General features: G+C 58.9%; 38 protein-coding genes and 2 pseudogenes. 10 read left to right on the forward strand and 30 right to left on the reverse strand.

Going from position 1 to position 41,982, the window contains the following annotated elements; genetic code table 11:
• Window positions 1-122: 122 nt before the first annotated feature.
• Window positions 123-440 carry a hypothetical protein gene (locus tag DDF70_RS08525; protein WP_114944449.1) on the reverse strand — a complete coding sequence of 106 codons (318 nt, stop codon included), beginning with the start codon at window positions 438-440 and terminating at the stop codon, window positions 123-125.
• Window positions 441-1,243: 803 nt separating this feature from the next.
• Between DDF70_RS08525 and DDF70_RS08535 the strand changes: the two genes are divergently transcribed.
• Complete coding sequence (locus DDF70_RS08535) at window positions 1,244-1,471, forward strand: hypothetical protein (protein ID WP_162820286.1); 228 nt, start codon at window positions 1,244-1,246, stop codon at window positions 1,469-1,471.
• Between the two features lie 62 nt (window positions 1,472-1,533).
• On the opposite strand, the gene DDF70_RS08540 is transcribed toward DDF70_RS08535, so the two are convergent.
• The 10 genes from DDF70_RS08540 to DDF70_RS36465 form a co-directional block, all read right to left on the reverse strand.
• Entirely contained in the window at window positions 1,534-2,544 is a 1,011-nt protein-coding gene (locus DDF70_RS08540) for a Fic/DOC family protein (RefSeq protein WP_114944452.1), read from the reverse strand.
• Window positions 2,545-2,763 carry an antitoxin VbhA family protein gene (locus DDF70_RS36460; protein WP_162820287.1) on the reverse strand — a complete coding sequence of 73 codons (219 nt, stop codon included), beginning with the start codon at window positions 2,761-2,763 and terminating at the stop codon, window positions 2,545-2,547.
• A gap of 80 nt (window positions 2,764-2,843) precedes the next feature.
• Window positions 2,844-3,758 carry an ATP-grasp domain-containing protein gene (locus DDF70_RS08545; RefSeq protein WP_114944453.1) on the reverse strand — a complete coding sequence of 305 codons (915 nt, stop codon included), beginning with the start codon at window positions 3,756-3,758 and terminating at the stop codon, window positions 2,844-2,846.
• A 59-nt stretch (window positions 3,759-3,817) separates the two neighbouring features.
• Complete coding sequence (locus DDF70_RS08550; RefSeq protein WP_281024349.1) at window positions 3,818-4,771, reverse strand: 3'-5' exonuclease; 954 nt, start codon at window positions 4,769-4,771, stop codon at window positions 3,818-3,820.
• Window positions 4,743-5,081 carry a hypothetical protein gene (locus DDF70_RS08555; RefSeq protein ID WP_114944455.1) on the reverse strand — a complete coding sequence of 113 codons (339 nt, stop codon included), beginning with the start codon at window positions 5,079-5,081 and terminating at the stop codon, window positions 4,743-4,745. The genes DDF70_RS08550 and DDF70_RS08555 overlap by 29 nt, the downstream gene beginning before the upstream one ends.
• Before the next feature lie 14 nt (window positions 5,082-5,095).
• Window positions 5,096-5,647: a macro domain-containing protein gene (locus tag DDF70_RS08560; protein ID WP_114944456.1), complete on the reverse strand. Its 552-nt coding sequence runs from the start codon at window positions 5,645-5,647 to the stop codon at window positions 5,096-5,098.
• Between the two features lie 102 nt (window positions 5,648-5,749).
• Complete coding sequence (locus DDF70_RS08565; RefSeq protein WP_245435411.1) at window positions 5,750-6,376, reverse strand: GIY-YIG nuclease family protein; 627 nt, start codon at window positions 6,374-6,376, stop codon at window positions 5,750-5,752.
• A gap of 289 nt (window positions 6,377-6,665) precedes the next feature.
• A complete protein-coding gene (locus tag DDF70_RS08570) occupies window positions 6,666-6,953 on the reverse strand; it encodes a hypothetical protein (RefSeq protein WP_114944458.1) in 288 nt (95 codons plus the stop codon).
• A 13-nt stretch (window positions 6,954-6,966) separates the two neighbouring features.
• Window positions 6,967-8,064 (reverse strand): DNA-methyltransferase, encoded by a 1,098-nt coding sequence (locus DDF70_RS08575; RefSeq protein ID WP_114944459.1) that lies wholly within the window; start codon window positions 8,062-8,064, stop codon window positions 6,967-6,969.
• A gap of 44 nt (window positions 8,065-8,108) precedes the next feature.
• The gene (locus DDF70_RS36465) at window positions 8,109-8,504 is read right to left on the reverse strand and encodes a hypothetical protein (RefSeq protein WP_162820288.1); all 396 of its coding nucleotides are present in this window, start codon (window positions 8,502-8,504) and stop codon (window positions 8,109-8,111) included.
• 145 nt (window positions 8,505-8,649) lie between these two features.
• Between DDF70_RS36465 and DDF70_RS08585 the strand changes: the two genes are divergently transcribed.
• The gene (locus DDF70_RS08585; RefSeq protein ID WP_114944461.1) at window positions 8,650-9,051 is read left to right on the forward strand and encodes a hypothetical protein; all 402 of its coding nucleotides are present in this window, start codon (window positions 8,650-8,652) and stop codon (window positions 9,049-9,051) included.
• A gap of 10 nt (window positions 9,052-9,061) precedes the next feature.
• Here DDF70_RS08585 and DDF70_RS08590 read toward each other — a convergent pair whose 3' ends face one another.
• From DDF70_RS08590 to DDF70_RS08610, 5 genes are all read right to left on the reverse strand, one after another.
• Window positions 9,062-9,331: a hypothetical protein gene (locus DDF70_RS08590; protein WP_162820289.1), complete on the reverse strand. Its 270-nt coding sequence runs from the start codon at window positions 9,329-9,331 to the stop codon at window positions 9,062-9,064.
• Between the two features lie 43 nt (window positions 9,332-9,374).
• A complete protein-coding gene (locus tag DDF70_RS08595; RefSeq protein ID WP_114944463.1) occupies window positions 9,375-9,749 on the reverse strand; it encodes a hypothetical protein in 375 nt (124 codons plus the stop codon).
• Between the two features lie 151 nt (window positions 9,750-9,900).
• Window positions 9,901-10,671 carry a hypothetical protein gene (locus DDF70_RS08600; protein WP_114944464.1) on the reverse strand — a complete coding sequence of 257 codons (771 nt, stop codon included), beginning with the start codon at window positions 10,669-10,671 and terminating at the stop codon, window positions 9,901-9,903.
• A 20-nt stretch (window positions 10,672-10,691) separates the two neighbouring features.
• A complete protein-coding gene (gene rnhA, locus DDF70_RS08605; protein ID WP_114944465.1) occupies window positions 10,692-11,351 on the reverse strand; it encodes a ribonuclease HI in 660 nt (219 codons plus the stop codon).
• A 71-nt stretch (window positions 11,352-11,422) separates the two neighbouring features.
• Window positions 11,423-11,668 (reverse strand): hypothetical protein, encoded by a 246-nt coding sequence (locus DDF70_RS08610; RefSeq protein ID WP_114944466.1) that lies wholly within the window; start codon window positions 11,666-11,668, stop codon window positions 11,423-11,425.
• 573 nt (window positions 11,669-12,241) lie between these two features.
• On the opposite strand from DDF70_RS08610, the gene DDF70_RS08615 reads away from it, so the two are divergent.
• A complete protein-coding gene (locus DDF70_RS08615; protein WP_114944467.1) occupies window positions 12,242-12,709 on the forward strand; it encodes a Ros/MucR family transcriptional regulator in 468 nt (155 codons plus the stop codon).
• Between the two features lie 8 nt (window positions 12,710-12,717).
• Here DDF70_RS08615 and DDF70_RS08620 read toward each other — a convergent pair whose 3' ends face one another.
• Entirely contained in the window at window positions 12,718-13,116 is a 399-nt protein-coding gene (locus DDF70_RS08620; RefSeq protein WP_114944468.1) for a thermonuclease family protein, read from the reverse strand.
• Window positions 13,117-13,124: 8 nt separating this feature from the next.
• The gene (locus DDF70_RS08625; protein WP_114944469.1) at window positions 13,125-13,598 is read right to left on the reverse strand and encodes a hypothetical protein; all 474 of its coding nucleotides are present in this window, start codon (window positions 13,596-13,598) and stop codon (window positions 13,125-13,127) included.
• 255 nt (window positions 13,599-13,853) lie between these two features.
• Between DDF70_RS08625 and dinB the strand changes: the two are divergent.
• Together dinB and recA are read left to right on the forward strand one after the other, a co-directional pair.
• Window positions 13,854-14,893, forward strand: a pseudogene (dinB, locus tag DDF70_RS08630) (DNA polymerase IV).
• Between the two features lie 145 nt (window positions 14,894-15,038).
• Window positions 15,039-16,082 (forward strand): recombinase RecA, encoded by a 1,044-nt coding sequence (gene recA, locus DDF70_RS08635; protein WP_114944470.1) that lies wholly within the window; start codon window positions 15,039-15,041, stop codon window positions 16,080-16,082.
• A 34-nt stretch (window positions 16,083-16,116) separates the two neighbouring features.
• Here the strand turns inward: recA and DDF70_RS08640 are convergent, their stop codons facing one another.
• The 7 genes from DDF70_RS08640 to DDF70_RS36470 form a co-directional block, all read right to left on the reverse strand.
• Complete coding sequence (locus DDF70_RS08640) at window positions 16,117-17,349, reverse strand: GGDEF domain-containing protein (RefSeq protein ID WP_114944471.1); 1,233 nt, start codon at window positions 17,347-17,349, stop codon at window positions 16,117-16,119.
• A complete protein-coding gene (locus DDF70_RS08645; RefSeq protein WP_245435412.1) occupies window positions 17,349-18,782 on the reverse strand; it encodes a putative bifunctional diguanylate cyclase/phosphodiesterase in 1,434 nt (477 codons plus the stop codon). The genes DDF70_RS08640 and DDF70_RS08645 overlap by 1 nt, the downstream gene beginning before the upstream one ends.
• Window positions 18,783-19,488: 706 nt before the next feature.
• The gene (locus DDF70_RS08650) at window positions 19,489-20,271 is read right to left on the reverse strand and encodes a metallophosphoesterase (protein WP_114944473.1); all 783 of its coding nucleotides are present in this window, start codon (window positions 20,269-20,271) and stop codon (window positions 19,489-19,491) included.
• A gap of 592 nt (window positions 20,272-20,863) precedes the next feature.
• Complete coding sequence (locus tag DDF70_RS08660; RefSeq protein WP_114944475.1) at window positions 20,864-22,213, reverse strand: M10 family metallopeptidase C-terminal domain-containing protein; 1,350 nt, start codon at window positions 22,211-22,213, stop codon at window positions 20,864-20,866.
• A gap of 1,096 nt (window positions 22,214-23,309) precedes the next feature.
• A complete protein-coding gene (locus DDF70_RS08670) occupies window positions 23,310-27,002 on the reverse strand; it encodes a vitamin B12-dependent ribonucleotide reductase (RefSeq protein ID WP_114944477.1) in 3,693 nt (1,230 codons plus the stop codon).
• Window positions 27,003-27,250: 248 nt separating this feature from the next.
• The gene (locus DDF70_RS08675; protein ID WP_114944478.1) at window positions 27,251-27,463 is read right to left on the reverse strand and encodes a hypothetical protein; all 213 of its coding nucleotides are present in this window, start codon (window positions 27,461-27,463) and stop codon (window positions 27,251-27,253) included.
• Window positions 27,464-27,582: 119 nt separating this feature from the next.
• The gene (locus DDF70_RS36470; RefSeq protein ID WP_162820290.1) at window positions 27,583-28,317 is read right to left on the reverse strand and encodes a hypothetical protein; all 735 of its coding nucleotides are present in this window, start codon (window positions 28,315-28,317) and stop codon (window positions 27,583-27,585) included.
• A 597-nt stretch (window positions 28,318-28,914) separates the two neighbouring features.
• Between DDF70_RS36470 and DDF70_RS36475 the strand changes: the two genes are divergently transcribed.
• Window positions 28,915-29,355, forward strand: a complete 441-nt coding sequence (locus DDF70_RS36475) for a hypothetical protein (protein ID WP_162820291.1) — start codon at window positions 28,915-28,917, stop codon at window positions 29,353-29,355.
• Between the two features lie 386 nt (window positions 29,356-29,741).
• Here the strand turns inward: DDF70_RS36475 and DDF70_RS36480 are convergent, their stop codons facing one another.
• From DDF70_RS36480 to DDF70_RS08695, 3 genes are all read right to left on the reverse strand, one after another.
• Window positions 29,742-30,260: a helix-hairpin-helix domain-containing protein gene (locus DDF70_RS36480; protein ID WP_162820292.1), complete on the reverse strand. Its 519-nt coding sequence runs from the start codon at window positions 30,258-30,260 to the stop codon at window positions 29,742-29,744.
• Window positions 30,261-30,709: 449 nt separating this feature from the next.
• Window positions 30,710-31,036: a hypothetical protein gene (locus tag DDF70_RS08690; RefSeq protein WP_162820293.1), complete on the reverse strand. Its 327-nt coding sequence runs from the start codon at window positions 31,034-31,036 to the stop codon at window positions 30,710-30,712.
• Window positions 31,037-31,239: 203 nt separating this feature from the next.
• Entirely contained in the window at window positions 31,240-33,645 is a 2,406-nt protein-coding gene (locus tag DDF70_RS08695) for an AAA domain-containing protein (RefSeq protein WP_162820294.1), read from the reverse strand.
• Window positions 33,646-33,945: 300 nt separating this feature from the next.
• On the opposite strand from DDF70_RS08695, the gene DDF70_RS37900 reads away from it, so the two are divergent.
• From DDF70_RS37900 to DDF70_RS08705, 3 genes and pseudogenes are all read left to right on the forward strand, one after another.
• Window positions 33,946-34,881, forward strand: coding sequence for a Y-family DNA polymerase (locus tag DDF70_RS37900; RefSeq protein WP_245435413.1), 936 nt, complete (start codon window positions 33,946-33,948; stop codon window positions 34,879-34,881).
• Between the two features lie 39 nt (window positions 34,882-34,920).
• Complete coding sequence (locus DDF70_RS37905; RefSeq protein ID WP_245435414.1) at window positions 34,921-35,358, forward strand: hypothetical protein; 438 nt, start codon at window positions 34,921-34,923, stop codon at window positions 35,356-35,358.
• A pseudogene (locus DDF70_RS08705) lies at window positions 35,358-38,620 on the forward strand (error-prone DNA polymerase). Before DDF70_RS37905 ends, DDF70_RS08705 begins: the two are co-directional and overlap by 1 nt.
• Before the next feature lie 24 nt (window positions 38,621-38,644).
• On the opposite strand, the gene DDF70_RS08710 reads toward DDF70_RS08705, so the two are convergent.
• Together DDF70_RS08710 and DDF70_RS08715 are read right to left on the reverse strand one after the other, a co-directional pair.
• Window positions 38,645-40,144 carry an ABC transporter substrate-binding protein gene (locus tag DDF70_RS08710; protein WP_114944486.1) on the reverse strand — a complete coding sequence of 500 codons (1,500 nt, stop codon included), beginning with the start codon at window positions 40,142-40,144 and terminating at the stop codon, window positions 38,645-38,647.
• Window positions 40,145-40,265: 121 nt separating this feature from the next.
• On the reverse strand, window positions 40,266-40,781 hold the full coding sequence (locus DDF70_RS08715) for a peptidylprolyl isomerase (RefSeq protein ID WP_205772410.1): 516 nt from the start codon (window positions 40,779-40,781) through the stop codon (window positions 40,266-40,268).
• 133 nt (window positions 40,782-40,914) lie between these two features.
• Between DDF70_RS08715 and DDF70_RS08720 the strand changes: the two genes are divergently transcribed.
• Entirely contained in the window at window positions 40,915-41,949 is a 1,035-nt protein-coding gene (locus DDF70_RS08720; protein ID WP_114944487.1) for an IS630 family transposase, read from the forward strand.
• Window positions 41,950-41,982 lie beyond the last annotated feature (33 nt).

A 41,982-nucleotide genomic window follows, 5' to 3' on the forward strand; every position in this document is an offset into this window, starting at 1 on the left:
CGAGCTTCTGGAATGGCTGACCCATTCTGGGTCAGAACATCTTTGTGCCGTAGCATGGAGGGCTACGCGCCCTCAGGACCATATTGGCGGCCGTGGGCCGGACATCTATTGCAGGAAGACTGTTAGGCCTCGCCGTCGATGAGGCGATGGATTTCCTCGAAAGCGCGGTGGCGCTCCGGGAACGTCTTATAGGAGAGAGTTTCCTGTAACAGGCCTTCTAGCGCCATCACGGCATGTTCGACCTCGTACCATTTCGCAATGGTGAGAGTGAACGATCCTTCCTTACCGTGGAAGACGTCGAACAGAGCCGTAAATTTCTCTCGTCCGGCGTCGGATTCCATGACGTGCCGCAGGCAGTCCGACAGGAGCATGCAATGCTTTTCGGTGAGGGTGACCGTGCGAGTCTCAACCTCGAAATCGATACACGTCATATCTTTCATTGGGGATTTCCTGAAGCAGAGTTTCCCCCTTCTTTCAGGAGCTGATCTAAGACCTCTAAATACCGTGCGAAGTCTTCAGGGCTCGCCTGGTCCTCATACTGTCGTGCGAATTCCTCAGCTGTTCGCGATGGCTCGGTTTCGTGGTCACCCAGAGCTTCGAGGTGACCGTCTCGAGCGATGTCTCCATCGTACAGCGTGAGATACCGGCGGGCGGCATCCTCGGGTGAAAGAATGACCATCGAAGTGTCCTTTCAGGAGGAGGAATGAGGCTTCTTGCTTCCAGAATGGCTGACCCGGTTCGGGTCAGACGATCTCCACGCTATTGGGAGGTGAGGGCGGTACGCCCTAAGGCCAGAAATTGGCGGCCGAAGGCCGAACATGACTGCGTGGGATAGCGGGGATAATTCGTTAACCAGAATTGACGTGAGGGAAATCGGGTGTGATCCAGAGCCGGAACAAATAAGGAACATTCACCCATGGACGGGGTATTTTGTCTGGTCCAGAAGCCGGAATTTCATCTCGGACTAACCGCAGCGATAGACCTAGAGTCGTCACCCCGTTCCAGGAAGGGAGGCTCTGCCTCACCTCCCTGCAAGCCGCCGCTTTGTCCTCCGGGATGCAGCAAGTCGGTCGCACCATCGCCTGCGGCTCCGGAGCAACCGCGTTGCGCACCCATCGGCACGCCTCGGACTTCGTCTCGGGCTCTGCACCGGGACTTGCACCCACCCTCCGCTCCTCGCCGGAGAGGCAGGGTTGCAGGAAGGGCCTGCAACCTGCCCCCCACTGAAGAAGAGGATCTCAAAATGAGCGTAGTTACCGGAGCAATGAATGTCCTGGCCGATGTGAAGGCTGGCTTTGTCTCTGAAACGGATGTCGCCGAGGCGCGGGAGCAGCTGACGGCGGCTCTGCTGGCGGACGAGAGCCTGCCGCTGGAAGTCCGACTTCTCCTGGAGCTGCGCGAAGTCGAGGCTGGGTTCGTGGACAATAGGCGTATCGGCCGGCTGATCGGTGAGGCTGGCAAGCGGCACTAGCCAGACCGCCTTAATCTTGGGGCCAAGGGGTCGGCGTGAACCAGGATCGCCGGCCCTTTCTTTCATTCAATCTCGGGACCGTCGTTCTTCTTCTGCCGGCGCTTCGGCATGGGCCGCGATCTCAGATCGGGGGCAGGATCCCCGAACATCTCTTTAGCGCGAGCAAGCACTTCGTCAGGGGATGCTTTCCCGGCGAAAGGTAGTTCCGACTCCGCCGGCGGTAGTTTGAAGGCGAGTCGCTGTTTACCAACAACTGGTCCCTCAACATCGGCAATGCGTCCGACAATGATCCGGTTATCATCCTCGCGGAGGACGAAGTTGGTCTTGTTAACCGCCGCTACCTGCCCTTGGTAGGAGAGCCCTGGGGCTGCCGTTGCTACATACAGATCCATCCACTGGAAATTCTGATTGGTGAGGAAGTTCTGAACTTCCTTCAATTCTCGAATTCGATCAGGATCAAGTGCATCTGCAATCACCCGACGCATGGGGCCAGTGTCGGCATTATGCCCAGCGATACTGGCTACAACCATGCGCTCGCCGGAGATCGACTCGAAGTCGAGTTCGTGACCAGCTTGACGCCCTATGGTCTCGAGAAACGCGCGTTGAGTTCGACCATTGCCTTCACGAAACGGATGAATGTTGTTGATCCGGACAAGGAGGTCTCCTGCCTTTTTAATGAAGTCGTCGGCCGGGAGATTTCTCAAGTAACCCGATGCTTTGAGATGCTCGTCTAATGCGGCAAGAGCATCCGGGATCATATCGCCGGGAAGAAAGAACTTTCCGTCCGGCTTCCGCAGGGATGGCTCTGTAGCGATTGTCCGATCTGAAAGACGAACTGTCTCATCACGCGAGTGGCCAGCCCACTCATAAACATCCTGGAACAGGTGTCTGTGGAGAAGCTTTAGGTAACGGGAGTCGGGAATGGCTGCTTCTTCTTGGAGAGCCAGGCCGAGATCCAGTTCAACAATTCGGGCTTCGACGAAGGGGGCTTCAAGCCTTTCTAGAGTTTCAGGATCGGCAGCACAAAGCTTGTTTTTCGGCACCTTGGTGCCGGGGACGGTGTAGTTAGGCATTCAGCGTGGAAGCCCCAGTGCTTGTTTTAGCATAGGGATGACATCCGCCATCTCAATCTCGCCGTTGATAAACGATTCAAAAATGGGATCAGCCCGTGGATCGCGTTTGGCGCCCTCCATAGCACTGCTGTGGGCGGCTTTTTGTATGGCGCGCCGCCGGCGCTCCATCTCTTCCGGCGAGATCTTGGGAGTGGAGGATTTTCGGGCAACTGCTGTCATGTTCAATCCCATAGGGCACAAAGAACCATACCATAGAACGCCATAGGCTAGTACCCAGTTCAGGCACGTTACTCCATTACTTATCCGAAATGCCCCAGAACCGCATCAACGAGGGCGGGAACCTTGGCAGCATAAAGCCCAACCTGCCCCAACCGCATCGGATTGAGCTCGATGATCCCGACCTCTCCATTGATCATCGCGACATCCAGAACGAAGCTGCCGCCTCCGAGTTGGTCGACCGCCTCTGATGCGAAGGCGAGATACTGGTCGAGCCGGAGGTTGGACATTGCCAGTCCACCCAATTTGGTATCCCCGCGATGCTCAATCATCGCCGGGTCATAAAGAGCGGTGTTGTCGAGAGGAGTCTTCCACGGAACGCATCCGGCGCCCGTCACGACCTGTCCGTCGACCACGAAGAGGCGGTATTCATACGTCATATCGACGTATTCCTGAACTAGCAGACAGGCGTCCTCATCGATGAAGGAATAAACCATGGCGTCCAAGGCTTGCCAGAGCGAGGTGCCGACAGGAACGTGCTTGGTGAAATACTTGTCCCGAGTGGCCTTCACGAAGGCATCCTTGCCTTCCAAGTGGAGCCGCTGGACTTCCATATCGGCTTGATCGAGATCGCAGATCTTGATGGACCGGCCGGCGAGTTCGAGAAAGCCTGGCATCGTCCAATAGGGAAGGGTCTTCTCCTTAGGCCCTGGATACTTCAGTCCCTCCCGGAATAGATCGCTGCGATGGCCTGCCCGCCCAAAGATATGGGTGACAGCATCCGGGACCTTGCCAAGGTCGTCGTAGGCCTTGATTTCGCTGCCGAGGCGATCCTTGAGAGTTTTCCAGAGGATGGCGTTCTCAAGGCGCTCCTCTGGGTCGCTGCCCCGATCCAGGACGAAAGCATACGGCGGGACTGGATCCAGAGCTGCTGCCGCAAGTGCCATGCCGATGGAGGCGAGCCGCGGCTTTACGAGCATTCCAGCGAGATCGTCCATTCCCTATTCCTTTCGGGGATTCCTGCGAATTGAATTCCGCCGGTCCTCAGATCCTGGCTTCAATCGGCTCTTGCGGAAAACCGATCCAGGGCGGTGATCCGGCGCACGGGAGGATCGACCGGGCGCAGATAGATTTGCGACTGCAGGAAGGTGATTTCCTCCTGGAGCCTGTCTTCGGGAATGTCGATCCACCACGCTTTCTGTGAGCCGTCCGATCCGTCCGACCATCGGTAGGACCGAGCTTTGAGAAGGTCCTTTCGCTCATAGGGTGTGTTGGGCGCTTTGACGCGGCAGGTTATCGCTCTGGAGGCCTGCAGCAGGTACGAGATCGGGGAGCGTCCAGACTTCGGGAGAGGCAGCCTGAGGATTTGGAGGGCAGCGAGGCAATCTTGCGCGGCCCTATGTGCCTTGAAGAAGAACCCGCTTTTCATGCCGATGTAGCTGAGGGTCGCGCTCTCAAAGCCTTCCTCTTTCCAAGGGACCTCATAGAGGGAACACGCCCACGGTTTCGTGGTGAAGATCGGCGACAGCTTTTCCAGCCAACGGCGATCGAAGGCGGCCTTGTGAGCCACACAGATTTCGGCGGCCGAGACGAGGCCAACGACGGCATCAAGGTCGATGATCTTCCCCTGGACCATGCTGTCGTCGATGCCGGTCAGGTCGGTGATTGCGGCTGGGATGGGCTGGGACGGTTGCTGCAGCTGCTGGAACGGCTGGAAGATCTCAACGATCTCTCCGTCATCTGTGAAGGTGAACGGAACCATGGCGAGCTCGATGATGTCACCGCTCCTGGGATCAAGCGAGGTGGTCTCCGTATCCACATAGAGGCCAAAGTGCTGTCCGACCGGGAGGTCTTTCGGATCGGGAGCGGGGGGGAATGCCTCTGCATCGGTGACCAGCTGGCGCAGGATACGATAGCGGCCAGAGGCTTCGAGGGCGGCTGCCATTTCCTCAAAATGCATGGGTCGAACTTTCTGTAGGCGGTTAGCTGGTGATCGCGACCGGCTCGGGATTGAGGCCGCACTCTTTGACCCGGTCCCAAAGGAGCGAGGTGGCCCGGGGCCTTCCGTTAGGCGTGCGGCCCTGGGTGTAGTCGCCAACCTTAAGGAGGCGGCAGTATCCAAAGCGTTGCTCGGGCCGGTCTTTCCGCCCCTTCCAGTACGGGCAGGACTCGGTTTTCAGGGTCGGCGCTCCGTGTGACCCTGCGGCGACGCTGGTGATGCGGTAGCAATAATCCCCGTGCGGGATGACTGTCTCAGCACGGCTGATCCGACGGTCGTGGCGAGACTGACGGCGAAGGGCGGCAGGGGCTTGGACGGGCATCAGTGGTCGGCTCCCTATTGGACGTAGATCGTGACGTCGATCGGGGAGGCTCCGAAGACCTCATTGATGATGGCCCGGATCGTCGGCCAGTCGCCGCCGGAAAGTCCGGCTCCAATCCGGGGGAGGGCCAGGGAAGTGGGGCGAGTGAGTTCCTCCGGCCGCCGAGGGTCGAGGGCGATGCCTGCCAGCATCTGGTTGCGGGCCGAGGTCAGTGAGGAACGAACGGCGTCGTATTCGACGCGGCGCCGGTCGGTGCCGACTTCTAACTGGATGAACAGGTTGGCGATCGCCGCCAGATTCGGGCGCAACCGCCGGCGGAGCCCCACCTCGGTCACGCCGACGAACTGAACGGTACCAAGCAGAGAGGGAGCAACGGCCGTGTTTGGACGAGCGCCGCGGACGGTCGGCACCGAGCTATGGAGTTGCTTGAACTCACGTTTGACGTGCGGCCAGGTGTTGGCGATGGCCTCGGCAAAGCCCTTGCCCATTGCACCAATGCAGTTGGTGCCGTGACCGATGACCATGGCTTCCGTCTGAAGGGCGTTGCCGCGAGTTTCTCGAATCATCGAAGTTCCTGGGGTTTTCCAAAAGATCGAATTCGACCCCTTGCCCTGATCTCCGATTTAGTAATTCGTCTGCAACAAGTTTAATTCGGGATGATGAATGCGCTAATTTCGGTTCAGGCCCATTTCTCGGCTTTGGAGCTTGCGCTTCCAGAGGTCCTCCATGCCGATGATGTTCTCGACCGTGCTGGCAGAGCCTGCAACTTCTAGAATGGAAACCTGGTAGTCGCTGGGGTCTCGGCTCCGGAGGGCGACGTTGCCGCCGTGGCCACCGTGGACGTAGGCAAGCCAGCGGCCGTAGAACCCACCCTCGCCATAGGCCGCGCCGACATATTGCTCCTTGGTCTTGGGACAGGTCAGGAGATAAACCCCGCGTGAGTTCGAAAGGGTAGTCCGCCAGGGGAGCGGGAGTCCTTCGAGCGTCGAGAGGGGTGAGAGGAAGCGGCTGAACCCGGGAAACTCAGGCTCTTGAAATGCTGCCCGGATTTCAAGAATGGCCTTATTCTGATTGTCGGCCCGCTGGATCCAGGCGCGTTCTGAGGCGCCCCAATCAATCACGAGGCGGCCGGCGAGGTCGTTGAGTTGCTCCTCCAGAGCGAGATCGTAGATGTCGCAGGTGCCGGCAAGATCGATCCCGTCGGCATGGGGCCAAACTCGGTCCTCCTTGGATGGCCCTAAATAGCGGCATCGGTAAAAACCGGCGAGGAGCGTTTCCCCGGCCGGAGTGACCACGAAGGATGCCCAATAGCCTGCCTGCAGCTTCGGTTTGTTCCCGAAGCTCTGAGTGCCCTGGTACAGTTCGAAGGCAGGCCTATCGTCCCTCCATAGCTCGTACGGCGTCCGGCCTCTGGCCGAGCGAGGGTCTTTATGCCTCAGAAGACGAACATCTGAGGGCGGGATACTGGCTTGGTCGAAGAGTGTATTTAGGTAGAGCGGCATCGATCGCTGGGCGGTTTGCCTAATCGGAGACCAGGCGTTCTATGAACCTTGTAGCGCCCATGCCTTAAGCGGCGGTTATCCGCTAGGGTTCAAAGCCGCGGCTGATCCGGCTCGCCGAGTTCTTGATGGATGAGGCAAAGACCCACTGCATGACGTCTTCCTCATTGTCATGCGGTTCGTGATCGGACTGGTTTACGAACCGCGCTCTCATGCCGATGTCGTCATCCCTGAGGATGCCTAGGGCATTGTCCCAGCGAAGGTTCTTTTTTACTTGCGCGGTCCGGGCCCGCTCCATCAGGTCTGGGCCGTAGGTATCCGACTTCGGAGTCGAAATATGCGAAAGCTCGGTGAGCTTGATGTGGCGTCTCATCGGTCGGCCCTCATTAGGGGAGAAAGTCGAGAAGGTTGGTCTGGGCCGGCGCATCGACGCGGCGAGCCTCGGCCTGCCAGACGGCGAGCGTCTCATCCGAAACGCCTGGGAGGTGGGAGACGAGATCTGGTTCCACGGAAGCCAGGCGCTTGGCTCTAATGTCCTCGTAGAACAGATCGCACCCGGAGAAGCTCCGTCCGGTTTCGCGGCAGGCAACATGCGTTGTGCCGGATCCGGAGAACGGATCGATTACGAGGTCCCCCGGCATCGAATAGACGAGGACCGCCCGACGGGCGAGTTCTAGGGGGAACTGAGCGGGATGGCCGGTCCGTTCAGGATGATTGTGGCCGATGCTGCCAATATCGTCCCAGACATTCGACGGCCAAGCACCTAAAGGGTGGGAACTCAATTGGCCTTTTCGAGCCCCTTTGAACGCTCGCTTGCCTGGCCCTTTCTGGGGCCTCCTGGCTGGCGTCGGGTTAAAAACAGGGTTCGAACCCTTCGAGAATACCAAAGCAGTCTCATGACGCTCTGCCAAGCGGCCGCGGGGCGTGAGACCGTGCGGCTGTGCCCAAATTACCCTGGACTGAAATGTGAGGCCAGTCTTCTTCAGCGGTTCGAACAGGAGCGCATCGAGTGGCGCAAGGCCTCCGGTCTCGTCGCGTGTCGATCCGACTTGTAGGAACAGGGTGCCGCCGTCCTTCAGTATGCGAGCGCACTCCGAGATGACCTGCATCGTCCAGCCCATGAAATAGACGAAGGCCATCTGATCGGCGGAGGCGCCATCGCCATAGCGCTTTCCGACGTTGTACGGGATGCTGGTCATAACAAGCTGGGCGCACTCATCTGGCAGGGAGTCTAGATAATCCAGAACGTCGGCCTTCGCCGTCGTGTCTATCAGAGCAGCAAGGCTCTCGAGCTGGCGGGCTTTGCGTTCCGCAGCCCGCTCCCGGATGCGGGCCTCCGTTTTGCGAGCGCCGTGTTTGAGTGCGAGGCCATAGATCCTGCCGCGGCTCCACCCTGAGGCCGCTCGTATCTCGTCATAGGTCATGACCGGCAGGGCTTGGAGGATGTCGGCCTCGGTCACCAGAACGGGCGAATGAGCGTTCACGTAGTTCTCCAGCAGTGAATGGTATCGAAAGTCTGCAGGGAAGGTCAGGCGACGCCGATCGCGAAGGAGACCTTGCCGTCGATTGCGAACACTTGAGCAGTCGCTACGGGCTCCAGGGTGTCAGCTCTGACGAACGTGTCGAACTTGTGTGGGTTGTACCGGATCTGCACTGCATCAGGATGATTGCGCACGGCTTCGACGTCCTGATCGCGCACATGCCCGCGAGCGTACGCATGGACGTTTCTAACATTCTCCTCGCGGGTGCGGCGCAGACCGGCTTTACTCACTTCAAAGCGAACGTCCCGGAGTACGACCTGCTTTGGCTTGGCGACTACCTTTCCCTTGTTCTCGCCGGTCATGGCCTTAAGGGAGCTGCAGCGTCGATGAAGATCGCAATAGGCGCGGACTTCGCCAGTGGGGAGGTCGGTTGAGGCATCCATGGGGCTCTCGCTAGGGATGGTGGCCGACGGCTGAACAATCCGGACTTTTAGCCCGAAACAAGGGAACCGGATTGTAGATGGGGGCCGTTTAGTGGAGAAAGGGCCTCCGCGATGGCGACGGCCTGAGATACAACGAGACGGAACGATGAATTCTAAGCGCCTATTCTTGGCTTCGATCCTCGGACTGGCTGTAACACCGGCTTCTGCGCTGACATTACGCTGCGAATTGATCAGCAATCCCATAGAGGCTGACCGCATGGGCTCGGTCAATCGGTTCGTGATTGATGAGGCTGCCCACGAGGTTCATATGTACTCGCGGTATACGCCGAGTGAGCCTGAATGGAGCTTCCGGACCAAAAAAGGCGATGTCTTCGATCCAAAGGGCGATAGCTTCTTGGTGAGAAGGGACACCACTGGCATATTCGGAGCAGGAGTGAGAGCGGGATTCCCGCACGCCTTCTACTACAACACGGGCACAAAGAACCTGACTTGGACCTACATCTGGAAGGACAAAGTCACTATGATGCAATGGTTCTGCCAAGCCTGACCTCGGCGACTTACCGAACCTGAAGGATCGCGTGGTTGGTCTTGCGAAGCGCCTCCAAAGCCATCTCCTGGTGAGGAAATAGCTTCGAAGCTTTGGCCTTTCTTAGATCCTCCTGTGCAAACGCGAATTCGTCGACCAGCTTCGAACGGTCTAGGCCAACAAACTCCCAGCACTGGCGCGCAGTAGGCATGACGTTGGCGCAAATCCGCTTGATCTGGCCTAGGAGGCCGGATTGCTCACGGGCGAAGCCATATTCCGCCTCCGGGTACTGCCGGGCCATCTGCCGAACGGCGTCCAGGATCTCAGAACGCGCTTTCTGTCGATCAAGCATCGGTATCAACTCCGTTGATGATCGGGCGCTCGGCCCGGAGATTTGTAATGATTTCGGCGAAGTCGATGTCCTTTGATTTGCAAAGGGCTATCAGGTCGAAGAGCAGAAACTGAACCTGGGCGTCAGGCTTGCCTGCCACATCCTTGGCAAAGGCAATTTGGGCCTGCTGCAGGAGCACATCGAAATGTGATCCCTGGGCCTCACACAGGTCCATGAGGGACAGGACCAGGTGCCAGATCTGGATACCTGTGTCGCCGACCATTCCGGCCGTTCGTTCATAGGTATCTATGGCAAGTTCGGCCCGGGTTGTTCCGGCGAGTGCCTCAAGAACAGCTTCGGCTGAATGGATCGACTGTGGACTGATCATGGGAGTGTCCCTTTCGACGGATGAGTTGGTCAGTCAGCAAGGAGGCCGAAAAGCGCAACCAGCGCCACAGACCCGACAGCGCAGGCTGGGATGAACATAAGGAGCGCGAGGAGGAACTTGGTTTCCTCGCGCGTGATCAGTTTCCCGTTAGTCATTGGCCGAAAAGCTCCTTCTTGCGGGTATCGAGCCGGTCGTTGGCGAAAGCCATCGCTGCAGTCCTGTTGGGACGCTCTTCTGCAGGACAGGTGTCGACCTTGAGGAACTGGGCGATCTTTATCCTCGCCTTCCGGATCTCGGCGATGCTGTCGAGCGGGATGTCCAAGAGGTATCGGCGGACCTGGTTCACGTACGGATTCGTTTCGTCGGGTACAGTCTCCCGGAGGGTGACCCGATTGAAGCCCCGCCGAAGGTCAATTCTGATCCTTACTGGGACCAGGTCATTGCGGCTGATCTCGATCTCAGCAACGCCGTCGCGATGAAACCGGATGGTCGAGGACACCAAGAACTTGTTCTTGAGCGATCCTTCCTGGACGAGGCGGTAAACCTCCATACGATCCGAAACCTGGCGGGATCGCCGGTCGATCATGAGGAGGAGACCCGCTTTCTTCTCAACGAGGGGCGGCTCGACCGTGATCTCGGCGAGTGACACGAACCTCTGGAACGAGGAGCTTGCAAGAGTCCCCAGGCGCTTCTGAACGGGACTCGGTCGCACCCGGTCCGAGACGAAGTAGTACGCTGCCGGCAGGACCGTCAGGAGCATGAAGACGAAAGCGAGCGAGGTGTCGAAGATCAGATCGACAAAGGCGAACACGAGAAATGCCACAACGGCGGCCAGCACGGGCGCGGCGGCGAGTTTAGCCTTCAGAGCTTGGAGCGAGCGGGATCGTGCCCAGACCAGAGCCTGGGATGCATACGTCGTCATGACTGTCCTTGGGCGTGAGGTTAGCGGGATTTCAGGTGGTCGAGGGCAGCCTGTGCAGCGTCTCTGAGATCAGCGGGTGAGCCTGTCGCCAGTGCCCGTTCGAGTTGCGCAATGATCTGTTCCTCGGACGACTTCACCGGAAACTGGATCTTCGGAGGCGAGGGTCGCTTTTGTTCGTTCGCGCCATTCCAATCTGGCTCCAGGACGGTGCCGCGGCCAGCGTTGACGGCCAATTGATCGGCCATCTCATTGTATTGGTTGCCATTATGGCCGCGGACCCACTGCCATTTGATCTGCTGCTTAGACGCGAGGCGGTCGAGCTCCTGCCAGAGATCTTGGTTTTCGACCGGCTTCTTCTGGGCATTGCGCCAGTTGTTGCGCTTCCAATTGACGATCCATTCCGTGATGCCCTTGATCACATACTGGCTGTCGGCATGGATGGTGAAGGTGCACTCCTCCGCCTTGAAATGATCTAGCAGCGCGATGGCGGCCGAGAGCTCCATCTTGTTGTTCGTGGTCTGCGAGCCGCCAAAACCGGAGAGGGAATGGGCCCTGCCGTGCCTATCCAAGATGACGACGCCGAAGCCGCCCGGGCCGGGATTTCCAGAGCAGGCGCCATCGATGTAGGCCTGAACGACGAGGCGGCCGGCAGCGTCACGCAGAAAATGATTATCGAACATGCGGGAGGTCTCTGATTGAAAATGGCTGCGAAGCAATCAGGGGCCGTCGAAGCGGCCCCCTGGTGCCTAGGCTAGTGCCAGCGTGAGGCGAGGCTGGCAACTGTCGTCTCGCCCGGATCGAAGGAGATTTCAGCGGTCATCTTCCGAGCCTGCCCTGCGGAGGCAAAGCCGAGAACGAGTGTCGCCCGGTTTTCGCTGGAGATGAGGTTGAGGCTCATCGACTTGAGAGTGCCGTGGGTAGGCTCATACATGCGACGATAACGGTCGCGCAGCTGGGCGACGGTGCCGTACCGGGAGTTCGTGTCGATCGCGATCATGTACTCTACTCTCGTTTGGATCAGATTTGCCACCTGGCTGCCGTTTGGTTGCTCGGCAGCTTTTGGGGATTTTTCTGATCTTGTGAACCGATTTCGAGGCCATCAAAGAAGAAATAGAACAACAGATTGGGAGGATTTTTCCGACCGATTTTAACGCCTTACGGGGTTTAGATAAGACGTCATTTTTCGCCCTAAAACTGGTCCGCTGACCGCCGATCCAAAAACAGAGCAGATCCCGATTAGAACACCAACACCACTGGAACCCACCAATAGCCTTGCTCTACCAGATCAATCCTTCCAGAGCCGCCCTGAAAAAATCATCCCGGCGGCTTGGAATAGAGCCCATTGGAAGATAAACGCCTTACGGGGTTTAACTGCCCCGCAATTTTAGGTGCCAAACTGGTCCGTTGACCGCAAGTCCAAGAACTCAGCAGATCCCGGATAGAACACAAACGCTAATGGAAGATCCCAATAGCCTTTTGCTCCAATCGGAGCATCCCTTTGAAGGTGGTCCTGTCTGAACCACCGCGCCTATATCCTCCGGACTGCTTAAACCCACAAGTGAGCTACTCTATGAACAACCCTGAAGTCGCCACCACATCGACGAACAACGATCTTATTCAGATGACGGCCGACGTCGTGACTGCCTACGTGGCGCACAATTCCCTGGTACGGCAGGACATTCCGACATTGATCGAGAACGTGCACAGGGCCTTCGTGAAGATTCAAAGCGGACCTGAGGAGATCAAGATTGCAGAGCCTCTGCAGCCTCGGATGCCAATCAAGAAGACGATCACGCCGGACTATCTGATCAGCCTGGAGGATGGCCGCCAGTATCGGACCCTGAAGCGGCACCTGAGGGGAGTAGGCCTAACGCCGGAGGAATACCGGACCAAGTGGGGCCTGCCTCACGACTATCCGATGGTTGCGCCGAACTATTCTCAGCAGCGTTCTGAGATGGCGAAGACCATGGGTCTTGGCGCCCAGGGGAAGAAACCTGCAAAGAAGGCGGGCCGTCGCTCCGCTGCGGCATCGGCGTAAGCAACTCGTCAGGTCCAGCGTTTGGCATGACCAGCGCGGACAAGGAGGCGGCCCAGATCAGAGCCGTCGAGTGCGATGCGGGCGAGGGTTCGCCCGTATCGATCCTTACCCTTCCTGCGGATGGTGGCAGAACGGGCCCGGTCGATCGTGTCCCGGAGGAACTCGGTCGCGGCAACAGCCCTGGTGAGCTCTTTGCGGGAGCGCGGTCGCCGGAGTTCGGGTGCATTCACGTTTTGCAGGCGAATCTTTTCTGAGACGGATCGGTCCGGTCCGATGATCCAGACGGTGTCACCGTCGATTACGCAGAGATTCCGTGGATTGATGGTCTGCTTTGCAGAGTACCGGACCCAGTTCCACAACAGGTAGACGAACAGGAGAGCAAGGGCAGCCGAAACAAGAAGGCTCATGGAACTCCTCAGGCGATAGCTTGCGTGGAGATGGAGGAGGAAGAGCAGACTAAGACCCGTTTGATCCGCTCGAGGTGGCGAGCCGCCAGCGCCGCATCCAAATGGCGGATGCCGGTGTAGACGCGGCGGCTCATGTATCCGGCAGCGTGAGCTGTGTTTTTGCGCCGCTCCTCCTTGCGTACCTTACGTGGGTCGATGGTGCGGATGAGGGAGACAGGCCCGAAACCCTGCCCACGGCGGGCGAGGGTGTCGTGAAGGCATTTCTCGCCGCTCGGTGTAATCATCATACAGGTGACGCGCTTCCGGCCGCCGGCGGGTTGCCTGGTGCGGCGCAGGTGTCCGAGCCTCAGAAGATCCTCGACATATGAGGTGACGGCATAGGCCCATTTGACCTGAACGGCGAAGCCCGCGTCTCCGCGGGAGGCCGCAAGGCGGAGGTAGGCCGTGCGTATGGCAAGGCCCTTGTGCTTGTCAGCCGACATCGAACGCTCCTGAAATTTCGGGGATTGATCGAAAAAGATCTCAAGAACGGCGGCCCCACAGGAAAGAGGTGGAAATCCTGGGCGGGGAGTACAAATGAAGAACAGGCAATGCTATTACTAAGGCGACCTGATAGCCTGTATCCATTCGTGGGGACCACGTTGGACATCACCCTTGACCCAGTCATTGCACGCGAGAGGCCAAAGGAAGCCGCTCAGACCGAGGGGTTCATTGATCGCAAAGTGATACATTGTGACATGGACGCCTTTTACGCGAGTTGCGAGCAGAGAGACAATCCCGAATTGCGCGGGAAGCCTGTCGCGGTGGGCGGCTCAAGAGAGCGGGGCGTCGTGGCAGCTGCGAGCTATGAGGCTCGCCGCTTTGGTGTCCATTCCGCAATGCCGTCGGTAACGGCGCGCCGCAAGTGTGCTGATCTGATCTTCGTGAAGCCACGCTTCGACGTCTACAAGCAGGTTTCCCTGCAGATCCGCGAGATCTTCCACGAGTACACGCCTCTGGTGGAGCCCCTCTCGCTGGACGAGGCTTATCTTGATGTCACCGAGAACCTGAAGGGCATAGCGTATGCAACGCAGGTTGCGCGTGAGATCCGAGCGAAGATCTTTCAGGAGACGGGACTGACAGCGTCGGTCGGTATATCATATCAGAAATTTCTGGCGAAGATGGCATCGGATCAGCGTAAGCCCAACGGCATGTTCGTCATCACGCCGGAGATGGGGCCGGCGTTTATGGAGCAACTCCCCATCCAGAAGTTTCATGGGATCGGCCCGGCGACGGCTGCCAAGTTCAACAGGTTGGGGATTTTCACCGGGCTTGATCTGAAAGGACGCTCGCTTGAGTTTCTTCAGGAGCGGTTCGGCAAGGCTGGGAGCTATTATTACTGGCTCGCCCGGGGCGTCGATCACCGTCCCGTGCGCCCAGACCGGATCCGGAAGTCTGTCGGGGCCGAAAACACGTTCTCGAACGATCTAACGGAATTGGAAGCGATGAAGACGGCGCTCCAGCCGATTATCGACAAAGTCTGGCGGCATTGCGATCAAACGGGGGGCGGGGCCGTACGGTGACGCTAAAGGTCAAGTATGCGGACTTTCACCAGATCACCCGCAGCCGAACGCTGTCAGGCATGGTGGAGGGCAGGGCGGCGCTCGAGGCTGCGTCGTTTGATCTTCTGTCGGCTTTGGCTCCCTTCCCAAAGGCGGTTCGGCTCCTTGGGGTCTCCCTCTCCACCCTAAATACGGATGAAGAATCCGAACCCCCGCAGCTATCGCTGGCCCTCTGAGCCGCACGGAATTGCTGAGCGAAATGTGAGTATGCAGCCAAGCTTTGTCCCCGACAAAGTGGCGCAGTTCTCGATTTGTTCTGGTCATTCGGCTCCGATCAGGATAGGGTCCTGCAATCCCAAAATCAGGACGTGCGGAGCCCTTATGAGCTTGGATAAGAACAAGGCGATCGAGACAGCGGTCGCGCAGATCGAACGCGCCTTCGGCAAAGGCGCAATCATGCGCCTGGGCGGCGATCAGGTTGTGGAGGTCGAGACAATCTCGACTGGCTCGCTTGGACTCGATATTGCCCTGGGTGTCGGCGGCCTGCCGAAGGGCCGCATCATCGAGATTTATGGGCCGGAGTCGTCGGGCAAGACCACGCTCACGCTTCACGCCATTGCCGAGGCCCAGAAGAAGGGCGGCGTTTGCGCATTTATCGACGCAGAGCACGCGCTTGACCCGGTCTATGCCCGCAAGCTGGGCGTCAATCTCGACGATCTCATTGTGTCCCAGCCGGATAATGGCGAGCAGGCGCTGGAGATCGCCGATACGATGGTTCGCTCGGGGGCGATCGACGTCGTGATCATTGATTCCGTCGCTGCCTTGACCCCAAAAGCCGAAATCGAGGGCGAGATGGGAGAGAGCCGTCCTGGCTTGCAGGCCCGTCTCATGAGCCAGGCGCTGCGTAAGCTGACTGGCTCCATTCACCGTACGAACACGCTGGTGATTTTCATCAACCAGATTCGCATGAAGATCGGCGTGACGTACGGCTCCCCTGAGACGACAACGGGCGGCAACGCGCTCAAGTTCTATGCCTCGGTGCGCCTGGATATTCGACGCACGTCGACCCTGAAGGATCGCGACGAGCCGATTGGCAACCAAGTGCGCGTGAAGGTCGTCAAGAACAAGGTCGCTCCGCCCTTCAAGCAGGTCGAGTTCGACATCATGTTCGGTGAGGGTATCTCGAAGATGGGCGAGCTGATCGATCTCGGCGTGAAGGCTGGCGTCGTCGAGAAGTCGGGCGCCTGGTTCTCCTACGACAGCCAGCGTCTTGGGCAGGGCCGCGAGAACTCCAAGACCTTCCTGAAAGAAAACCCGGAGATCGCAGCCCAGATCGAGGGCAAGATCCGCGAGAATGCGGGCCTGCTCATGCACGATCTTCAGGCCAATGATACAGGCGATACCGCTGCGGACGATGCGGCGTAATGGAAAAGGCCGGTCCTCGCGACCGGCCTTTTTCTTAAGCGACCTGTTGATCCGGTAGAGAGACAATATCGAATGAACGATAGCGTCCTCTGCCTTCCGATTTTGCCTGATACAAGGCCTTGTCCGCGCCCCGCATGATCTCGTCGCGGGTCAATTGGGGATCCTTCGCCATGAAGATCCCGATACTTGTTCCGATTGTGATCTCCTGGCGATCCAGTCCAATCGGTGCGCTGATCGCTGCAATGATCCGCTGCGAGATTGTCTCTGCAATTTCGACTGATACGGGATCCCTGAGCAGGATGGCGAACTCATCGCCACCAAGACGGGCAGGGATATCATTGGCTCGGATTGAGTTCTGGAGACGCTTTGCGACGATCCGCAGCAATTCATCACCGGCTGCGTGGCCGAACTTGTCATTGACCAGCTTGAAGCCGTCCAGATCGAGATAGAGGACCGTCAGCGGCTCGCCGTGGGTGCGGAGCCTGTCAAGGTCAGCGTCCAGACGTTGGCGGAACAGAACCCGATTGGCCAACCCGGTGAGGGCATCGTGGTGGGCCAGGTATGTCAGGTTCTTGGCCAGATCCTGAACCTCGTCATGCGCGCCCTCCAACAGATCGTTCTGCCGCTTCATGAAGGCAATCAGACCAAAGCCGCAGAGGATCATCCCGATCATCATGAACGTGAAAGTGCGATGCAAGCTCATCAGCGCGACATGATTATCGGTAATCAGGTCGGCAACATATTGGTTTGCCACCCCGACAAGATGCGGCAAGATCGTCGCAATTGGCTCGAGGATTTCTGTTGCCTGGGCGGCCGCGCCGGGCTTCTCGATGCCGTAGATGAATGGCTCGGCGGCTTTGCGGATTTCATCCAGGCGATCAGCAGCCATCCTCGTGTCTTCATTGCTTTGGATGAAGGTTCCGAAGTTGCCATCCTTCAGCATAATAAACCGGCTTTGAACGATGTCGAATCTGAGAATGACGTCGTCCGCGGTGACGCCGCTGTCACCGGTGCGATAGGCAAGAAGGGCATGCTGAAGGCGAAAGAACTCAGATTCGGCCTTGTTTGCCACCCACGCCACATCCAGGCGCGAAACTCCTGCCAATTTGTCCTGTCGGTCCGCAATGAGCCATAAGAAGTAGGCTGCCCCGATAATGAAGCCGGCGCCAAGGATCACCAGGACAATCTTGAGCCTGTTGAGGGATTGTGCCCGGTTGGGCGCCCTCTTGCTTATGGCTTTCATTGCTTTCAGGCCGCTGATGATCATTAAATTGCCGCCTCGCTAACAAGACGAAGGCGTGTGCTCGGCAGCGGAATGACATTGTCGAAGACCAGAGGTCCAATCTCGCTGGCAGGGACGGGAGCTCCCAGGAGGTAGCCCTGAGCGTCGGTGAATCCTTCCTTGATCAGGAAGTGAAGCTCGTCCGGCGTCTCGACCCCTTCGGCAATGACGGGCAGGCCGAGACCATCACACAGCAGGCGCACGGCCCGGACGATCGCGGCGGCCTGCTTATTGGCATGAACTGCCTTGATGAACGATCGGTCGATTTTGATCTTGTCGAGCGGAAACTCCCGCACATTCGACAAGGAGGAATAGCCGGTTCCGAAATCGTCCATGGCGATGGTGACGCCCAGCGCCTTGAGCCTGTTGAGCGTTTGCCGGGCTCGGCCGGGATCACTGATGAGGGCTGTCTCGGTCACCTCGATCTCGAGGCGCTCTGGCGAGAGCCTGGTGTCAGCCAGAATGCTTTCGACCAACTCGGCCAGTCCCTGATCAATAAGCTGCCGCGCAGAAACATTGACAGCAATCGTGAGTGGTCGGGTCCAGCTTGCTGCCTGCCGGCAGGCTGTGCGTAAAACCCATTCTCCGACGGTGAGGATCAGGCTGCTCTCCTCGGCGATCGGTATAAAGAGCCCGGGCGGGATGTCACCACGGGCGGGATGCTTCCACCGCAACAGGGCCTCAAAGCCCGTCACCTCCCCAGCGCCGATCTTCGCCTGGGGTTGGTAGACAAGGTAGAGTTGATCATCCTGGAGGGCTTGGCGGAGATCCTGTTCGATGGTTCGGCGTTCGCGCAGCTTGTCGCCCATCGCTGGATCGAAGAAGCGGCAGGCCCCGCTCGATTCCTCCTTGACCCGGTGAAGAGCGGTATCGGCGCATGAGAGCAACTCGGCCCGGTCACCGGCATCGGTTGGATACAAGGCGATGCCGATGCTCACAGATACGGACCCGGGAAGGTCTTTGACCTGAAGGCCGGCAGCGACTGCCTTCTGCAGCCGCTCTGCAAGGAGGCGGGCTTCCGTCGGGCTTTCAATATTGGGCATGAGAACCGCGAATTCGTCGCCGCCAAGCCGCGCAAGGATCTGACCGCGGCTCAGGACCGTCGCCAGCTTGCTGGCAACGTCCCGAAGGGTGTGGTCGCCGGTCGTATGACCATAAAGATCGTTAATGTCCTTGAAGCCATCGATATCGAGGCAGAGGATTGCCAGCTGTTGGGTCCTTGCCTGGTGGACGGAGATCTCGCGATCAAGCCTGTCAATGAAGTTGGCCCTGTTCTCAAGGCCCGTCACAAGATCACGGGTCCGGTTCCAACGGTCCCGGATACTCATGCCTGCGCCGATCCCGGTGAGAACGACACCCGTGACGAAGGCCAGGAGGGTTAAGCTGATGCCAAATCCATCCGGGGGAGGGGGCGCCACCACTCTGGTTCCGACCCAGTAGGTCGACCATAGGCCGAAGAGAGCAGCCGCGATTGCCACGCCTTTGAGGACAAATCGCTTGGAGCCCCGGACTTTGCCTGCCTGTTTCCACTGATGGACGCACGTAAGACAGGCAACAGCAAGGGTCGCAACCTCCATCGCAATCAAGAGAGCAGATCGCTCTGTGAAGACAAATCCAGAAACGGTCAGCATAGGACGCCCGCGTTAACCTCCGAGCTTCAGCTGCCACAAAGTGCTTGAACTCGAACCAGATCAAAAATGTCGATGGTGATGTCGATATACCGGGTTCTCACCGGTATGGCGGGGCGGCATCATGCCTTTGGATCGGGCCCAGACGGGTGAGCATCCAATCCGCCATAGGAAAGTCAAATCAAGACTTTCACTGCTGTGACTTTTAATTCGGATCCGGGCCAATCACAATCAGCGATAAGCGTGTTAAGCACCAGGGTTAATCCCAAGCCTGGACCATCAAACCCAATGTTTGGTGTATAGAATCTTTAAGCTTCAGGAGGAGGCGCAGGCCCGCTGCTTCGGACCTGCGCTCCGCCTAGCTGACGTACACCAGCTTCCTGGGATCGAGTTCGTCTTCACCGTCCCATTGATATGCGGCGAGATGGCCGCCCTTCGCGACGGAGTAGTCGAGGCAGAGCCGGCGCCGGTCAGTCAGGCTCGGATTTCCCTGAAGCTAGTAATGGCCAAAGACCACCGAGGCGGCGTGGTCGTAGTCCAAGCGATCCTCGGGGCCGAGTTCGATATCCGGCAGGAGAGCGGTTGTCTCTGGATCGACGAGAGCAGCGCTCCTGTAGGTGGTAGCCGCATCGTCCCACCAGCGGATGCGGGTGTTGGTGCGCTCGTGACCATCCTTATCGAAGAACGATACGCCTGCGGGGAGGGCGATCTCAAGGCCCTTCAGGAGGATCTCGACGGCGTTGTGCGCCGGATGCCCCTTGGCGAAAGAGGCATAGACGCCATCCTTTGTGAGCGAAGCTTCCTGATTGACGAAGTCCCTCATGACGGCGATCTCGCGAGGATGCCAGCAGGCATGGATGACCCGAAGGCCATCAGTCTCCCACCAGAGGGGAAGGGTCATGAACCACTCGACCAGTTCCCGGTGGAGAGGAGAGCCCTCACCGGCGGCCTGCAGAAACGCCTGATGTTGGTTGCGGTTCTTGGCACTGTGCGCCCGGAGCGGCCGAGAGGGCTCGTTGGGATCGGTGAGGAACCAGCCGATGGCATTGTGCTCATGGTTGCCCATCGTCACAAGGGCGAAGCCTTCGTCTCTCATGCGGCGCAGGATCTGAACGGTTTCGAGTTGCTCGGGCCCCCTGTCGATGAGGTCGCCCACGCTGACCAGCGTCCGGTCCTGATGCTGCCAGGTGCCGTTCTTGAGCTTATAGCCAAGCTTGGACAGGAGGGCGGTAAGCTTGGACGCGTGTCCATGGACGTCGGCGACAATATCAAAGCGCAATTCGAACTCCTTTCAGGTGCACTTTCAGCACCCAAAGCTTGGCCGTTCGTACGAGACGGACGGGCGCCATTTGATTTCTACTTTTCGGGGATCTTGATGACCTAAATTGCCAAGCTTTGCGGAAGAAATAAAGCCAAAACTTCCGCCTTGAATGTTCGGAATTAACCGAACGTTAACCATGTCGGCGATATCAAGGCAGCAACCGGGATGTGGGGCACTCGGCTGACGTGGTTAAGGGGTGGCGCGGATGTACCGTCACCCCTGACCACTGTCCAGCGAAGGGGTTCAATCCCTGCTGTAGGCGAGTGAGATCCCAAGTGGGAGTGGTCCCAGATCCAGGTCGCCGGCGATCTCGACGAGACGCCCATGATTATTCCCGATCGCATTCATAAGCACGTGCTCGAATTCAGCGACGGTCTCCCTTTCACTCGGGATGGAATCACGCCAGCCGCAATCCTCTGCTTGTTGCAGTCGCTTTCGGCGAGCGTCCAATTCAGCGAAATATTCACGAAGGGTCGGCATCGGTTTCGGGGCCTCTTGGTTTCATCTGCCCGAAACAAGAAAGGGAGGCCTGAGGCCTCCCCTTGTGGGTTTAGAGCATGAAGTAGGCGGCCTTCATGGACGAGACGCCTTTGACGCCGATGTAGTGGTCTGCGACGCCGTCTCCGTTGGAGTCGATAACGAGGTTATCGGTGGCAGTGTTGTAGTAGAACTGCCCCGCCTTGTTGGCATTCAGCTTCCAGTCGCCCGTGGAGTTGCCGAGGAAGGTCATCTTCTGGCGGCCGGCGACATCCGGGTTAGCATCGAAGCTCCGGAAGTTGATCTTGTCGTCCGCCCGAAAATCGTAGATCCGATCGAACGAATTCAGGTCGCCGAGGTCTCCGTAGGAGTTGAACTTGAACTGGTCTTTCCCGGATCCTCCATAGAGCCGATCAGCGCCACCACCGCCCCAGATGGTGTCGTTTCCGGCACCACCCGATAGGTAGTCCATCCCGTCGCCGCCGCTGAGGAGGTCGTTACCCGACTCCCCATAGAGCTTGTCGTCGCCGGCACCACCATAGAGCTTGTCGTTACCGGCGCCGCCCTTAAGGGTGTTGTTCTCGGAGTTGCCAGTGATCGTATCGTTGAACTTCGAGCCTTTGGCGTTTTCGATAACCGTCGTCTTGCTGATAACAACCTGGCCATCAGAGATAACAGAACCCGCCTTCTTGTTGACGTAACTCCAGCTTCCGGGTTCAAGATTGATCGAGACTTTGTACTTCGCAGCCGAAGCGTCGAGCGTATCGATCCCGCCAGGATCGAACAGGTACTTGTCGTTACCCATCTTATAGGTGTTGTTGCCCAGGCGAACCTGCGGAGTTCCGTAGATCTCCTGGAGCGCCATGATGTCATAAACGCCCATCTTGTTGTCGGGGCCGGTATAGTCGTAGCCCATGGCGGAAGAGGCGAGCTCCTTCCCCCTCAGGGCGTACGGCCCCTCGAAGGGGTGCTGAAGTCCGAGAGCATGGCCGATCTCATGGAGCAGGGTGTGGATGCCCTGACCGCTCTTGGTGTTGTACTTGATATGGCTGTCGGCCCAGACCTGGCCCTGCTCAAACCGTCCGAGCACCTTGTTGTAGTAGATGCCCATCGAACTGCCGACGATATCTCCGCTGAAATCGTACTGGCCGAAGGCGAGCAGAGAATTGGCTGCGTCAGATTCGACGAAAGTCACATTGGCGATCGAGGAGATGTAGCCGAGAGCGGCATAGACCGTCGCCTTCTCCTGAGCCGAGTAGGTCGAGAAGGTCGATGCCTTCCTGTCGCTGCTGCCTTCCGGGGCCGCGTTCATGAAAGAGAAGGTGATGACGGCTCCTTCTCCGTCAGCCTTGTTTGCATAGTCGCGGAAAGACTCGTTTTCCTTATCGGTTCCGCGGAGGGCGAGGATGGCTCTAGCAGACATATTGTTACTTTCTCATTCTTGAAGCATGAGCAAGCGAGCGCACTTGTAATGCATCAAACCGAAATAGAATGGTAGGATACAAAACCGTTTGCGCCGCTGGCGGTCAAGCTGTTTCAGTTTCATTCTGGGGATTTAATTTCCCGTCCTAATAAGGACGCCGTCTCGAAATCCCGACTGGCTTGTGCACCGCGGATGATCGTCATTGCCCGTTAATCAGTGTGGCAAACGGGGTTTGTTGATCCATACAAAAAGGGGGCGTGCTCAAGCGCCCCGTGTCTCGCTAATCTTTAGTTCAGGCGAAGAGTTCGGTCTGTCTGATCTTAGGTTTTGCCGCTGCTGCTTCCAGAGCGAGTTGCCTCTGAACACGCGGACTGTGCATTCCGATCTTAAGACGGCGACGTTCGTCTTCACACCTGGCGATGTAGTCTTGAAGGGTACCATCGCGGACGGCCTCGCACATCTCGCGAGACCCTGATGCAACCAACCGATTGCCATCGTAGAGGACGCTGGGTCCGTTCTCGACATCGATAATATGCACGGGCAACATCTCCTTAGATATGCGCTCTACGTCCAGCCTGAATGGCTCGAGGCATCATGGATTGTCCGGGGCGACAACGATCGGCGACATACGATCCAGCCGCAGAGGCACTCGAGAAAACGCCCTCGAATTTTCCGTCGATATACAGACCAACGTGATCAGAGCCGCGAATTGGGGTCAGATCGTATGTTCGCTCTGTCCGAGGCTTCGGGCTCCGGGACGGCACGGTCCGGACAATCTTAAGGGCTGATGCCTGGGTAAGGGCGGCGCTAGCGTCGTCGAATGGTCCGTGTGACAAACCATCGATGATCAGTTCTACCCGCGAGCCGTCGAGGGGATCCAGTCTGATCTGACCCAAAATGGCGCAGCGCCGGACTTTGCTATTCAGCTTGCGACTGAAAGTCGTTCGATTTCCATAGGAGCCGGTTTTGGAGCACTTGCGCATGGTCGCATATTAAGGAAGGCAGATGAGGTCTCTCCGCACGACGCACTGATGGGCGGTATCGTGCGGAGAACTGGGTTAAACGACGCCTTTATGGGCGCCAGGGCTCGGATGCGTTAGCTGCATCCGCCGTTCTGATTTCCGCACGAAGTGCATGAAATGCACTTGCCCGCACGCACCGTTTCGAACGATCCGCAAGAGTTGCAGGTCTCCCCAGTGAAGCCTTGGCTCTTTGCCTGGCTCACCTTTGTGGCGAGATCGTCAGCCGGCCTCGTCACCGGAGGTTGGAACGGCAGACTCTCGACCGGGTGCATTGCCAAAGCGGCGTTGCCGTCGACCTGAGGGATGATAGCCGCCGTTGAGATGGCGACGGTCTGAGCGACCGTCTGGACATCGGAGCGAACAAATCCGCGGGAGATCGGGAGGACGACGCCTGTAGGATCGGAGGAGCTGCCGTCGTTCTTGCCAAGCCCGACGGTCGTCGGTGCGTTCTCCGGCTCTACGTGAGCGAGGTCATTGCGGCCGAGATAAGACACGGCAAGCTCGCGGAACACGTAGTCGAGGATCGAGGTCGCGGACTTGATGCGATCATTGTTCTGGACGAAGCCGGCCGGCTCGAAGCGCGTGAAGGTGAAGGCCTCCACGTACTCCTCCAGCGGCACGCCGTATTGCAGGCCGAGCGAGATCGCGATGGCGAAGTTGTTCATCATGGCCCGGAAGGCGGCGCCTTCCTTGTGCATGTCGATGAAGATCTCGCCGAGGCGTCCGTCGTTGTACTCGCCGGTCCGGAGGTAAACGCGGTGCCCACCGACTGTCGCCTTTTGGGTGTAGCCTTTGCGGCGGTCGGGCATACGCTCCCGATCCCTGACTTTGATGATGCGCTCGACAACCTTCTCGACCATCCGCTCGGAAATCTGAGCGACCTTGGCGGCGGCCGGCAGGGCGGCGACCGTCTCGGCGGCGTCCTCCGCATCCTCGTCCTCATCGGCGATGAGGGCGGAGTTGAGCGGTTGCGAGAGCTTGGAGCCGTCGCGGTAGAGCGCGTTGGCCTTCAGACCCAGCTTCCAGGAAAGCATGTAGGCGTTCTTGCAATCCTCGACGGTGGCGTCGTTGGGCATGTTGATCGTCTTGGAGATCGCGCCCGAGATGAAGGGCTGCGCAGCCGCCATCATGCGGATGTGGCTCTCGACCGAGAGATAACGCTTGCCGATCTTGCCGCACGGGTTGGCGCAATCGAACACCGCGTAGTGCTCGACTTTGAGGAAGGGAGCTCCCTCGAGAGTCATCGCCCCGCAGATGTGGATGTTTGCGGCCTCGATGTCGGCCTTCGAGAAGCCGAGGAAGGACAACAGGTCGAAGGACGGGTCGCTGAGTTTTTCCGCCGGCACTTTCAGTGTGCCGGTCAGGAAGTCCTCGCCCAGGGTCCAGCGGTTGAAGACGAACTTGATGTCGAAGGCCGATTTCAGGCCCTTCTCCACCGCGTCGATCTTCTCGTCCGAAAATCCCTTGGAGCGGAGCGAGCCCGGGTTGATGGCGGGAGCCTGCTTCATGGAGCCGTGGCCGACCGCATAGGCCTCGATCTCGGCGATCTCGGACTCGCGGTAGCCGAGCGCGCGCAGGGCGTCGGGCACCGCCCGGTTGATGATCTTGAAGTAGCCGCCGCCGGCGAGCTTCTTGAACTTCACGAGGGCGAAGTCGGGCTCGATGCCGGTGGTGTCGCAATCCATCACGAGACCGATCGTGCCGGTGGGGGCGATCACGGTGGCCTGCGCGTTGCGGTAGCCGTTCGTCTCGCCGAGCTCCAGGGCCTTGTCCCAGGTCCGCTTGGCCTCTGCTGCGAGGCGCTCACCCAGGGAGTTCCACGCCTCGTTCAGGGGGCCCGACCGGTTCAGGATATCCACATCGAGGGGGACAAGACTGGTCGAGAGCCCATCGTACCCGTCGAGAGCCCCGATAGCCGCGCGGCGGTGATTATACATCACGCGCAGCATATGCTTGGCATTCTTCTCGTACTGCGGGAAGGGGCCAAGTTCCCCTGCCACCTCGGCCGAGGTGGCATAGGAGACGCCGGTCATGATCGCCGTGATGGCGCCCGTAATAGCCCGACCCTCATCAGAATCGTAGGGCAAGCCCATGGTCATGAGCAGGCCGCCGATATTGGCGAAGCCGAGGCCCAGCGTGCGATACTCGTAGGAAAGCTGCGCGATCTTCTTGGATGGGAATTGCGCCATCGTCACCGAGATTTCAAGCACCACCGTCCAGAGACGGCAGGCGTGCTGAAAGGCCTCGATATCGAAGGAGCTGCCCTTGCGGTCCAGGAACTGAAGCAAGTTGGCGGAGGCGAGATTGCACGCCGTGTCGTCCAGGAACATGTATTCCGAGCACGGGTTCGAGGCCCGGATGCGGCCACCCTCAGGGCTGGTGTGCCAGTCATTCATGGTGGTGTTGAAGTGCAGGCCCGGATCGGCCGACGCCCAGGCGGCATAACCGATCTGCTCCCACAAGTCGCGAGCCTTGAGGGTCTTCATGACCTGGCCACCGCGACGGGCCGTCAGGTGCCAGTCAGCATCGTTCTCGACGGCACGCAGGAACTCCTCGGTCACGGAAACGGAGTTGTTGGAGTTCTGGCCGGAGACCGTGAGGTAGGCTTCCGAGTCCCAATCGGTGTCATAAATCGGGAAGTCGATGTCGGTGTAGCCCTGCTTGGCGAACTGGATCACCCGCTTGATGTAGTTGTCCGGAATCTGGACGCGACGGGCGAATTTGATTTCCTTCTTCAGCGCCGGGTTCTTCTCCGGGTCGAAGCAGGCATCGCCTTCGGCCTCGCAGTTCACGCAGGCCTTCAGAATGGCTTTCAGGTGCTTGGAAGCGAGTTTGGAGCCGGTCACGAGGGCGGCGACCTTCTGCTCCTCTTTCACCTTCCAGTCGATGTAAGCCTCAATGTCGGGGTGATCGACATCGATCACGACCATCTTCGCCGCGCGGCGGGTGGTGCCGCCCGACTTGATCGCGCCGGCCGCCCGGTCGCCGATCTTGAGGAAGCTCATGAGGCCCGACGAGCGGCCGCCGCCGGAGAGCTTTTCGCCCTCGCCGCGCAGCTTCGAGAAGTTGGAGCCGGTGCCGGAGCCGTACTTGAACAGGCGCGCCTCGCGGACCCACAGGTCCATGATGCCGCCCTCGTTCACCAGATCGTCCTCAACGCTCTGGATGAAGCAGGCATGCGGCTGTGGATGTTCGTAAGAGGACTTCGACTTCGTCAGCTTGCCAGTCTTGTAGTCCACGTAATAGTGGCCCTGGCTCGGACCATCAATGCCGTAGGCCCAGTGCAGGCCGGTGTTGAACCATTGCGGCGAGTTCGGCGCCACCATCTGGTTGGCGAGCATGAAGCGCAGCTCGTCATGAAATGCATGGGCGTCTTCCTCGGAGGAGAAGTAGCCGCCCTTCCAGCCCCAATAGGCCCAGCAGCCGGCGAGGCGGTCGAACACCTGCTTGGAGGAGATCTCCGATCCATAGCGGCTGGCTTCCGGCAACTCGCCAAGAGCGGACTCGGTGGGCACGGAGCGCCAGAGCCAAGAGGGAACGTCGTTCTCCTCGACCTTCTTCAGGCGGGCCGGAACGCCGGCCTTGCGGAAATACTTTTGGGCGAGGACGTCCGCAGCGACCTGGCTCCAGGTCTCAGGAACCTCGATGTTCTCGAGCTTGAAGACGACGGAGCCGTCCGGATTGCGGATCTCGCTCGTGGCGAGCCGGAAGGGGAGGGCAGCATAGGGCGACTGCCCTGCTGTGGTGAAACGGCGCTCGAACTGCATCGTGGGGCTAATCCTTACTTCGGAGATCTCGATCTCCGGGCCGCAGGTGCGGCTCTTTGACGAGTGGTCTCAGGGTCGTTCGCTTCCCAATGGAGGGCATACCCGAAGCGACCCAGAGGATGTTCTGGAACACCGCAAGTATGATTTGCGAATTAGATTGTACTTTAATTGTGCGCTAATTCCAAAGACGATCAAGCCTCTGCCGCGAGCAAGGCTGAAATGTCCTTAATTTTCGGCGCTTTGGTAGGTCAGGAGAGAATTCGCTGCCGCTCAATATGCCAACAGCGGATAGCGAATTTGATCGCCTTTGACGCACCGCCGACATGACAAATGGCTTCGGCGGCTGCGAGGAAGTCGTCCCTGTAAGTTCGGCGTGTGTAGATGGCGGAGTGGGTTTCGGAATGGCTAAAGCCGGCCAGGCTCATTGCCTGTTGCAGCCGCGGAAGAGGCCGATCGATCATGGGAGGTCTCCTGATCCAGATCTTTTGGGGTTTGGTCCTGGTCAATGGATTTCGAGATCACCGGATCAGATTGGTTTTGAAGTTTTCCTGCGTTCATCAGAAAGGGGCGCGGCGCTTTATTAGGATAACACCGCCGCGTCGATTTGAGCCTGCGCATAGTAACGGTAAGCCTCTTCCGTGGGCTCCCGCAGTGTTCTCCGAGCGGCCTCGATCTCATGGCGAACGTGTTTGAGGCTTGCCAGTCCGGTTCTCAGCCGGTTCGTGAGCTGCCGCTGCTCGGAGCGGATATCTTGTTCCACCTTGGCGACGTCTGCAGGGTCGATCGGGAGAGAGGGGGCGTAGATGAAATCCCGTTCGATGGACGTCCGCCATGTGAGTAGGCTTTCAAGGAGGCGGTTGCTTAAGCCAGGAACGGCGTTGAACCGCTTGATATCAATGTCGGCCGCCGTTTCGATGCCATAGGAAGCGAGGAGGGCGTGCCGTTCGACGGTGAGCGCTTCGATCCTGGCTTCAGCGATCCGGAAGCCGTCGAGATAGCGGTTTCTTTGTAGCACCCAGTGATTGTCTTTCAGTTCGTCCAAGCGGCGGCCGCGCAGGGAAGGGAGTTGCTCCCATGCGTCGCGAAGTTCCTGAAGACGGGCTTTCTGGCGCGAGAACTCTTCGGAACTGGCCCTGAGAACCCATTCGGCTTCGGCCGCTTCCCACTTCAGCCTAGCACGCTCTAAGCGGCGCTTGATGGCTGCTTCGTCATCCTCGGTATTGAATACGCTCTGGGTGAGGAAGAATGCGAGAACGCCTGCCGCGATGAACCATCCTGGGTGGACGGCCTCAATCTTCGTCAGGATGCCGATCATGATGAGGCCGAAACCGAAGAGCACTGCCATAAGCTGACCGAGGTTGCCCTTGCGCCGAATGGCGAGCGCGTCTTCGGACGGAGCCGATTCCAGGTCACGCACGTTCGGAGCTTCGCCTGGAGGATCGAGCCTGTCGGCCTCTCTCCAGAGCGTCTCGAAATCGGCGTGCTTTTCGCGTGTGACCTGTTCCGCCGAGAATACGGGTGCTGTCCGGGTGTTTGACGAAAGCCGGCACCATGGGCACCCAGTTCCGCTGGGGTGCCAGTGAGCGGAGTCGATGGGGCAGAGTTTAAGACTCTGGTCGAGACGGCCGAGCGCAGCCATCCACTCGCGAGCAGACGGCCGACCACCCTTAACGGAGGCCTTTCCAAAAGCCCTCTCAAAGAGTGAGGAGAGCTCTGGGCCGACCATCGACAGAGCAGGGGTTCCGGGTGGTTGCTCCATCATGTGGGCACTTCGACGCGAGCTATACGGGAACCGGAATTCAGCAATCGCTCTCGAAATCGGCATATCTCCGTCGCCGAGATACCTTCCTGCGAATGGATGGCGGCCGGCGAAGAGTAAGCGGAATATCAGAACAGCCAGGGCGAAATTGTCATGGTTAACGTCGCGAATAAGCCCACCGAACGGTTTGTCTTGGAGTTCGGGTGCAAGCAACGTCACGTCGGCGGCCTCGCGGATGACCGAGTCGACGAAGTCGATCTGGAAGGCATCACAACCAGTGAGAAGGACCGACCCATCCTGCCCGATCAGAATGTTGGCTGGATTGACGTTCCCGATCAGGCAGCCGGCCCTAGCGACCGCATTGAACGCGCGAGCAACGTTGATCGCCGCCCGGACGAGAAGCTTCCAATCAGCATTAGGGAAGCGGGCCTTCTGCCCCTTTGGGCTCCAGAGGGTCGAAAGGGGAGCCCGGTCCCTGACGAGTGGCATGGTAAAGCCAATGGGCTCATTGCTTCCCTTAGGGTAGAGCAGGGCGGTCGGCCAGACAGCGAACTTCCTGAGCTCATTGCTTTCGACCTGGAGCATTCCTTTTAGCCGGGCGCTGAGGTGAGGATCGGGCCCACCATTGTTCACCTTGGCAGCAAGCCGGGTATCGGCAGGGATGCGATAGATTGCTCCACCTGACGTATGGGATAGAATTTCACCAAGAGGGACGGGAACCCCAGCCTCATCTGTAACCTGGGGAGCGTCGAGGTTAATAGCGCTGATCTCGCCCGTAGGGGGCCGCCGGTCCAGAGGAATGGCAGGAGCAAGATTCATCGGGTGAGGTCCTCATGTGGCGCGGCCGATTTACATTCGGGCGAATGCGAAACGCACGATAGAGGAGCCTCCTGTTAATTGGAATTAACGATTTAAAACAGCGTAAACGCGGACGTGGATACCATCGAACCACGCCTAATTTCGTGCTGTTCCCTTAAGCTCTAAGAGAGAAGCGAGGCTTCAAGGCGCGCCTTTTGGTATCGCCCGAATTCCTGGTTCAGGGTATCGAAGCCCTGAATGCGGACTTTCTGAATCCGGGCAAGTGCTTTCCGAAGGTCCGTGATGCCTGATCTCAGCTGGATCTCGAGATCCTTCGCCTGAGCGGCAATCTCTCCTTTGACCTTGTCGACGTGAGCGGGGAGGAGTGGCTGGGTCGGGTCGAACTCGAATTCGCTCTCGAGCTTTCTGCGCCAGTCGATCAGGCTCTTCGCAATTGCATGGCCAATCCCCTGTATCCGCGACAGGCTCTCTTCGGATTTGATGTCGGCGGCTGTTTTTACCTTTGCATCGTGAAGATTTTTGAGACGGCCGTCTCCAACATTGAATATGTCGGCTCCCTGGACTGGGAAACCGGATAAAAACTGGAGGAGTTGAGCTTCCCATTGGGCGTCTTGGAGGCCTTCCATCTTTTGCTCCTCCAAGGGGGCCAGACTGTTCCACTCGTTCAAGAGGTCGAGCAACTGGAGCCGCTTGACCTCAAATGGTCGGGGCCCTGCGCATTGTTCCCATTCATCCTCGACGCTTTGCCACTCGACCTCCGCTGCGTGGAGGCGGTTCTTGAAGATCGGGAAGTCGCTCGGGATTGCCCGAACGCAACATAGGGCTAGAAGCCCGACGGCTCCGATCACTCCAAGGATCCAGAGCGGAACGGAAGCTCCCCCAGCAATGCTGAGGACTGGCATGGAGACAAACGCCGTCCAACACAGCGCCAGTGCAACCTGGCGTGCATCGAGGAGGCGTCGATAGAAGCGGGCGTGGTCAGATGGATGCGGCGAGCTCGCTTCGGGCTTCGGAGCAGGCCCCGGATGAGGGATCGCCTCGACCTCTTGCCAGAGGGTTTCAAAATTAGCTGTCATGGGAACTCTGGGAGAAAGACGTCGACGTTATTCCGGCGGCTCAGTGTGCTGTCCTAGTGAAGGAAGGTCTGCGCGGACGCGGCATCCTGAACTTCGGCCGCTCCGGCGATTAGCATCACCTCCGATGTTACGAGCGTGCGGAAGCTGACGAGATCTTCGTAGAGAACTCCAGCTTGCAGGAACGCACCTTCCCAAGCAGCGTCATTATTTCCGGCATTCCTGAGCCGGGAAAATATGGATGTTATCTCATCCCGCAACTGCTCAGCCTCGGTTTCTAGAGCGTGCATCTTAGCGCCCATTTCCTCCGCGGCCTCGATCTGATCGTCGATCTCGTCGAGGATCCCGATATGAAGTCCCCAAAGTGTTTCGATCTCGTCCATCAGGATGTCGGATGCGAGTGGAGCCACGTTGAGATCCGTCTCGGGAGGGGAGGTGTTCATCGAATTGTCCTATTTGCGAGCGGTGATCCAAGGTTGGTCCCCTGGTGTGAGGCCGCAACGTTATAATTTCGCATAAGCTTTGTTATGGAACCTGGTGCTGTCAGCAGGAAGATTCCCAGTGCTTTGGCGGCGTGGATCAATACCTAAAATTCAATCTTCACGATCGAAGCCTTGGACATGACCCGGTAGATGCCATCAACCATCTTCTCAGGATCGGCTCGCCACTGGTCGATCGGAATACGGCATAGTTGCCAGCCAGCGTTCTTAATGCGGGCAATGTCCGAAGCCTCTTGCAGCGGCGAATAGAGGCCTGTGATATAGAAGCTGATGAAATACCGTTGTGGATCGTCCTTTTCAAACCCGGCAAGAAAGCGCGGGAACCGGTGAACTGAGTACCGTTCCGACTTAAGGCGCTTTTGCATTAGGCTGAAAACCAACTCGATATCATCTGAAGAGACTTCCTGTGATGAAAGAAGCCTTGGTCGTATCTCGGAGCCACTCTGGAGTTCCCTCCAGTATCTCCTGAAGGCTTCGGCGCCATCGCTATTGGCATTGGCAAGCATTTCCATCTCGAAGGAATGGTAAACGACCGTTCTCCACTTCGAGCGCGTTGCTAGCACGTTTACGCGCTTCGCGGCTCCAGGCTGCGAAAGAACACCCAGATTGGCGACAAATCGTTGCTTGCGGTCTCGGCCATAAGTGGTCGAGACTAGCACGATGTCACGCTCATCGCCTTGGACATTCTCAAGAGCTTTGACGAAGTGCCTCTCGTGCCCGCTACTGCCGGCGAGGTCTACATCGGATAGGCCTTGTCGTTCCAGCGCTTCGGGCAGCAGGGTCAGGATTAAATCGCGCTGATTTTCATTCAGTGTGATGATGCCCACAGAGTGGGGCTTACCCCTCAGTGGGTTTCTGCGACGCGCATTGTTCTCTTTAGCGATCTCCAGTGCCTCCGAAATAAGGGCATTGGCTTCAACGATGTTATCCCCGGCTCCCCCTCGATCGTAGACTGCATTAGGAACGAATTTGAACGTGGATCCAAGTGATCCGTTGCGTAGCGGAGACGGAATGATGTCGAGTTGGCCACCATAGTAATTATTGTTAGAAAATAGGATGAGGCTCTCGTGCTTGGAGCGGTAGTGCTGCTTGAGAAGCCTCGAGGGCATGTTCGAGCCGACGGCGTGATCCAGGAGACTGCGGATCATGGTCGCTGAAACTTGGGTCTGGCCAACCCGTGTGAACAGGTTGCTCGGCGCCATCTGCTGCGAATCACCAATCACGATGATCTGGTCTGCCAACGCCGCAACGACAGCAGAGTGTGCCAGCCTCATCTGAGATGCCTCGTCGACGACGAGTGTATCAAATAGGACTCCAGGAGGGATTTTAAGAGCTGCGACTGCCGGGGTTGCGACAGCGAACTGAGCCTCAGGTCCTAACGGCGATCCTCCCTCAGTCAGAAGGACTGGGCCCGGAATGCCTTGAGCGGTCTTCGGCCAGCGGTCGGAAAGCACTTCCAGTGCGGCGGTTTTCTCGGCGGAGACGAGAACGCGCTTTCCGTCGCTTAGGAGATTGGCGACGATGTTGACGATGGTTTGCGATTTGCCGGTTCCGGGCGGACCCTGGAGAACGAAGGACTCCCCTGCCCTGGCGGCAGTGATGGCCTCGTCCTGACTCAGGTCGGCCTCAACAACGTGCTGGTTTGGCGCATTCAGATCATTTGTCGGTCTCGCCGGACTTAAACCCGCAAGAATGCGAAGCGCACCAACGTCGGACAGGTGCGGCCGGGCGGATATATCTACGGCTCGGTGCATGGCAGCGCTTTTGCCAGCATAGAGGTTGAGATTGACCCGAGGCTTATAGCCGAGGATGGCGATGCCGCCGGGTTTTACCGGCTCGACGGCATGTGCTTTCACGACCAATGCGCGAGATGGCGGCTTGGTCGGATCGATTCCAACCGTGCATCCGAATGAAGCCGCAAAAAGCGGAAAGGTCTCGTTCGGCTCAAGCGGCCCGGCTTGCGTGATCGTGAGATCATTCGCGACCGTAACCGCCATGGTAAACAACGGAGCGGTCCGTTTCGTCCCGTCGGCGTCCTTCCACTCAATTACGCCGAGGGCTAGCCGCCGGGTCTCGATGCCTTGTTCGCTGGCGATGATCTCCGCATCGGCGATCAAAGATATAATCGAGCGGCGAAGTTCTGCGGCTGACCGCTGAGAGTCCTGGGCGAGTGGGAGAATGTCAGACCCGATCTTAGTTGCAGCTTCAGGTTGGGCGAGAAACTCAACCAAGACGTCAGGGTCGACCGCGAAGTCAATTGAACGCCCACGGGAGCTTGCGGAAGGGAGCGAAATCATCTTGTTCCGAAGCCCCAAATCGGTCAGGGCTCGGTATGCATCCGTGATGAAATCCACGACGGGATCTGGGGAAGAGACGAGTTCTGCCTGCTGCATCGAGGTGTACTGTCCTGGCATTTTGATTTCTGAAATCAGAAATGATTTGCGTAATTTCTGCCTTTTATAACAGACAGCGCGGCAGTTGGCACGGGCCAAGGCTGGTTCGAGTGGCCACCGGTCAAGGAGTGAAGAAATCATGGATGATCCCGATTTGTTCACGCTATTCACAGGGCTAGCTTCCCCCTGAGGGGATCCTATTCCTCGCTTCCGACGTTCGCCTTATGTTCCGCGAAGCTGGAGTGCATCGGCGGCAAGCGTCGATCCTCCTGACAGGATTATTTTGTCTGAAGGTTGGCGCAGGGGGTTCGAATGAGGCGGATGGTGTCCGTGTATCTTCCGACCTGGTCAACGGATCGGGTCAGGCGGCATGGCGGCCCTCCCCCTGACGAGCCTTTGGTGACGGCGATCTCCGTAGGATCTGCCCGGCGGATCGGGTGCGCCTGTTCAAAGGCATTGGAGCTGGGGCTTGGCCCTGGCCTTCCGATTGCCCAGGCGCAAGCCCGTGTTCCAAATCTTCATGTCGTTGAGGCGAAGCCGGAGGAGGACAGAGCGGCTTTAGGGCGGTTGGCGCGATGGGCCATCGCCTATTCTCCGGTTGTTGCCCTTGATCCGCCCGACGGGCTTTGGATCGACATTGCCGGTGTGGCGCATCTCTTTGGCAGCGAGGAGAAGCTTCTTGAGCACCTGTTAGGCCGCCTGACCAGCCAGGGGATCAACGCGAAGGCTGCTATCGCCGATGCTCCGGGGACTGCATGGGCAGTAGCCCGCTTCCGTGGCGGGGGCATCATCCCCGTTGGCCGCAGCGTCGAGGCGGTCGCAACGCTTCCGGTGGCGGCCCTCCGGATTCCGCCTCAGACGGTGGCCACGATGCAGAAGCTTGGTGTCGACCGCGTGGGTCAGCTTGCGGCCATGCCTCGGGCGCCGATGGTCCGGCGGTTTGGGAAGGATGTAGCCCTCCGGCTCGACCAGGCGCTGGGTCATGCCTTTGAGCCGATCAATCCACTGATCCCAGAGGAGACGGTTCTGGCCACCTGTGCATTTGCGGAGCCGATTGGCCGGCTGGAACATCTCCAGCAGGTGGTCAGGCACTTGGCCGAGGACCTGTGCGGACAGCTTGTTAAGCGCGGTCAGGGTGTGCGGCGACTGGATCTGATCCTGCGCCGCGTCGACCAAAAGGGTGCATCCCTGAGGGTCGGCACGGCTAAAGCAACACGGGAGCACGGCCATCTCGCAAAGCTGTTCGATGAGCGGCTGGAAACAATCGATCCAGGCTTCGGTATCGAGGAGATGGTTCTCGTTGCGAGCAAGGTCGAGCCGTTTGCCGAAATCTAAGCTGAGGCCAGAGGCATCGACAGGGCTGAAACGCAGGATGTGGATATCAGCCGTCTTGTCGACAGGCTCAGCGCGAAAGTCGGAAGCGCCCGCGTCTACCGACTGGCGCCGGTTCAGACCCTTGTACCGGAGCGGATGATAAAGCGGATATCCCCTCTTGCTCCGCCCACTGGGGAGGTCTGGTCCGAAAACCTGCCTCGGCCCGCCCGCCTGCTTGATCCACCGGAGCGTGTTGTAGCGACAGCGCTTGTCCCCGATCACCCCCCTGCCCTCATCGTTTGGCGCAAGGTCCGTCATAAGGTGATCAACGCCGATGGGCCGGAACGCATCGCACCAGAATGGTGGGCCGGAGACAAGGACGGTCCATCGCGGGACTACTACCGCATTGAAACCGACCAGGGTGGCCGGTTCTGGATCTTTCGTGATGCTCCGATGGCCGAAGGCGGCCGATGGTGGATGCATGGGTTCTTCGGCTGATGTACGCCGAATTGCAGGTGACCACCCATTTCAGCTTTCTGCGCGGCGCTTCCAGTCCAGCGGAACTCTTCGAGCAGGCAAAGCTCCTTGGGATAGAGGCGCTCGGCATCGTCGACCGCAATTCGCTTGCTGGCATCGTCCGCGCTTATGAGGCCTCACGGGAAACGGGTGTGCGCCTGATCGTAGGCTGCCGTCTCGACCTGACGGACGGCACCTCGCTGCTCGTGTACCCGACGGACCGCGCCGCCTATTCGCGCCTTTGCAGGCTGCTGAGTGTCGGCAAGAGCCGTGGCGGCAAGGGCAAGTGCTTCCTGACCTGGGACGATGTGGTTGCCTGGAACGAAGGCCTTCTGGCCATTCTCCTTGGAGATGACGCTGATGACACGCTCAGGGCGAACCTGACGCGGGTGAAGGCGACCTTCGGCGATCGCGCCTATATGGCTCTGATCCGCCGTTTCGCGCCCAATGAGAACTTGCGCCTGTATTATGTCGAGCAGGCGGCCCAGGCGGCGAAGGTGCCGACGGTTGCCATGGGCGATGTCCTTTACCATCACCCATCCCGCCGGCGGCTGCAGGATGTGGTCTCCTGCATTCGCCAGCGCTGCACAATCGACGAAGCCGGGTTCCGGCTGGATCGCCATGCCGACCGTTTCCTCAAGGATCCGGCGGAGATGGAGCGCCTCTTCGAGCGCCACCCTGAAGCGTTCCGCCGTGTCGGTGACATTGTGGAACGCTGCACATTCTCACTGGATGAGCTGCGGTATCAGTACCCGTCTGAAACGGATCCCGGCGAGACAGCCCAGGATAAACTCGAGCGGCTGACCTAGGAGGGAGCAGCCAAGCGCTATCCGGACGGCGTTCCCGATGTGGTCGCAGCAACCTGCCGCCACGAGCTCCACCTGATCGAGGAACTGGGGTACGCCCCCTACTTCCTCACGGTCCCTGCCATCGTGAGCTTCGCGAAGTCCCGCGGCATCTTGTGTCAAGGGCGCGGCTCGGCCGCAAACTCCGCCGTCTGCTACGTTCTCGGCATCACCTCCATCAATCCGACCGAGCACGATCTCCTCTTTGAACGTTTCGTGTCCCAGGAGCGCCGTGAACCGCCGGACATCGACGTGGATTTCGAGCATGAGCGCCGGGAAGAGGTGATCCAGTGGATCTATGACACCTATGGCCGGCATCGGGCGGCTTTGACAGGGGTCGTGATTACCTATCGCGCCCGGGGTGCCGTGCGTGAAGTCGGCAAGGTCTTGGGTGTGCCTGAGGATGTGACGGCAGGCCTGTCCGGTCTTGTCTGGGGCTGGGGCTGGGGCAACGATGGCGTGACCGAGAAGGAGGCACAGGAACTCAACCTCAATCTGAACGACCCGCGGCTTCGGATGACCCTCGAACTGGCCTCGGAACTGATAGGAGCCCCACGTCACCTGTCCCAGCACCCGGGCGGCTTTGTCCTCACCCAGGAACGTCTTGTGATCTGGTGCCGATTGAGCCGGCCGCGATGGAAAACCGCCAGGTGATCGAATGGGACAAGAACGACATCGATACTCTCAAGTTCATGAAGGTCGATGTGCTGGGACTAGGGATGCTCGGCTGCATGCGCCGTGCCTTTGACCTCCTGCGGGAGCACAAGCAGGTTGAGCACGATCTGTCGTCGATCCCGCTGGATGATCAAAAGACCTATGAGATGATTCAGAGGGCGGACACGGTTGGTGTGTTCCAGATCGAGAGCCGCGCCCAGATGGCGATGCTGCCCCGGATCAAGCCGGCGAACTTCTATGACATCGTCATTCAGGTGGCGATCGTTCGCCCTGGCCCTATCCAGGGCGACATGGTGCATCCATACTTGCGTCGGCGGGAAGGCCGCGAAAAACCGGAATACCCTCGGCCGGAATTGCAGCGGGTGTTGGAAAAAACCCTTGGCGTTCCCCTGTTTCAGGAACAGGCCATGCGGGTTGCCATTGAATGCGCCGGATTCACCCCTTCCGAGGCTGATCAGCTTCGGCGAGCGATGGCGACGTTCAAGCTGACGGCCGGCGTGACCAAGTTTCGGGATAAGCTGGTCCAGGGAATGATTGCCCGCGGCTATGACGGGGAATTCGCCGAACGGACTTTCAAGCAACTCGAAGGCTTTGGCTCTTACGGATTCCCGGAGAGCCATGCAGCGTCTTTTGCCAAGATCGCCTATGCCTCCTCATGGATGAAAAGGCACCATCCAGACGTGTTTTGCTGCGCGATTTTGAATGCGCAGCCGATGGGCTTCTACGCTCCGGCGCAACTGGTCCGGGACGCAAAGGCCCATGGGGTCGAGATCCGGCCCATCGATGTGAACCACTCCCGGTGGGATTGCACTCTGGAGCCGACGCGGAACCGCTACCGCTTTGCCGTTCGGTTGGGTCTTCGCCTGGTGCACGGCTTGGCCAATGCCAATGGCGGCATGATCCCGATCGCACGAAGCGACACACCGTATACATCCATCGAAGAGCTGTGGCGCCGGGCGGAAATCCCGGTGACGGCCCTTGAGCGCTTGGCCGAGGCGGATGCCTTTGGCTCCCTTGGCGTCAACCGGCGCGATGCGCTCTGGACGATCCGTGGCCTCTCTGATGAGGTCATGCCGCTGTTCGCGGCTGCCGATGAACGGGATAGGATTATCCGGTCGGAGAGCATTGAGCCGGTCGTGGAACTCACGCCGATGACCGAAGGGCGGGAAGTGGTGGAGGATTACCGCTCGAAGGGACTGACGCTGCGTCAGCACCCCCTCGCCTTCCTGCGCGGCGAGTTGCGCGAGCGCCGGATCCATAGTTTCGCGACACTGCGGCGGGTCCGGGACGGACAGCGCTTGACGATTGCCGGCATGGTGCTGGTGCGCCAGAAGCCCGGCTCAGCCAAAGGCGTGATGTTCATGACGATCGAGGATGAAACCGACGTGGCGAACATCATCGTCTGGCCATCCCTCTTTGAGCAGCAACGCCGTCTGATCCTCTCATCCGGGATGATCGGCGTGCGCGGGCGTTTCCAGCGTGAGGGCGGCGTGACCCACCTGATCGCTGAGCATCTCATCGATTTGTCGGACCTGTTGCGCAGTGTTGGTGACCGGGATGATCCGTTCAGCATGCGCTACGGACGTGGCGATGAGTCCAAAATTGGCACTCGTGACCGTCTGCGTGAGGGGCCACGGGAGGTTGTCACGGCCCCGGAGGCTGAACTGCTTAAGCCGCCAGTGGGGTTGCCCAACATCAAGGTCGCGACACGAGACTTCAGATAAGGAGGTCTGAGAAAGTCACGAAACCTATTGGGCTGGGTGAACGCCACGAAGTCGGATCATGCCGTCGGGATACGGCTTGAAGTCCGCCACGCGGTTCGACACCGCGTAAATCAGAGGCGAATAATAGGTGTAGATGATCGGCAGCTCGCTCTGTAGGATTCCTTGAGCTTGGTTGTAGAGACTCTTACGAGCCTCGACATCCGGTGTGATCCGCGCCTCGTTCAGCAGTCGGTCTACTTCCGGATTGCAGTACTTGGAGTCATTCTGCGTTCCCTTGCAGGTCACAAACTGGTGAATATTGCCATCGGGGTCAATCCGACCTGACCAGCCGCTCAAAGAAGCCTGGAAGTTCCCTTTCTGCATCTCCGCGAGCATGGCTGAAAACTCCATCGGGCGGAGGCTGATCTTAAATCCGGCCTCTCCTGCCATTGCCTGGATCATCTCAGCCAACGAAGCTGTTATGGTCGTATTGCCAAATGATAGCTCGAAGGCGACTTCAGGCTGCTTGGCTTCGGCCAACAGAGCCTTGGCCCTCGCCACATCACGGGTCGTGACCTGATACTGCTTGTCATAGTAGGGACTGGCTGGCGGGAACGGCTGCTGTGCAGGATTATAGAGACCATGACCAATCACTTCATTGATGACGTCACGATCAATGGCCGCCTGGAAGGCCTGCCGCACGAGCTTGTCTTTGCCCAGAGGACCTTCGGCTCCACGACCAGCTCCCACGTTGATCACGATATTCTGGAATCCAAGTCCTGACAGAACTAGGAACTTCAAGCTCTTGTCGGCTTTCACGGCCTCGGCATCAGAGGGATTCAGACGTTCAACAAGTTCCAGATCGCCGGCCCGAAGATTGGCGAGGCGCACAGTTGTATCCGGGATCGGGCGGAAGATTACCCGATCATACTGATAATCCTTAGCGTCCCGATAACCTGCGAATTTTTCCAGTACGATCCTGTCGTTCTGAACACGTTCCACGAAACGGTACGGCCCGGAGCAGACAGGCTTGCGGCCGACATCCTCGCTGTTGAAGGTCGCAGGGGAGAGCATCATGCCTGCGCGGTCGCTCAACTGTGCCAACAGCGTCGCGTCCGGCTGCTTCAGGTGCAGCACGACAGTTGAGGGATCGATGACCTCCACACGGTCAATGGATCCCAACTCCCCCTTGCGCTGGCTATCGGGCAAAGTCAGCGCGCGGTCGAGGTTTGCTTTGACAGCCGCCGCATCGAACTTTGTTCCATCATGAAACTGAACGTCGGTGCGCAACTTGAACGTCAGTGTCTTGTTGTCGGGGCTCCATGACCAGGAGCTTGCAAGCTGGGGGGTGATCTCCAGCTTGTCCGTGACGTCGACAAGCTTGTCACAAAGCGACGTGAAAACCATTCGCCCGACGGTGGTCCGGGCACGATGAGGATCAAGGACATCTGCATCTTCTTGCACGCCAATCCTGAAATCGGCTGCAAGGACTACCTGGCTTGTGAGCAACCCGAGTGCTAGGACGGCTAAGAATCCGCTGCGCATCATCACTACTCCATCGCCCTCTTCTACAAATTTATCAGTCCCGTTGGGCCTCAGCCTTGTTCGAGACCACACTTCGATGCAGTTCCGGGTTAAAGTCAATGCAGATCTAGAAGATCTGGCCTCATACTCGTGCCACGGAATCGATCGGAATCGGATCGGACAACTGATCGGTTGCGTCCTCGGCCTGAGCGAAAATCTTGCGGACCACGTCCATCCCCTCAACGATTTGCCCGAAAGCGGCGAAGCCCTGTCCGTCCGGGTTGCGATGCCCGCCAAAGTCGAGTTCGGGCTGGTCCCCGATGCAAATGAAGAATGCAGATCCAGCAGTTCCCGGCGCAAGGCGCGCCATTGACAAGGTTCCATCAAGGTGACGCAGCCCTGTTGCGGCCGTCGGCTCATGAGCGATCGGTGGGAGAGGATCGGTCTCTCGTGCGGCCGGTGTAAGGCCGAACTGGACCACCTCTATCTTTGCTGGGACCGTGTCAGGCTGATTGGCAAGGGTGACGATGCGGTAGATTGACGAGTTAGCGAGAAGTCCATTGTCGACACGGTTGAGGAGATTGGCTGTGGAGATAGGTGCTTCCTTCTCAAACAACTGAGCTACAAATCGGCCGTACCTTGTGTCGAAAGCGACCATGGGGTTACCCGCTGACGGTGTCGTATGAGCCATCTCCGACCTTTCCCTTAGGATCTTGCATGCAATGCCAAACACTTATTGATCCGGCCCTCATTATCTTGAAGGAGGCCGAGATCGGTCCAGATTGATCGGCATGAAGCACGTGGACATGCGCAAGCTGCCGGCGGCGGCGCAAGAGGAGCGCCGGCGTCAAGTGATTGGGCTGCGGGAGCGCGGGCTGACTTACCGGGCGATCGCGGCTCAGGTTGGGCTGTCGCCAACCGGGGTGTTCGACATCTGCCAGCGGTTCGCGACGGAGGGCGCACAGGGGCTGGTGAGCCAGCCGCGCGGGCGCAAGCCGGATGAGCAGCGGCTGCTGAATGCGGCCCAGGAGGCCGAGGTTCGGCGCCTGATCTGCCGGCACACCCCGGACGAACTGGACCTGCCGTTTGCCTTGTGGAGCCGGGAAGCGGTGGGCGCGGTGATCGCGCAGCGCTGCGGGGTCGTGCTCGCCGTGCGGACTGTGGGCAAATACTTGGCGCGCTGGGGCTTCACGGCGCAGAAGCCGTTGCGGCGTGCTTACGAACAGAACCCGGCCGCAGTGCGGCGCTGGCTGCGGCGAGAGTATCCGGCGATCGTCGCGGCGGCCCGGCAGGCGCGCGGCACCATCTTCTGGGGCGATGAAACCGGCCTGCGCGCGGACGACGTGCGCGGCCGCGGCTATGCCCCTCGGGGCCGGACGCCGGTGGTCCGGGTCTGGTACCGGCGTGCTGGACTGAGCCTGATCGCGGCGGTAAGCAATCGCGGCGCAGTGCGCTGGATGATTGTCGACGCGGCGGTGAACGCCGCAACCTTGATCCGTTTCCTGCACCGCCTGATCCGCGATGCTAAGCGCAAGGTGTTCCTGATCCTGGACCGGCTGCAGGTGCACCGGGCCGCCCAGGTTCGCGATTGGCTCAGCGCGCATCGGGCGAAGATCGAGGTCTTCTATCTGCCCGCCTATAGCCCGGAGCTGAATCCGGAGGAGGGCCTGAACGCCGACCTGAAGCAGGTTGTCACCCGCAAGGCGCCCGCGCGCAGCAAACAGCAGCTCAAGCGGGCAACCGTCAGCTACATGCGTAGGCTGTCCAAATTGCCTGCCCGCGTCAGAAGCTACTTTCGCCACAAACCAGTCCGCTACGCCGCATGATGAACATCAAGACAATGAGGGCCGGATCAATAA

The sequence above is a fragment of the Microvirga calopogonii genome, from assembly GCF_003347665.1.
In the GTDB taxonomy this organism is placed as follows: Bacteria; Pseudomonadota; Alphaproteobacteria; order Rhizobiales; family Beijerinckiaceae; genus Microvirga; species Microvirga calopogonii.

Excerpts from the sequence above, each read along its gene's own strand:
- DDF70_RS08610 (WP_114944466.1), bottom strand. The coding sequence starts at position 11,668 with ATGATCGCGATCGACACGAACTCCCGGTACGGCACCGTCGCCCAGCTG.
- rnhA (WP_114944465.1), bottom strand. The coding sequence starts at position 11,351 with ATGTTCGATAATCATTTTCTGCGTGACGCTGCCGGCCGCCTCGTCGTT.
- recA (WP_114944470.1), top strand. The coding sequence starts at position 15,039 with ATGAGCTTGGATAAGAACAAGGCGATCGAGACAGCGGTCGCGCAGATC.
- DDF70_RS08535 (WP_162820286.1), top strand. The coding sequence starts at position 1,244 with ATGAGCGTAGTTACCGGAGCAATGAATGTCCTGGCCGATGTGAAGGCT.
- DDF70_RS08690 (WP_162820293.1), bottom strand. The coding sequence starts at position 31,036 with ATGGACGAGATCGAAACACTTTGGGGACTTCATATCGGGATCCTCGAC.
- DDF70_RS08710 (WP_114944486.1), bottom strand. The coding sequence starts at position 40,144 with ATGCGCAGCGGATTCTTAGCCGTCCTAGCACTCGGGTTGCTCACAAGC.
- DDF70_RS36465 (WP_162820288.1), bottom strand. The coding sequence starts at position 8,504 with ATGGATGCCTCAACCGACCTCCCCACTGGCGAAGTCCGCGCCTATTGC.
- DDF70_RS08555 (WP_114944455.1), bottom strand. The coding sequence starts at position 5,081 with ATGCCCGTCCAAGCCCCTGCCGCCCTTCGCCGTCAGTCTCGCCACGAC.
- DDF70_RS08660 (WP_114944475.1), bottom strand. The coding sequence starts at position 22,213 with ATGTCTGCTAGAGCCATCCTCGCCCTCCGCGGAACCGATAAGGAAAAC.
- DDF70_RS08545 (WP_114944453.1), bottom strand. The coding sequence starts at position 3,758 with ATGGACGATCTCGCTGGAATGCTCGTAAAGCCGCGGCTCGCCTCCATC.
- DDF70_RS08595 (WP_114944463.1), bottom strand. The coding sequence starts at position 9,749 with ATGATCAGTCCACAGTCGATCCATTCAGCCGAAGCTGTTCTTGAGGCA.
- DDF70_RS08720 (WP_114944487.1), top strand. The coding sequence starts at position 40,915 with ATGAAGCACGTGGACATGCGCAAGCTGCCGGCGGCGGCGCAAGAGGAG.
- DDF70_RS08640 (WP_114944471.1), bottom strand. The coding sequence starts at position 17,349 with ATGATCATCAGCGGCCTGAAAGCAATGAAAGCCATAAGCAAGAGGGCG.
- DDF70_RS08525 (WP_114944449.1), bottom strand. The coding sequence starts at position 440 with ATGAAAGATATGACGTGTATCGATTTCGAGGTTGAGACTCGCACGGTC.
- DDF70_RS08570 (WP_114944458.1), bottom strand. The coding sequence starts at position 6,953 with ATGAGACGCCACATCAAGCTCACCGAGCTTTCGCATATTTCGACTCCG.
- DDF70_RS08590 (WP_162820289.1), bottom strand. The coding sequence starts at position 9,331 with ATGGCCCGGCAGTACCCGGAGGCGGAATATGGCTTCGCCCGTGAGCAA.
- DDF70_RS36470 (WP_162820290.1), bottom strand. The coding sequence starts at position 28,317 with ATGATCGGCATCCTGACGAAGATTGAGGCCGTCCACCCAGGATGGTTC.
- DDF70_RS08715 (WP_205772410.1), bottom strand. The coding sequence starts at position 40,781 with ATGGTCGCTTTCGACACAAGGTACGGCCGATTTGTAGCTCAGTTGTTT.
- DDF70_RS08615 (WP_114944467.1), top strand. The coding sequence starts at position 12,242 with ATGAACAACCCTGAAGTCGCCACCACATCGACGAACAACGATCTTATT.
- DDF70_RS36475 (WP_162820291.1), top strand. The coding sequence starts at position 28,915 with ATGGTTAACGTCGCGAATAAGCCCACCGAACGGTTTGTCTTGGAGTTC.
- DDF70_RS36460 (WP_162820287.1), bottom strand. The coding sequence starts at position 2,763 with ATGACAGCAGTTGCCCGAAAATCCTCCACTCCCAAGATCTCGCCGGAA.
- DDF70_RS08600 (WP_114944464.1), bottom strand. The coding sequence starts at position 10,671 with ATGACGACGTATGCATCCCAGGCTCTGGTCTGGGCACGATCCCGCTCG.
- DDF70_RS08625 (WP_114944469.1), bottom strand. The coding sequence starts at position 13,598 with ATGTCGGCTGACAAGCACAAGGGCCTTGCCATACGCACGGCCTACCTC.
- DDF70_RS08585 (WP_114944461.1), top strand. The coding sequence starts at position 8,650 with ATGAATTCTAAGCGCCTATTCTTGGCTTCGATCCTCGGACTGGCTGTA.
- DDF70_RS08620 (WP_114944468.1), bottom strand. The coding sequence starts at position 13,116 with ATGAGCCTTCTTGTTTCGGCTGCCCTTGCTCTCCTGTTCGTCTACCTG.
- DDF70_RS08540 (WP_114944452.1), bottom strand. The coding sequence starts at position 2,544 with ATGCCTAACTACACCGTCCCCGGCACCAAGGTGCCGAAAAACAAGCTT.
- DDF70_RS08675 (WP_114944478.1), bottom strand. The coding sequence starts at position 27,463 with ATGATCGATCGGCCTCTTCCGCGGCTGCAACAGGCAATGAGCCTGGCC.
- DDF70_RS08560 (WP_114944456.1), bottom strand. The coding sequence starts at position 5,647 with ATGATTCGAGAAACTCGCGGCAACGCCCTTCAGACGGAAGCCATGGTC.
- DDF70_RS08670 (WP_114944477.1), bottom strand. The coding sequence starts at position 27,002 with ATGCAGTTCGAGCGCCGTTTCACCACAGCAGGGCAGTCGCCCTATGCT.